The following is a 54,501-nucleotide window of genomic DNA, read 5'->3' on the forward strand; positions in this document are numbered from 1 at the left end:
CGCCAGCGCGGCGGGCGCGGCAGCGGGCGCGGCTGGCGCGCCGCGATTCTCCAGCACCTTTTCCAGCGCGGCGAGCGCGGCGGCGTCGGCCGGGCTGGGCGCGGTGCCGCGCGCCGCCTCCACATGGTCGCTCAACACATCGAACGCGGTCAGCATCACGCCCACCACGCCCTGCGTCGGCGCGATCCGGCCCGCGCGCACCTCGTCCAGCACATTCTCGAACGTGTGCGCGAAGGCGGTCAGCGCGCCATGCCCGAACGCCCCCGCGCCGCCCTTGATCGAATGGACCGCGCGGAACACGCCGGCGATAACCTCCGCCGAAACGTCTCCGTCCCGCATCGCCGACAGCCCCGCCTCGGCGGTCGCCAGCCCTTCGGCGCATTCCTCGAAGAAGATCGCCTGGATATCGTCGAAATCGTCGCTCACGGGCAGACCCGGCGGATCGCCGCTCCCAGCTTGTCCGCGTCGAACGGCTTGGTGATCCAGCCGGTCGCGCCGGCATCGCGCGCGCGCACCTTCTTCTCGTCCGAAAATTCGGTGGAGAGCACCAGGATCGGCGTACCGCGAAATTCGGATAGGGCGCGCACCGCCTCGATCAGCTCGAAACCGTCCATGCGCGGCATGTTGATATCGGTGATGAGCAGATCGGGCTTCAGCTCATGCATCCGCTCCAGGCCGTGCACGCCGTCGTTCGCGCCTTCGATGCGAAAGCCCTGCGCGGAAAGCGAGGCGCGCAGCAACATCCGCATACTCGCCGAATCATCGACGGTCAGAATCAACTTGGTCACAGGGAATCTCCCGTTTCGAGGCCCACCGCGGCGGCCAGCCGGCAGCGCGTGACCCGCTCCACGAACGCGGGGCTTGGGTCGATGATGGCGAAGGCGCGCCCCGCGCCGCGCGCCTCGGCGCAGGCGGCGACGAGAATCTGGAGCACGGCCTGGCCGATATTCTCCACCGCCGACGCATCGACCGCGATCGCGCCATCCCCCGCCATCGCGGCGAGCAGGCTATCGCGCAGCGCAGGCGCGCTCACGGTGGTGGCGTTGGGCGAAAGGCGCGGCGGGCAGTCCATCGGCTCAGCCACGGGCCACCGCCAGTCCGTCCCGCGCCTCATCAAGAACGGATTCGAGTTGCTGGAAGCTCGGCGCCAGTGCCGATGGCGTCATGCGGCGCGCGATTTCCACGGCGACCGTGACGGGCTGATGCTGGGCATAAGCGACGATCGCCGCCTTCGCCACGGCATAGGGCTGGCGATCGGCGTCGATCGTCTCCTGCAACTTGCCGGCGATCGGGCCGACCACGCAATAGCTTAACAGCACGCCAAGGAAGGTGCCGACCAATGCGCCGCCGATCATCGCGCCAAGGATTTCGGTCGGCTGGTCGATCGAGCCCATCGTCTTGATGACGCCAAGCACGGCGGCGACGATGCCGATCGCGGGCAGGCCATCGGCCATCACCTGCAAGGCGTGCTGCGGGCCGGATTCCTCGTGATGGTGGCGTTCGATATCGGCCTCCATCACCGCTTCGAGCTGATGCGGATCCTCGAAATTCAGCGTCATCATCCGCAGATAGTCGCAGACGAATTCCATCAGCCCGCGATCGGCCAGCAGCCGGGGATAGGCCCCGAACAGCGGGCTCGCCTCCGGCGCGTCGAGATGCGCCTCGATCCCGGTCGCGCCATCCTTCTTGAAGGTGGAAAGCAGCCCGAACATCAGCGTGAGAAGATCGGCATAATCCTGTTCCTTCCAGCGCGGCCCGCGGAATGCGCGTTTTATGCCGGCCATCGCTTTCTTGAGCGTCGCGGTCGAATTGCCGACGATGAACGCGCCAAGCGCCGCGCCCGCGATCGCCATCATCTCATGCGGCAGCGCATGAAGGATGATCTCCAGCTTGCCGCCGGAAATGATGAAGCTCCCGAACACACAGCCGAGAATGATGAGGAAACCTGCGCCGTTCAGCATGGCGGGAGCGAAGTCCTTGTTCTGGTGATGTGGGAATTATAGGATGATCGCCGGCCTGCCGGGCGTCCGCCGCCAAATTGGTGTCCGCGCCCGAATGTCGCGCCGCCATCGGCTCAAATGGCGCAATCCATCCTACAATTATTTCGTCAGCAAAGGAGCCAGCATGACATTGAATGCCTATCACGCGGCCCGTGCGCGGGCCGAGACGCCCCGCGCCGCAGAATTGCGGCTGCTCGGCCAGATCACCGGCGAAATGATGGAGGCGGAGGAAAATGGCCTGAGCGGGCCGGGGCTGATGCCCGCGCTGCACCGCAACCGCGAAATGTGGTCGGCCTTCTCGGCTGATTGCGGCACGACGGGCAACGGCCTGCCCCCGGCGCTGCGCGCGCAGCTCATCTCGCTCGCCCTATGGGTCGATCGCTTCACCAGCGAGGTGGTGGCGGGGCGCGCGCGGATCGGCGAGCTGATCGACCTCAACCGCACGATCATGGAGGGCCTGCGCGGCCCGGCGCTCGCCGCCGCCTGAGCGCGTTGAACGCCCGGCGGGAGGGGGAACAGCGGATCGCCGCTCCCCCTCCCGCCGGGCGTTCGCATTTTCAGAAGGTCGCCCAGTCGTCGACCATCACGCGCGACGCGGGCGCCGCCATATTGTCATTCGAGATCGGCGCGATCGGCAGCGGCGCCACCGGCGAGACATAGGGCTTGTCCGCCGCCACCGCAGGCTTGCGAATCTCGACGCGCGCCGCCTGGCCGGTGTTGAACTTCCCGGCCTGCCCCGCGAGCAGCGCCACCTCGCTCGTCAGGTTCCGCGCCGCCGCCGAGGTTTCCTCCACCATCGCCGCATTCTGCTGCGTCGCCTGATCCATCGCGCCGATCGCGCTGCTGATCTGGGTGACGGCGGTGGATTGCGCCTGATTATCCTCCGCCATCTTGCCGAGCAGCGAATGGACCTCGCTCACGTCGTCGCGGATATCGGCCAGCGCGGCATCCACCTTCTGCACCATTTCCACCGCGGCCACGATATCCGTCTGGGTGGTGGTGAGCTGCGCGCGCGCGCGCCCGGCTTCTTCCTCCGCGCGCATCGCCAGCGCCGATACGAGATCGGCCACCACCGCGAACCCGCGCCCGGCTTCGCCCGCGCGCCCGGCCTCGACGGCGGCGTTCATCGCCAGCACGCGCGTCTGGAATGCGATCTTGTCCAGCCCCTCGATCACGCCGTCGATGCCTTGCGCGCTTTCGCTAACGCGGGTCATCGCGCGCACCGCATTGTCGGCGATATCGCGCCCACCGGCGACGGTCGCGATCGCGCCATCGGCGCGCGCGACGGTGCTGGCCGCGGCGGTGACCCCGGCCTTCAGGCGTTGATCCATCTCGGCCAGCGCGGCGGAGGTCTGCTCAAGGCTCGCGGCATTGGCCTCGGTACGGCGCGCCAGATCCTCGGATGCCTGCGCGATCTCGCCCGAGCCGACGCGGATCACCTCGGTCGAGCCGAGCGCCGATCCGATCAGCTCGCGCAGGCTCGCCAGCGCGTCGTTGAAATTGTCGCGCAGTTCGGCGAAGCCGGCGGGATATTCGGTCGTGATCCGCGCGGTGAGATCGCCCCCGCGCAACGCGGCGAGCGCCTCGGCAAGCGAACTGGTGACGCCTTGCCGCTCTGCGGCGGCCTGGGCATCGGCTTGCGCGCGGTGCGCGGCGGCAAGGCGGAATTGCTCGACCGCGTTGGCGATCTGCCCGATCTCGTCGCCGCGCGCGCGATGCGGCACGGTGCGCGCCTCGCCTTCCGCCAGCGCGGTGGTCACCACGGCGAGATCGGCCATCGGCCGCGCCACCGTGCGGCTGATCGCCAGCCAGATCCAGCCGAGCGTGAACAGCGAAAGGAGCGATGCGCCGATCGTGAACAGGAACGCGAGATACGCGTCCGCGACATTGCGCTCATTCGCCTTGTGCGAACGATCGGCCATCTGGTCGATCAGGTTGCGCGTCTCCGTCAATGCTTTGGTCGAGCGCGCGCCCCACTCGCCCTTGGCCAAGGCGATCATGCCGGCGCGATCGCCCGCCGCGCCAAGCGCGAAAATGCGTTCATCGACGCCAAGCATTTCCGCCACCGTCGACTGGAGCTGCGCGGCTTCGCCCTGCAACTCCGGCCCGGCGATCTTCTGATAGTCGGCGAGGCCGGCGGACAGCCGCTCGCGCCCCTTGGCCGCACGGGTGCGTAATTCGCCCTGCCGCGCCGCGTCAGTCGCGTCGGCGAAGCCGGAAACCGCATATTGCAGATCGGCGATTTCGCCGAGCATCTCCCCCAGCGCACGCGTCCCCGCCACGCCACGCTCGACGTGCATTGTGCCGGCGGCGGTCAGCCAGCGGTTCGAAAGACAGGCGTTGAGGGCGAGCGCGCCACTGAACAACGCGAGAAAAGCGAAGGCGGCGAGCATCTTCTTTGCAAGCCGCCAGTTATCGACGAAAGCGAACATGGTTTTCCAATCCGTCAGGCGCTGACGCAGGTTTGTCGGGGAGCACGGCGAAGCGCCGGGCCTGACTAATTATAGGAAGGTTTCACCCCCACTGCGGCAGGCGCGCCGCGCATCGCCCGCCCCTGAGCAGGCGCGCCGGTCAGCCACGAGCGACAATGGCGGGAACATTTCCGGCGAGCGACGGTTTTCCTCGCTCCGCGCCGCGCCACAGCGTGGCATCCGCACCACCTTTTTGATATTTTCCAAACCAGTTCGGTCGCCATTGTGGCGTCAAGGGATCACCCTCAAGAATTCATCCCTATATCACCGATAATTGAGTAATTTTTGTCCTTGCGAATAAGCATTCAGGATATATTCGCGGTTTGAGGATTAACCCGCCCCACGGTGGAATCGAGGAAAGAGGACGAATAGGCAGATGTCCGGCACGGACAGCGGCGCGGAACGGAACGGCGGCAACAAGCCGGTGATCGACCGCTATCGCGCATTCATATTCCCCAATCGGATGCGCGAATTCAGGCAGCGGGCCGGACACGCGCGCCTGTTGCATTTCGCCGCCGAACTTCGCGACATTCCCTATATTCGCCTGTCGAAGATCGAGCGCGGTGAGGTATTCGCCCGGCCGGAGGAATTGCGGCGCATCGCCGCGGCGTTGCGGATCGCGCCATCCGAACTGCTGATCGACATCGACCATCCGGCCTTCGATATCGAGCGCTGGGCGGAGCCGTTCGCCGGCAATCAGGACGATCTGGACGAAGTGCGCTTCGCCATGTTGCTCGCAGCGGCGCTACGGGTGCGGCGCGCGCGCGATCGCGATCTCACCATCGCCGCGATCGAGCGCGACTTCGGCATCGCGCCGGTCAATCTCTCGCGGCTCGAAAACGCGCTGAAGCCGTTCGGCCGGTGGAACGGCGCGACGCGCGCGGCGGTGCTGGGAATAATGGGCGTGGCGAATGAAGCCCAACTCCGCCAGGAAGTGACGCGTCAGCATCAAGCAGGAGAACTGGATCAGTTCATCGGGGCGATCGCCACCCCGGAAAGCCGGCATGTGCGCAGCCGCCAGCGCATCGCCGAAATCGCGGACCTGCTCGCCGCCAGCCCCGGCGCGCCAGTCGCACCGCCATCGGCGGATGCGACAGCGACCGCGACAGCCACCACCGCGCCCGCCCCGGCCACCCGCGTCAGCGCGGTCGCCGTCGCGACGCGGCTGGTGCCCGTCCATGGCGCGCCGCAGCCGGACGGCCTTGTTTCCTGTGCGCCGACCGGCACGATGATCGAGGCCCCGCGCATCGCCGGGCGCCGCGCCTTCGGGCTGCGCATGTGTCGCGCCACGCTTGGCGGCGGGCTGCCCGCGCAGGCCACGCTGATCGTCGACCCGGATCGCTATCCCGCGCCGGGCGGGCTTGCCGCCTTGCGCGAGCAGGACGGGTGGCGCGTTCTTTCGGTCGGCGCCGATCGGGATGGGCGCATGATCGGCTACAGCACGAACCCGCCGCTGGAAATCGTGCTGGACGCGTGCGCGCCGGATACGCTCGCGGCGATCGTCAGCGCGATTTTCGTTTAGCTTCCCGCCCGCGCCAGGCGCGCGGGCCGCCCATCATTTCCCCGCCGATCCGCCCCGAGCGCATCGGCGCATCGGCGCATCGCCCACAAAATAGCGCCGCCCCGGCCCCTACGTCGCTCGTTGCGTCTATAACTAATCGACGCACATCGACAGAGGAACGCCGCATATGACCGCGAAGAATTTCGCGAGGCGCGCATGACGATGGCCATCGAACTTTCCGGGCCGGTGACCATCCGCAACATCGCGACATTGCACCAACAACTGACGCAGGCTTGCGACGGCGCGATTGACGTGACGGTCGATCTCGCGGCGATCGGCGAGGTCGATCTGAGCTTCGTGCAAACGATCCACGCCGCCCGCCGCGCGGTGGCCGACGCCGGGCGCGTGCTGCGCCTCGTCGTCCCTGCCCCCGCGCATGTCGCCGATCTGCTCGATCGCGCGGGTTTTCTCGCCGCCCCCACGCGCGACGATCTCGATTTCTGGTTCCACGGAGAATTGCCGCAATGACCGCCTCGATCCTCACGGTCGACGATTCACCTAGCCTGCGCATGGCGATCCGCATCGCGCTGACCGGCGCGGGCTATACCGTTTCCGAAGCCGGCGACGGGCTGGAGGGGCTGAACGCCGCGAAGGCCACGTCGTTCGACATGATTATCGCCGATCTCAACATGCCGAACATGGATGGGCTGACGATGATCCGCGAACTGCGGAAGGATCCCGGCAATTGCGGCACGCCGATCATCTTTCTCACCACCGAAAGCGATGAGTCGATGAAGCAGCAGGCCAAAGCCGCCGGGGCGACCGGCTGGCTGGTGAAGCCGTTCGTCCCCGAACAACTGATCCGCGTCGCCAAGAAGGTGCTTGGCCGGTGAGCGCGCCCGATCCGATCGCCGCATTCCGGCTGGAGGCGAGCGACCTGCTCGACCAGATCGAACAGGCGCTGCTCGACCTCGGCCACCGGCTCGACGATCGCGATCTCGTCGATGCGGTGTTTCGCGGGCTGCACACGCTCAAGGGATCGGGCGCGATGTTCGGTTTCGATGCGCTCGCCAGCTTCACCCATCATTGCGAGACGGCGTTCGACCGCGTCCGCAAGGGGCTGGCCCCCGCCACCGCCGAACTGGTCGCGGTGATCCTTTCGGCACGAGACCATATGCGCGCGCTGGTGGAAGGCGACGGCGCCGGGCTGGAGGCCGCGGGCGACGCCATCCTCACCGATCTGCAAGCCGCGATCGACGGGGCGCCGCCGCTCGACGCCACGACTGGTGGCGCACCGTCGCCGCAACGCGGCTGGCGGCTGTTTTTCCGCCTCCCCGCCGATGCGATGGCGAACGGCACCAACCCGCTGACGCTGCTCGACGAACTGCGCGCGCTCGGCGAGTGCCGCATCGTCGCGCATCCCGACGCGATCCCGCCCCTCCCCGCGCTGATCCCAAGCGAATGCCATATCGCGTGGGAAGCGGAATTGCGCGGAGACATCACGCGCGAGGATATCGAGGACGTGTTCATCTTCGTGATGGACGATATGGAATTGCGCATCGAGCCGCTCGCGGCGCCCGATGCCCCGAGCGAGCCGGCGGCGACGCCGACCACGTCCGCGCCCGCCGCCGCCAACGACAGCGCCGCCCCGGCGACGCGCGCCACCGCCAAACCGCAGGGCGAGAATGTCCGCGTTCCGGCTGAGCGGCTCGACGAGCTGATGAACCGGGTGGGCGAACTGGTGATCGTGCAGAGCCGGTTGTCGCAGCTCGCCAACGCCGTCGGCAGCAGTCTCGCGCTGCGTTCGATATCGGAGGAGATCGAGCGGCTCGCCGGTGAATTGCGCGACACGATGATGGTGCTGCGGATGGTGCCGGTGGCCACGCTGTTCAGCCGCTTCCGCCGCCTTGTCCACGATCTGGCGCGCGATACCGGCAAGGCGATCGACCTCCACACCGAAGGCGAAAGCACCGAGGTCGACAAGACGGTGATCGAGCGTCTCGCCGATCCGCTCATCCACCTGATCCGCAACGCCTGCGATCATGGGCTGGAGACGCCTGCGGAGCGCATCGCCGCCGGCAAGCCCGAGGCCGGGCGCATCGCGCTCACCGCGCATCAGGCGGGCGGCGAGGTGGTCATCACCATCCGCGACGACGGGCGCGGCATTGATCGGGCACGGGTGCGCGCGAAGGCCGAAGCGCACGGGCTGATCCAGCCGGGGCAGCAGCTTGCCGATCATGATCTGCTTCAGCTCATCTTCCACCCCGGCTTTTCCACCGCCGCCGAAATCACCAGCCTTTCCGGGCGCGGCGTCGGCATGGATGTCGTCAAGCGCACGATCGAAAGCCTGCGCGGCGCGATCGACGTGACCAGTACGCCCGGCGAAGGATCGGTGATCGAGCTGCGGATTCCGCTGACGCTCGCGATCATCGACGGGCTGCTCGTGCGCGTCGGCGAGGGGCGCTACGTCATCCCACTCGCCGCGGTCGAGGAATGTATCGAGCTGAGCCTCGAAGACGATCTGCGCGCGCGCGGACGCAGCCTGATCTCGCTCCGGGACCGGCTGGTGCCGTTCCTCCGGCTGCGCGAATTGTTCGACACCGGCACCCGGCCCGATCCGCACCAGAAGATCGTCGTGATCGCGACGGGCGCGGAGCGCGTCGGGCTGGTGGTCGATCAGATCATCGGCAGCCATCAGACCGTCATCAAATCCATGTCGCCGCTGCATCGCGAGGTGACGACCTTCGCGGGCGCCACGATCCTCGGCGACGGCGATGTCGCGCTGATCCTCGACGTGACGCAGCTCGTCGCCCTTGGCCAGCATCAGGAGGAGCGGCTGCGCGCCGCTGGATGAGCTATGACCGAACCAACACCCACCAACTGGGATGAATCCGGCACGCTGGAGGTGCTGACCTTCGATATCGGCGGCGAGACACTCGCGCTCGAAGCCGTGCTCGTCCGTGAGATCCTCGATCTGCTGCCCGAAACCGTCGTGCCCGGCGCGCCGCCGCTCGTGGCGAGCGTCATCAATTTCCGTGGCCGGATCATTCCGCTCGCTGATCTGAGGGTCGCGTTCGGGATGCCGAGCGGCGATCGCACCGTGGACAGCCGGATCGTGGTGATCGAAATCGCCACCGAAGACGAGCCGATCCACATCGGCCTGCGCGCCGACAAGGTTCACGAGGTCGCCACGCTACGCCGCGACAGCAGCGAACCGCCGCCCGCGATCGGGATGCGCTGGCGGCGCGATTACGTCCGCGATCTCGTCCGCCATGCCGATGGCGTGGTCATCCTGCCGGACCTGCCGGCCATTTTCCATTCTTCACTCGCCGGAGAAGGTGGCGATTCCGCGCAGCGGCCCGCCTCCACCGTCCACCAATAACCCCAGGGGGAAACCCATGCGCGCTACAATCAAGCTGAAACTCGGAATTACCTTCGGCATTGTCATCGCGGTGCTGATCGCGGTGAGCACCACCGCCGTGCTGCGGATGGCATCGCTCAATCAGGCCATTGGCGATCTGATCGCCGGCCCGTCGGCGCGGCTGGATGTCGCGCAACTGATCCGCGCGAACTTCAGCGACATCGCCCGCAACGAACGCAATATCGCACTCACCACCGACACGGAACTCGGGAAGGAATTCGACGCGAAGATCACCAAGTCGCGCGGCATTTTCGAAGAACTGCTCGACAAGGGCGAACATCTCGCCACCCCGGCGAGCAAGGATACCTGGCGCAATATCCGGGCGACCTACGAAACCTTCAAGCCGATCGACGACAGGATCCGTATGCTGGGCCTGTCGAACAAGAACGCCGAATCCGGGGTGCTTTCGCTTGGTGACGGGCGCCGCGCCAACGATCAGATCTTCAAATATTCGCAGGATCTGGTCGATCAGGCGCGCGATGAGATGGAGCAGGCCAGCAAGAACGCCGAACAGGTCTATCTCGATGCGCGCACGATCCTGTTTACCGCATCGGTCATCGCCTTTCTCGTCGCGCTGGCGGGCGCCGTCTGGCTTTCGATGATCGTTTCGCGCGGCCTGAAGCGCATTGCCCATGCCGTGGACGCGGTGGCGATCGGCGATCTCGAACAGGAGGTCAAAGTCACGTCGAACGACGAAATCCGCGATCTCGTCGATACCGTCAACGGCATGACCGCCAACCTGCGCGTCAGCGCCGGCCTCGCGGACAAGATCGCCAATGGCGATCTGACGATGCAGCATACCCCGCTTTCGCAGAAGGACATGCTCGGCCACGCGCTGGTCCGCATGATCGAGCGCCTGCGCGGCGTGGTGGGCAATGCCAACGCCGCCGCGAATAATGTGTCGACCGGCAGCCAGCAGCTTTCGGCAAGCTCGGAGCAGGTATCGCAGGGGGCGACCGAGCAGGCCGCCGCGGCGGAACAGGCTTCCGCTTCGATGGAGGAGATGGCCGCCAACATCAAACAGAATGCCGACAACGCCGCGCAGACCGAGAAGATCGCGCGCCAGTCCTCCAAGGATGCCGAAACCAGCGGCGTCGCGGTGGAAAAGGCCGTGATCGCGATGCGCACCATCGCGGACAAGATCGGCATCGTGCAGGAAATCGCGCGCCAGACCGATCTGCTCGCGCTCAACGCGGCGGTGGAGGCCGCGCGCGCCGGTGAGCATGGCCGCGGCTTCGCGGTGGTCGCCTCCGAAGTGCGCAAGCTCGCCGAGCGCAGCCAGACGGCGGCGGCTGAAATCGGCGCGGTCTCGTCCGATACGGTTCACGCCGCCACCGAGGCGGGCGAGATGCTGACGCGGCTGGTGCCCGATATCCGCCGCACCGCAGAGTTGATCGCCGAGATCAGCGCCGCCTGCCGCGAACAGGATATCGGGGCGGCCCAGATCAACGAAGCGATCCGCCAGCTCGATCAGGTCACGCAGCAGAATGCCGGCGCATCGGAGCAGATTTCGAGCACGTCCGAGGAACTGGCCGCGCAGGCGGAGGAATTGCAGACCAGCATCTCCTATTTCCGCGTTTCCGCCGCCGATGGCGCGCAGCGCGCGGGCGGAGCCAAGCCCCGCCAGGCCGCACCGCGCGCGACGCATCGCCCGATGACGGCCCCTGCGAAGGCCGCCGCGCGGCCCAACCCGGTCCACGATCAGCAGGCGCGCGCGAAAGGCTTCGCGCTCGACCTGACGAACGGCGGCCCGGATGCGGAGGATGCCGAGTTCGGACAGGCGGCATGACCGGCGCGGCCGATATCCAGGCGGTAACCTTCGGCCTGGGCGACGAGACGTTCGCGGTGCCGGTGGAATATGTGCGGGAGATCCTCGATTATCGGGAAACCTTCCGCATCCCGAACGGCCCCGCCTGGCTGCTCGGCCTCACCGACATGCGCGGTCAGGGGGTGGCGACGATCGACTTCCGGGTGCGGCTCGGCCTGCCCGCGACGGTCGCGTCCCCTGCCACCCGCATCCTCGTGGTGGATGTGCCGCTGGAGGATCGGGCGCTGACGCTCGGGCTGGTGGTCGATCGCGTGCTGGAGGTGAGCAGCCTTCAGCGCGGCGCGATCGAGCCGGCGCCGGATATCGGGGTGGCATGGCCGTCGGACTTCATCGCCGGCATGATCCGGCGCACCGAGGGCTTTGTCGTATTGCTCGATATCGCGCGGATTTTCTCCGCCGCGGATGCCGGGGCGCTCGCCGCCCCGGCGCTGGCCGCCGCCTGATCCACGCGGCCTGATCCACGCCGTCTGCCGCGCGACGCGACAGACGGCGCCAGCTCCTTCTTCCCGAACGCTGCCGGAGTTCCCCCTTGCCCGCGACCGCTCGCCTCGCCCATGCCGCCGCCTCGCCACTCGGCGAGCGCAATTTCCGGCGGCTGGCCGCCTTCATCCACGATCAGGCGGGCATCAAGATGCCGGCGAACAAGAAGGCGATGCTGGAGAGCCGGCTTCGCCGCCGGCTCGACGCGACCGGCGCGCGGACGCTCGACGAATATTGCGATTTCCTATTCGCGGGCACCAATGCGGATCGTGAAAGGCCGCATCTCATCAACGCGGTGACCACCAACAAAACCGATTTCTTCCGCGAACCGGTGCATTTCACCTATCTGCGCGAAACATTGCTTCCCGCGCTCGCCGCGCGCGGCAGCCAGCCGGTCCGCGCCTGGAGCGCGGCCTGCTCGACCGGGCCGGAAGCCTATACGATCGCCATGGTGCTCGACGATTTCGCCGCAGGCGGCGCCGGCCCCGCGTTCGGCATCCTTGCCACCGATATCGACACCGAGGTGCTGGCGATCGCCCGAGCCGGCATCTATCCGGCGCAATTGCTCGATCCCGTGCCGCCGTTGCTGCGGCACAAATATGTCATGTCGCCGAGGAACCCCGCGCGGCGCGAGGTGCGCATCGCCCCGGCTTTGCGCAGCGCGATCGGCTTCGCGCGGCTCAACCTGATGGACGATCATTATCCGATCGGCGCGCCGATGGACCTGATATTCTGCCGCAACGTGCTGATCTATTTCGATAAACCCACGCAGTTCCGCGTGGTGTCCCGCCTTACCGATTGCCTCGCCCCCGGCGGCCATCTGTTCCTCGGCCATTCGGAATCCATCACCGGGCTTGATCTGCCGCTGGAGCAGGTCGCCAACACCGTCTTCCGCCGGAGCTGAGCCGATGATCCGCGTGCTCGTGATCGACGATTCCGCCAGCGTCCGCCAGACGATGACCCGCGTTCTGGAGGAAGACCCCGAGATCAGGGTGATCGCCGCCGCCGCCGATCCGTTCAGCGCGGCGCGGCACATCCAGGAGGAGGTGCCCGACGTCATCACGCTGGATGTGGAAATGCCGCGGATGGACGGCATCACCTTCCTGCGCAAGCTGATGCAGCAATGCCCGGTGCCGGTGGTGATGTGCTCATCGCTGACCGAAGACGGCTCGGAAACCCTGCTTCAGGCGATGGAGGCGGGCGCGGTGGATGTGATCCTGAAGCCAAGCATCGGCGTCGCGGATCATCTGATCGAACATAATATGCGGATTCGGGAGGTGGTGAAGGGCGCCGCGCGCGCGCGGGTCGGCAACCGGCCGAAGCCGCGCCCGATCGCCGCCGCCCCGCAGCAGCGGCTGACCGCCGACGCGGTGTTGCCCGCGCCCAATGGCAAGCCGATGAGCCGCACGACGGAAATGGTGGTGTGCATCGGCGCGTCGACCGGCGGGACCGAGGCGTTGCGCGCTGTGCTGGAGGTGCTGCCCGCCAATGCGCCCGGCATCCTTGTCGTCCAGCATATGCCCGAACGCTTCACCCGCGCCTTCGCCTCCCGGCTGGACGGGCTGTGCGAAGTGAGCGTGAAGGAAGCCGCCGATGGCGATCCGGTGCTGCGCGGGCATGTGCTGATCGCGCCGGGCGGTCGCCACCTGATGCTCCAGCGGCAGGGTGCGCGTTATCATGCGGTGGTGCGCGACGGGCCTCTGGTATCGCGCCATCGCCCGTCGGTCGACGTGCTGTTCCGTTCCGCCGCCCGATCGGCGGGATCGAACGCGATCGGCATCATCATGACCGGCATGGGCGACGATGGCGCGCGCGGCCTCCTCGAAATGAAGCAGGCGGGCGCGCGGACGTTCGCGCAGGATGAGGAAAGCTCGGTCGTGTTCGGTATGCCCAAGGAAGCGATAGCGCGCGGCGCCGCCGACCGGATCGTGCCGCTTGGCGATATCGCGCGGGAATTGCTCGCGGCGACCATGCGCTAGCCCATTTCAGTCCGCCGCCTGTGCCCCGGCGCGGATTTTCTTCCTATCATGTGATGGTTCAGCCGGGAGGCAATTGTGTATTTCGCCAACAACATAACGGGCTCCGCCGAACCATGTTCGGCGCTGGAGAGCCTTGAAGCGGAATTGCGCGATCTGACAAGCAATCTCGACAGCCGGTTCGTGCGCGCCGGGCAGACGCTTGGCGAGGCATATGACATCGTGGAGCGGCTGATCGGCGGCCTCGACGGCGTGATTCACGCGCTGGACGAGGATGCCGCCAACGCCGCGATCGCGCGAATGCAGGCGACCGCCAGTCATCTGATGCGGATTCCCGAGCGGCAGGCGGCGCGCGCGGACGCGTTCGACACGATCCGCGCCATGAACGGCGCGATCGGGCAGCAGATGTGGAAGATCAACCGCCTGCTCAGCTTCCTCAGGATTTGCGGCCTGAACATCAAGATCGCCGCCGCGGGCGCACAGGATTTCGCGGATTTCGCCGAGATCATCTTCGCCCGGATTGATCTGGGCGAGCGCGAGATCAGTGAGATCGGTCGCACCTCGGAGCGATTGCACGCGGGCATCGCCGGGGTGGAGGATGTGGAACATCGCCTCGCCGCCGAAAGCCGGCGCGTCGTGCCGGCGGTTCCGCAGAAGCTGAACGCCGATGCCGACGCGCTCGCCCTTCACCAGCAGAATTCGAGCGCGCGCGCCACGCGCAGCGCGGAGGTGGCGCGTGCGCTGCGTGCGCCTGTCGCCGCCGCGATCGGCGCGATCCAGATCGGCGACATCACGCGGCAACGGCTTGAGCATGTGACGGACGGCATTCGCGCGGCGCGCGCGTTCCTGGCCGAACACCCCGATATCGACACCGGCGCCGCAACCGCGATCCACGATCATGTGCTGGCGATGCTGGCGGCGCAGGCCGAAGATACCATTCGCGATATGGCGCGGGATTCGCGCGTGCTCACCGAAAGTATGCAGGCGATCAGCCCCGGCGTCGCGGCGCTGCTCGAACTCGCCGGCACCGCGGACGCTTCGCCCGAGGGCGTCGCCTTGTTCGAAACGGTGGAACGCAACATCCGCCAGGTCACCACGCTGACCAGCCAGTTGCATGAGGCCGATGCGCGATCGAGCCGGTTGGGCAACGACGCATCGGCGACGGCGAACGATCTCGCGCGCCGCGCGCGGCATATCCATCGCATCACCAACGATGTGCAGCAGATGGCGTGGAACACCGATCTGCGCTGCCACCGCATGGGGGACGAGGGCCGCGCGCTTGCCAGCGTCGCGGGCGAAATCCGTGGTCTGGCAAACCAGCTCGAAACAATATCATCCGATATTTCCAGCCTGTTCGACCGGCTGGCGGACGCCGCCGCGGCGATCCGCGCGCCATGGGAGGACGTGCCCGATGCAGCCGGCGCGCTGACCGGATCGCTCGACTTTATCCGCACCGGCAGTGATCGGTTGCAGGCCAGCCTCGCCGCATTGCGGCGCGATATCGAAACCGTGGCGCTTGTTCTCGACGGGATCGAGCGCGCGGTCGATTGCGAACAGCTTGTCGCCGATCTGTCGCGGATCGCCACCGGAATCGGCGCATTCGGCGCGGCGACCGATCCCGCGCGCGAAGATATCGCGCCGTTGCTGGACGAGTTGCTTCGCGGAATCGCCGCCACCTACACCATGACCCGCGAGCGCGAGGTTCATCGCCTGTTCGCCGCCGCCGAGGACGCCACCGACCCGGCCGGAACGGTAGAAGCGATGGCCGAGGATGATTTCGACGACGGTCTGTTCTGACCGGACGATTCCAAACATCGCCCGGTTCGGGCGAACAGGCCGCGGCCTCTCCTATAATGGAAATATACTTCAACGCGCCGAAAGAAAACTTGTATGCGTTTCGTCATTCCATCGGGGCTGGCCCCGTTTCTTTTGCTTTCTGCCCCCGCCGCGATGGCCGAGGATGCGGCGCCCGCGTTCAAGGTTTCGGGCACCGCGACGCTCATCAGCGATTATCGCTTCCGCGGCATTTCGCAGACCGACAAGGCGCCAGCCGTCCAGGGGACGATCGGGCTTTCGCACGATAGCGGCTTCTATATCGGCACCTGGGCGTCCTCGATCGACCTCGATCAGCACCACGGCCCCACCGAAGTCGATCTCTACGGCGGCTGGGCGCGGATGGTGTCGCCGCGCGACAGCGTCGATATCGCGATCGCTTACTACGCCTATCCCGGCCACAGCGGCGCGGTGCGCACCAACTTCATGGAAAGCAGCGCCAAGCTCACCCACGATTTCGGCCCGCTGAAAGCCACGATGGGCACCAGCTACGCCTGGGATCAGGCGGTGCTCGGCGGCGACAGCCTCTATCTCTACGGCGAGGCGGCGGCGCCGGTTCCCCACACGCCCCTCACCCTGAAGGCACATGCCGGGCGCAGCAAGGGCGCGCTCAGCCCCCGCGCGGGCGGTTATTACGACTGGTCGCTCGGCGCGGACGCCGCGTTCGGGCCGGTCACGCTGAGCGTCGCCTATGTCGACACCGACCTGAAGCGAAATAACCAGGCCGCCGGCGGCGCCCTGTTCTCGATCAGCGCGGGCTTCTGATCCCCCCATTCCTTCCACAGGAACAAGAGCATGAAAAACATCTTCGATCGGATGCACATAGCGGGAAAGCTGATGACGGTCGCCGGGCTGGCGATCACCCTGCTGCTGCTGCTCGGTTTCTCATCGGTGGTGATCGAAACCCGGTCCACCGTGGGCAAGCTCTCCGATGAGGCAGCCATCGCGCAGGCGGACGCCGAGGGCAATCAGGTGAAAACCGATATCGCCGCGTTCGAGGCTACCGCGCGGGCGATGTCCTCCGCGCTCGGCAAGATGCACGCGAACGGCACCCACGATCGCGGCGTCGCGCTGGCGGTGCTCAAGACCGATCTGCTCCAGTCGAAGACCGCGCTGGGTAGCTGGACGATGATCCTGCCCGATCAGTGGGACGGCCCCGATGCCGGGAAAAGCGGGGCTCCGGGTTCCACGTCCAACGGCAATTTCACGCCTTATTGGGTGAAGGTGAACGGAGTCGTCACCCAGTCGCCGCTCAATGAGCCGGGGGCATATGAAAAGCCGTATTTCCGCCGCGCCTATGACAGCGGCAAGGGCGCGATCGTCGAACCCTATGCCTATGACGTAAACGGCAAGAGCCTGATGATGACCTCGATCGCCCATCCGGTGCGTTCGGGCGAGCGCGTGATCGGCGTGGCCGGGATGGACATGGAACTGGGCAGCATTTCCGAGCGGCTCGGCGCGCTGCACCCGTTCGGCGATGGCCGCGTCATGCTGCTTTCGTCGGGGGCAAGTTGGGTAGCCAATCCCGATCCGGCGCAGCTCGGCAAGCTCTACGCCGGCCCCGGCCTCGACGAGGTCAGGGCCGCGTTGGCCAGCGGCAAGACGAAGGTGCTCACCGATCTCGACGTGAATGGCGTGCCGACCCGCCGCGTCATCAAGCCGCTGACGCTGGACAACCTCAACGCCACCTGGGCGCTCGTCCTCGACATTCCCGAGGCGACCGTCGGCGCGCCGGCGCGCGCGATCGTGTGGCAACTCGTGCTCGGCGGCATCGTGATCGTCGGCGCGGTGCTGGCCAGCCTGTTCTTCGCGGCACGCAATATCATCGGCCGCCCGATATCGGGGCTGAGCGAAGCCGTCGATCGTCTTGCCGGCGGCGAGGATTGCGCGATCCCGCAACTCGCCCGCCGCGACGAGATCGGCACGATGGCGCGCGCCGCCGACGTGTTCCGCCAGGCCGCCGTCTCCCGCGCCGAGGCGGATCAGCGCGCGGCGGAGGAGCAGCGCGTCGTCACCACCTCCATCGGTGCGGGGCTGGACGCGCTGACGCGCGGCGATCTCACCGCCGAAATCACCACGCCGTTCCCGGCTGCCTATGCCGCGCTCAAGAACAACTTCAACGCGGCGATCGGAGAATTGCGGCGCATGATCGGCGCGGTGGCGACGAGCGCGGGCGGCATCCGCTCCGGCTCGCTCGAGATCGCCCAGGCATCGGAGGATCTCGCACGGCGCACCGAAGCCAATGCCGCGAGCCTTGAGGAGGCGTCAGCCGCCCTCACCCAGATCGACCAGCGCCTGAAGACCTCGGCAACCGCGGCCACGCAGACCGTCTCCCGCGCCGACGAAGCGCTGCGAACCGTATCGAGCGGCCGCGCGACCGCGGGCGAGGCGGTGGCCGCGATGGACCGGGTAAGCGAAAGCGCCAAGGGCATCGACGAAGTGATCGAGGGCGTGGACAAGATCGCGTTCCAGACGCGCGTGCTGGCGATGAACGCCGCCGTCGAAGCGGGCCGGGCGGGCGATGCCGGGCGTGGATTCGCGGTGGTCGCCGATCTCGTCACCGCGCTTGCGATGCGCGCGGAGGAAGAAGCCAAGCGCGCGCGAGACCAGCTCACCGTCACCCAGTCGGACATCGTTACCGCCGTTGACGCGGTGCGCCGCGTGGACTCCACCTTCGAGACGATTTCCGGCGGCGTCGGCGAAGTGCATATGCTGCTGGGCGAAATGGCCAAGGACAATCAGGCCCAGTCCACCGCGATCAGCCAGATCAGCGTCGCGGTGGCGACCATGGATCAGTCGACGCAGCAGAATGCGGCGATGGTGGAAGAAACCTCCGCCGCAGCCCGCAACCTGACGACCGAGGCGATCTCGCTCAACGATCAGGCCGCGCGCTTCGAAACGCGCGGGCGGTAACGAAAATGGATGCCGTCAGGCAGCGCAACGCCGTCCCCACGGGTGTATCAGGCGCGACTGACGGCATCCACGACCTATCCGGCGTTGCCGATCACCTCGGCCAGCGCGCGCAGTTCGGCGGCCAGCGCCTCCAGCCGTTCCGCCCCGAAGCGCGCGCGATAGATTTCGAGCGTCGCGATCGTATGATCCACGGTAGTGTGGATCAGCGTCGCGCCCTTGTCTGACAGGGTCACGATCGAGCGGCGGCGATCATGCGAATCGTGCTCGCGCACGACCAGTTCGCGATCGACAAGTTCCTTCAGGATACGCGTTACGCTGGGCGCATGAAGCTGCGCTGCCTGAGACAAACCGCTCGGATCGAGCGGGCCGAGATCATTCAGCACACGCAGCACGCGCCATTGCTGCTCGGTGACATCCATCGCGCGCAACATCGGGCGGATCGGCGCCATCACCGCTTCGCGCGCGGCAAGCAGCGCCCCGGAAAGCGACTGGCGATAGGGCGGAAGCGTGGCGACGGATCGGCTCATCCGCGCACTATGGCAGCGATCGCGCCAGCCGCAAATCATCCCGCAAAACGCCGGATCGCGCCACTGCCCGGATCGCGCGCTTTTCGCTCAGCCACGCCCGCAAACTGTATTCGCCGCGCGCCACACGCACGCCGAACATCGCCGATATTGCGCCCTTCATCCGATAATCACGGCATTTTTTCCGCGAGATGAGATACGGCTGGCCCCACGCCAAGGGCACATCTATTCAAACGAATAAGAGCAAATGGGGGTACGGATGAAGACGAGCTATCTGATCGGCGTGGCGCTGATCGCGACGGCGCTGCCACAGGCGAACGTGGCGCTGGCGGAACCGATCACGGCGAAGGCGGGGGCGCTCCCCTCGCCCGCCGAAGCGTTTCCGATCGAGCCGGGCAGCGATTATTATCTCGCCAATTACGATGCTTACGAAAAATATCTGAAGGCGCTCGCCGCGCAATCGGATCGGATGAAGCTGATCGACATCGGCAAATCCGCCGAGGGGCGCACGATGTGGGTCGCGATCGTCTCCTCCCCCGCCAATCTGGCGAAGCTCGATCATTATCGCGAGATCGCGCGCAAGCTCGCCAAGGCGGAAGGCGTGGATGAGGCTCAGGCGAAGGCGCTCGCGGCGGAGGGCCGGGCGATCGTGTGGATCGACGCCGGGCTCCACGCCACCGAAACGGTGACGACGCAGAGCCAGATCCACGTGCTCTACCGGATGCTGACCGGGCAGGACGCCGAGACGAAGCGCCTGCTGGACGATACGATCATCCTGTTCGGCCACGATAATCCCGATGGGCTGCAACTCGTCGCCGACTGGTACATGCGCAATGCCGATCCGGCGAAACGCGAGTTCAAGTCGATCCCGCGCCTGTACCAGAAATATGTCGGCCACGATAACAACCGTGACAGCTTCATGGGGCAGATGCCGGAGACGGTGGCGGTCAACCGCGCATTGTTCCGGGAGTGGTTCCCGCAGATCATCTTCAACCAGCATCAGACCGGGCCGGCGGGAATGGTGGTGTTCGTCCCCCCGTTCCGCGATCCGTTCAACTACAATTACTCGCCGATCGTGATGACCGAACTTCAGGAAGTGGGCGCGGCGATGCACAGCCGGCTCGTTTCCGAGCAGAAGGCCGGATCGGGGATGCGCAGCGCAGCACCTTATTCCACCTGGCACAATGGGATGGAACGATCGGTCGCCTATTTCCACAATTCGATCGGCTTGCTCACCGAGATCATCGGCGGCCCGACGCCGGAGAAGATCCCGCTCGTCCCCGATACGCAGCTCGCGCGCAATGACGAGCCGATGCCGATCGGCCCGCGCGACTGGCATCTGAAGGACAGCCTCGAATATCAATGGTCGCTCGATCGCGCGGTGCTCGATTACGCCTCGCGCAATCGCGAGCGGCTGCTGATGAATTTCTGGCGGATGGGCACGTCCGCGATCGCGCGCGGCAACCGCGATAGCTGGACGATCACGCCGAAAGACGTCGACGCGGTGAAGACCGCCGCTGGCGACAAGACACAAGACGACGAATTTGTCCGTGGCGCCAAGGCGGTCGATTCCGGCCTGTACAAGACGATCCTCAACGATCCGGCGAAGCGCGATCCGCGCGGCTATATCCTGACACCCGATCAGCGCGACATGCCGACAACGATCGCCTTCCTCAACGCGCTGCTCAAGAACGGCGTCGATATCGAGCGCGCCACCGCGCCGTTCACCGCGGGGGGCAAGCGTTATCCGGCGGGTTCCTATGTGGTGAAGACGGCGCAGGCCTATCGCCCGCATGTGCTCGACATGTTCGAGCCGCAGGATCATCCGCACGATGCCGAATATCCCGGCGGCCCACCCAAGGCGCCCTATGACATCACCGGATATACGCTGGCATTCCAGATGGGCGTGCAGTTCGATCGCGTGCTCGACGGGTTCGATGGCCCGTTCCAGCGCGTCACCGCCGATCTGCTCACCCCGCCGCCGGGGCGCGAGATCGGCAGCGGCAAGGCGGGCTGGATCGTCGGGCATGAAGCGAACAACAGCTTCATCCTCACCAACCGGCTGCTCAAGGCGGGGGTGAAAGTGCAGTGGCTGACCGCCGCGACGAAAGTAGACGGCAAGGCGCTCGCCCCCGGCGCGATCTGGATTCCCGCCTCGCCCGAATCCGCGAAGATCGTCGCGGATTCCGCGCCGCTCGGCATCGACGCATACCGTATGGCGACGGCCCCCGCCGGAACGAAGATCGCGCTCAGGCCGGTGCGCGTCGGGCTGGTCGATCATTATGGCGGGGTGATCCCGGCGGGCTGGACCCGCTGGCTGCTCGAACAATATGAGTTCCCGTTCACGGTCGTCTATCCCAAGGAACTGGACGCCGGGAACCTCAACGCGAAATATGATGTGCTGCTGTTCGCCGACGGCACCTTCGCCGGCCCGCGCGGCGGCGCGTACAAAGCGGGCTATGTCACCACGCAGCCGAAGCCGGAGGAGATCCCGGCGCAATATCGCGACTGGCTCGGCAAGGTGACGGCGGAGAAGACCGCGCCGCAGGTCGATGCCTTCGCGAAGGCGGGCGGCACGGTCATCACCATCGGCGGCGCGAATTACCTCGCCTCGCTGATCGCGCCCGCGATCCAGCCCGCGCTGGTGACGAAGAAGGCCGATGGCACGGTGAGCGCGCTCGCCGCCAGGGATTTCTACATTCCCGGTTCGCTGGCCGAAGCGAGCGTCGATCCCGCCAGGCCGCTGGCCTTCGGGATGACGCCCAAGGTCGATATGTTCTTCGACAAGAACCAGCCCTTCGCGCTCGGCGCTGGCGCGACCTCGATCGCGTGGTTCGATTCGCCGACGCCGCTGCGCAGCGGCTGGGCAGTCGGGCAGGAGAAGTTGAAGGGCACCGTTGCGATCGCGGACGCCGATATCGGGCGCGGCAAATTGTTCGCGCTTGGCACCGAGGTGACGCAGCGCGCGCAGCCCTATGCGACGTTCAAGCTGCTGTTCAACGGCATCCTCTACGGCCCCGCGGTGGCGGCGGCGCGCTGACACGGGCCGGCGGGGCGGGAAACGCCCGCTCCGCCAGCCCCATTTTCCCAACGTCAACTTCCCGCTACGGCTTCGCTCATGCAGTTCTTTTCCGATAACGTGGCGCCGGTGCATCCGGCGGTGTTCGCAGCGATGCAGGCCGCCGATACGGTCGATTCCGGTTACGACGGAGATCGGCTTAGCCAGGCGCTCGACGCGCGCTTCTCGGCATTGTTCGGTCGCGAGGTGGCGGCCTTGTGGGTGCCGACCGGCACGGTCGCCAACAGCATCGCTCTCGCCACGATCTGCCAGCCTTATGGCGGCGTGATCTGCCACGGCGAAGCGCATATCCAGAACGACGAATGCGGCGCGCCGGAATTCTACACCCATGGCGCGAAGCTGCTGCTCGCCGGCGGCGCGGATGCGCGGATGACGCCCGAAACGGTGGCGGCGGTGGCGGACGCGATCGCCAACGACGTTCACCGCGTCCAGCCGCACGCGCTGTCGCTCACCAACGCGACCGAGCTTGGCACTGTCTATTCCCCCGCGCAGGTCTTGGCGTTGTCTTCGCTCGCGAAAGCGCGCGGCTGGCGGGTGCATATGGATGGCGCGCGGCTCGCCAATGCGATCGTGCATCTCGGCTGCTCGCCCGCCGCGCTGACTGAGGGTGTGGACGTGCTGAGCTTCGGCTTCGTCAAGAACGGCGGAATGTCGGCGGAGGCGCTGGTGTTCTTCGATCCCGCGCTGGCCGATGACGCGCGGCGGCGGCGCAAGCGCGGCGGGCATTTGCTGTCCAAGGGGCGCTATCTCGCGGCGCAGCTCCACGCGATGCTGGAGGACGATCTGTGGCTCGCCAATGCGCGCGCGGCGAATGCGGCGGCGGCGGAGTTGGCGACGGCGGCGAACGGGCGGCTGATCCACCCGGTCGAGGCGAACGAACTGTTCCTGCGCATGACGCCGGCGGAGGCGAGCGTGCTGCGCGCGCAGGGCTATGGCTTTTACGACTGGAGCGAGGGTGTGGTCCGCTTCGTCACCCATTGGGCCAGCCCGATCGCGGAGGTCCACGCGCTGGCGCGGGCGATCGCGACATTGTCCTGATTGAGTTTGGGCCCTAGGGCGAACGCATGACGATCAACTCCACCGGCGCCGAGCGCCTGCAACGGCGCATGGCGCGCGGCGCCGCCTTTCTCGGATCAGAGGTCGCGATTCTCGGCGGCGGCATGTCCTGGGTGTCCGAGCGCAATCTGGTCGCGGCGATTTCCAACGCCGGTGGCTTCGGCGTGATCGCGTGCGGCGCGATGTCGACCGATCTGCTCGACGCGGAGATCGCGGGGACGAAGGCGCTGACCGACAAGCCGTTCGGCGTGAACCTTATCACCATGCACCCCGATCTGATGGCGCTGATCGACGTGTGCGCGAAGCACAAGGTGAGCCATGTCGTGCTCGCCGGCGGCCTGCCGCCCAAGGGCAGCCTTGAGGCGATCAAGGCATCCGGCGCGAAATGCGTCTGCTTCGCGCCGACGCTGGCGCTGGCGAAAAAGCTGATCCGATCCGGCGTCGATGCGCTGGTGATCGAGGGGATGGAGGCCGGCGGCCACATCGGCCCGGTTTCCACCAGCGTGCTCGCGCAGGAGATTCTGCCGGAGATCGCGCATGATGTTCCCGTGTTCATCGCCGGTGGCATCGGGCGCGGGCAGGCGATCGCGGGGTATCTCGATATGGGCGCGGCGGGTGTGCAGCTCGGCACGCGCTTCGTCTGCGCGACGGAGAGCATCGCGCATCCCAATTTCAAGAAAGCCTTTATCCGCGCCTCCGCGCGCGATGCGGTCGCCTCGGTGCAGATTGATCCGCGCCTGCCGGTCATTCCGGTGCGCGCGCTGAAGAACGCGGGCGGCGAATTGTTCACCCAGAAGCAGCGCGAAGTGGCTCAGGCGCTCGACGAGGGGCAGTTGGCGATGGCCGAGGCTCAGCTTCAGATCGAGCATTACTGGGCCGGCGCGCTGCGCCGCGCGGTGATCGACGGCGATATCGAGCATGGCAGCGTGATGGCCGGCCAGTCGGTTGGCATGGTGACCAAGGAGGAGCCGGTCACCGATATCATCGCAACGCTGATGGAGGAGGCGGCGCAGGCGCTGGAGAAGCGCACCGCCTGAGCGACCGGCGCGGGCGGCGGCTGACGAGCGCCACGCGCGTCAACGCTTCGCCGCGCCGGTAACCTTTTGTTAACCATTTGGGCGCCGAATCCCTTGCACATAGGGAGAAAGCGCCATGAAAAGGGCAGCCATATCCATCGCGATCGCCACGCTTGCGGCATCGCTCACGGCTTGCGCCTCGCATCCGAAGAAGATCGCGGTCGCCCCGCCGCCACCTGCATATAAATCCGCGCCCGCCGCGCCGATGCCGCCGGGCGGCCATGCCGGGATGAAAATCCCCACGCGCCTGTCAGACGGCAGCTATCTCACGCCCAACCGCAATCTCAGCACCGCCGCCACCGTGTGGCATCTGCGCGCCGCGCTCAACGTCGCCGCGCTCGCCTGCCGGGGGGCGGCGCAGGCGGCGATCGTCGCGCGCTACAATGATCTGCTCAGCCGGCAGAAAGCCGCCTTCGCGCAGGCGCAGGCCAGGCTGGCGGCGGAGTATCGGGCGACCGGCGGCGACTGGCAATCGCGTGAGGATGACGCGATGACGCGGCTCTACAATTATTTCTCGCAGGATTTCGCGCGCGCTGCCTTCTGCGCAAGCGCGGCCCATGTGCTTGAGCGTGCCGATGCAGTGGCACCAGCATCGTTCGAGGCGTTCGCGAACGAGCAATTGCCCGCGCTCGATCAACCATTCATCGAATTTTTCCGCGCTTATGATGCGTGGCGCACGGGGCAGGCGATGCGCCCGATGATCGCTTACGCCAGCCCGGCGGCAGTGCCGGTGGCGCTGAACCACGCCGCGACGAAAGCCGTTCCCGTGAAACCGGGCAAGCCCCCTCACCTTCACGTCGACATAAGCGCGTTGCAGGATCAGTCGCTCGCCGGGCGCTGATCCGGACCGCGCGGGGGTTACACAAGCCGCGCGCTTGGGTTAACAGCCTTGCGCATGACGCCTGGACGGACCGACCAGCCCGTCGAGGGGCGCTTCGACGGGACGACACATCGCTTCCCGCTACGCGTCTATTTCGAGGACACCGATCTGTCGGGCGTCGTCTATCACGCCAATTACCTGCGTTACATGGAGCGCGCCCGATCGGACATGCTGCGGCTCGCCGGTATCGACCAGCGCGCCACGCATGAGGCGGGCGGCGGCGCCTATGCCATCGCCAGCCTCGCGATCCGCTACGCCGCGCCCGCGCGGCTCGACGATGCGCTGATCGTCGAGACAAAATTGACCGAAGTGCGCACCGCATCGGTTTCCATTCATCAAAGAGTCATGCGCGGGGATATCTTGCTTGCCGAGGCCGATGTCGTCGCGGCACTGGTGGCCCCCACGGGTCGCCCGCGACGCCAACCAGCCGCGTGGATCGAACGTTTCAACTCTCTACTGGCCAAGAAGGACCAGACGCCTTGAACCTGTTCTTCAATTCCAATGCCGCCACGCTTTCGCCGGTCGCGCTGTTCATCCAGGCCGATTGGGTGGTGAAACTGGTGATGCTCGGGCTGCTTGCCGCGAGCATCTGGACCTGGGCGATCGTCTTCATGTTCTGGCGCCGTATCGGCGCCACGCGGCGCGAGACCGAGCGGTTCGAGCGCGATTTCTGGAAGGCGGACGATATCGACGCCTTCTACAAGACGCATGTGGATAACGAGCAGCCCGCCGCTCGCGTGTTCGTCGCCGGCGTCGCGGAATGGCGCCGCTCAACGCAGGGTGTCGCGATCGACCGTTCGGGCACGCGCGAACGGCTGGCGACGACGATGGGCGCGGCGGTCGCAAGCGAGATCGACCGCCTGTCCGATCGGCTCAACATCCTCGCGACGGTCGGCTCGGTCGCGCCGTTCGTTGGTCTGTTCGGCACGGTGTGGGGCATCATGCGCAGCTTCACCTCGATCGCCAGCCAGCAGAACACCAGCCTTGCCGTCGTGGCGCCGGGGATCGCGGAGGCGCTGTTCGCCACCGCGATCGGCCTGTTCGCGGCGATCCCGGCGGTGATCGCGTACAATCGCTTCAGCCACGGCATCAACCGGATCGAGGCACGGCTGAACCGCTTCGCAGACGGCTTCCACGCCACGCTGAGCCGCCAGCTCGATCGCGAACGCTGAGCCGATGGCAATGCAACTCCCCTCGCAGCGGAGCGGCCATCGGCGCGCGCCGATGGCGGATATCAACGTCACGCCGCTGGTGGACGTGATGCTCGTGTTGCTCATCATCTTCATGGTTACCGCACCATTGCTGACGGCGGGCGTGCCGGTGAACCTGCCGGACAGCCGCGCCAAGCCGCTCGATCAGGATCAGCACCCGACCGAGATTTCGATCGACACGATGGGCCGCATCTTCATCGCCAAGGAGGAAGTGCCCGAGCAGCAACTGCCGCAGCATCTGGAGGCGATCGCCGCGCGCGCGCCGGCGGGCGGGCAGCCGCCGCAGGTGTTCCTGCGCGCCGACAAGTCGCTCGATTACGGCCACGTCATGCGCGTGATGGGCGAACTGAACCGCGCCGGGCTCAATCGCGTCGCGCTGGTGACGGTCGGCGAGGATTGACCTGGTGGATCGCGCCGAGAAGATCGGGCTTGGAATCGCCATTGCCGGGCACGTCGTGCTGTTCGGCCTGCTGTCGGTCGGCTTTCTCGCGACCCCCAACCCGCTCAAGCTGAAGCAGCAGCCGGTCGAGGTAAGCCTGGTAAAGGATGTCGGGCTGGAAGCGACCGCACCGCAGGCGGAGACCCCGCCCGCGCAATCGGTCGCCCCCGATCAGGGCGAGCCGGAGGAAGCCGCCGCGCCCGCCCCCGTGCCAGCCGCGCCCGAGCCGAAGCCCCAACCGGTTCCCCAGCCCGCGCCAAAGCCAGAGCCGAAGCCCGCCCCGGTAAAGCCGGCGCCGAAACCCGCGCCCGCGCCAAAGCCCGCGCCGAAACCGGAACCCAAGCCGAAGCGGGAGCCGCCGGCGGCTGAAAAGACCGCCACCAAGCCCGCCCCGCCCAAGCATCACGCGGCGGCGGCAGCCGAAAAGACCCCGCCGGCCAAGGCGCCCGGCACCGGCAAATCGGCCGAGGCCACGGCAACGCGCCCGCGCGGCAGCCGGCTTGGCGCCGATTTCCTCAAAGGGCTGACCAGCGACGAGAGCAAATCGACCAGCCAGGTGCCGCGCGCCGCGAAGATCGACGCCGCCGCGCTCGCCTCGATCGTTCAGGCGATCGCGCGGCAGATCCAGCCTTGCGCCGATCGGCAGGTCGATCCCGGCCCCGGCGCGAACGAGATCGTCACCACGCTCAACCTGAAGCTCAACGAGGACGGCACGCTCGCCGCGACCCCCACCGTGGTGCGCCAGACCGGCATCAACGAGGAAAACCAGCGTTACGCGCGCCGCGTGATTGATCTGGGCGTGGCCGCGTTCAAGGGCTGCGCCCCGCTGAAGCTGCCGCCGCAATTCTATTCCACCCCCAACGGCGGGTGGAACAACATCAACTATCAGTGGAAGCTCCGGTGATCCCGCCATTGCCCCACGATCGCGCCGCGCCGGGAGAGCGGGGCCGCGAGAACGAAAGGAAAGGCCCCTGTCATGCGTAGCCTCGCCCTCCTCTCCGCCCTGTTGCTGGCCTCCGCCGCGACCGCGCAGGACATGCCCGCCACCCCGCTGAAGCCGCCGCAGCAACCCGCCGCGCAGGCGCCGGGCGCGGCCCCGCCGCCGCTGGAAGTGTCAGTAACCGGCGGCATTTCCGCGCCGATGCCGATCGCCATCCCGGCGATGCCGACGACGCAGGTGATGCAGACGCCCGCCGGGATGACCGACGCGCTGGGCCGCCAGCTCGCCGATATCGTCACCAACGATCTCAGGAATTCCGGGCTGTTCACCCCGCTGCCGCCCGCGCAACTGCGCACGGTGATGTTCCCGGAAGTGACCGCGCCCGCTTTCTCTTACTGGGGCGGATCGGGCGCGCAGGCGCTGGTGCAGGGCTTCATCCGCGCCAATGGCGACGGCACGCTGACGGTGGGCTGCTATCTTTACGACGTGTCGGCGCAAACCGAATTGATGCGACAGGGCTTTGTCGTGCCGCCGTCCGAATGGCGCCGCGCCGGGCATAAATGCGCCGACATGGTCTATACCCGGCTGACCGGCGAAGGGCCGTATTTCGACAGCCGCGTCGTCTATGTTTCCGAAACCGGGCCAAAGGCGCACCGCATCAAGCGGCTGGCGATCATGGATCAGGACGGTGCCAACCACCGCTTCCTCACCAACGGCCAGTCGATCGTGCTGACGCCGCGCTTCGCGCCGAACCAGCAATCGATCGTTTATATGAGCTTCGTCAACGACAAGCCCGCGATCTATGTCTATAATCTCGGCTCCGGCACGCAGCATCTGGTGACTTCGGCGGAGCGGCTGACCTTCGCGCCGCGCTTCTCGCCGGATGGGCGGTGGATCATCTTCTCCATGTCCACCGGCGCGAACACCAATATCTATCGCGTGCCGGCAAGCGGCGGGACGCCAGAGCGGCTGACCAACTCACCCGGCATCAGCACCGGCGGCAGCTATTCGCCGGATGGCTCCAAAATCGTGTTCGAAAGCGATCGTTCGGGCAGCCAGCAGCTTTATGTGATGAACGCCGATGGATCGAACCAGCAACGGATCAGCTTCGGCGGCGGGCGTTACGCCACCCCGGCATGGAGCCCGCGCGGCGATCTGATCGCCTTCACCAAGATCGGCGGCTCGTTCCGCATCGGCATCATGAGCCCGAACGGATCGGGCGAGAAGCTGCTCACCAATTCATGGCAGGATGAAGGGCCAAGCTGGTCGCCCAACGGGCGCGTGCTGATGTTCTTCCGTCAGGGTCGGGGCAATGCCGGTAAGGCCGATCTGTGGTCGGTCGATCTGACCGGCGTGAACGAGCGCCGCGTGCCGACCCCGCTCGACGGCTCCGATCCGGGATGGGGGCCGCTTCGCCCTTGAACTTTCGCCAAGGGCGCGGAACAAGGTTTTTTTTCTGGAGATGTTATCATGGCTAGACTGACGACCACATTGCTGATGGCAACGGCATTGGTGGCAACCGCCGCCTGCTCGAAGAAGCATCCAGAAACGCTGCCGCCCCCGCCGGGACCGGCGCCGGAACAGACCCAGCCGACCGGCCCGCAAGGCCCCGTCGGCGATACGGTGATCCCCGGCTCGTCGGCGGATTTCAAGCGTTCGGTGACCAGCGACACGGTTCATTTCGGGCTCGACATGTCCGATATCGACGATCAGGCCCGCGCGATCCTCGATACGCAGGTGCAGTGGCTCACCCGTTATCCCAACGTGCGCGTCACGGTGGAGGGCCATTGCGACGAGCGCGGCACCCGCGAATATAACCTCGCGCTCGGCGAGCGCCGCGCCAATGCGGCGAAGAACTATCTCGCCAGCCGTGGCGTCGATGCCTCGCGCATCACCACGATCAGCTATGGTAAGGAGCGCCCGATCGCGCTCGGCTCCGACGAGGCGGCCTGGGCGCAGAACCGTCGCGCCGTGACGGTGGTGCTCGGCCAGTAAGGCAGGCCGGGGCCGGCGGCGGGGAAATCGCCGCCGGCCCCGATTGCACCGCGCCACATGACCGGCGCGATTGCATCGCGCGCGCCGATGCGGAATGCTCGCTCCCGACAAGATCGGGGAGGCGGCATGAAGGCGATTTTCATCACTGGCGGCGCATCGGGCATCGGCCGCGCGGTGGCGATCCTGTTCGCCGCGCGCGGCTGGCGGGTCGGGCTGGCGGATATCGACGCGACCGGGCTTTCCGCCACCGCCGCGATGCTGCCGGCGGACCGCACCTCCACCCATATCCTCGACGTGCGTGACATGACGGCGTGGGAGGAAGCGCTCGCCGCCTTCACCGCGACGACCGGCGGGAAACTCGACGTGTTGTTCAACAACGCGGGCATCGGCCAGGGCGGCCCGTTCGGAAACATCGACCGCGCCGCGCTCGATCGCGTGATCGACATCAATTTCCGTGGCGTCTCTTATGGCGCGCGCGCCGCTTATCCCTATCTCAAGGCGACGGCGGGATCGTGCCTGCTCAACACCGCCTCGGCCTCGGCGATCTACGGCTCACCCGGCCTGTCGCTCTATTCCGCGACCAAATTCGCGGTGCGCGGGCTGACCGAGGCGCTGGACGGCGAATGGGCGGCAGACGGCATCCGGGTGCGCGATCTGATGCCTGCGTTCATCGACACCGCGATCCTCGATGCCGGGATCGCGGGCACCAACCATACCGCGCGCGACGCGGTGATCGCGGGCGGCTATGAGTTCACGCCGGTGGAAACGGTGGCGCAGGCTGCATGGGATGCGGTGCACGGCGATCGCCTTCACACCGTGATCGGCAAGACGGGGCACCGGCTCGCCTTCGCGGCGCGCTGGATGCCGGGGCGGCTGCGCCGGATGATGCGCGCGGGGGCGCTGGGCCGTGGCTGAGTTCCCGCGTCCGCGCGGCAACGCGCGTGAGCGTATATCGCGGCACCGGCCCGCTCCCCCACCCTGCCTCCCACAGCATATCCTTGATGGGTGGCCGGGCGGGGGAGCGGGCCGGTGCCGGATTCGCGAACGGGCTCTCAGCCGTCGAGGATCGAATCGATCGCCTCGGCCAGTTCCACGTCGCGCGTCGAAAGCCCGCCGGCGTCATGCGTGGTGAGCAATATCTCCACCCGGTTCCACACATTGGTCCATTCCGGATGGTGATCCATCTTCTCCGCGATCAGCGCCACCTGCGTCATGAAGCCGAACGCCTCGGCGAAATCGGTGAAGACGATCGAGCGGGTGATCGCGTCGCGCGCCTCGTCGTAATCCCAGTCCGACAGGCCATCGAGCGCGTCCGCCCGCTCCGCCTCGCTCAGCGCCTCGATCATCATGCCCTCCTTGCCGCTCATGGCACGGCACGGGTATGGCGATCGCGATGAAGGGGCAAGAGGTGATGGGCGCGGCGCCATCGGCGGACGCGATCGAGGCACAGGCGCGAGCGGTGATCGCGCGCCTGCCCGCGCAGTTCCGCGTGCATCTCGGCGATATCGTGCTCGCCGTGGAGGAATATGCCGACGAGGAGACGCTGGCGGCGATGGGGATCGAGCACCCGCTCGATCTCACCGGCCTCTATCATGGCCGCCCGCTGGGCGAGAAATCGTCACTCGATTCGGGCGCGTTGCCCGATCGCATCTTCCTCTATCGGCAGGCGATCCTCGCCGAATGGTGCGAAACCGGGGTGCGGCTCGACGATCTGGTCGCGCATGTGACGATCCACGAGATCGGGCATCATTTCGGCCTATCCGACGATGATATGCACGCGCTGGAAGACGCGGTGACGGATTGAGCGCGCGGCTCGCGTTCGATGGCGTCGCCTGCGCGCGGCGCGGACGGACATTGTTCGAAAATCTGTCGTTCGCGCTCGAAGCGGGTGAGGCGCTGATCGTGACCGGGGCGAACGGCGTCGGCAAATCGAGCCTGATCCGCGTCGCCGCGGGGCTGCTCGCGCCCGCCGCGGGCGCCGTTGCCCATGATGGCGCGCGCGCGCTGCTCGCCGAGGCGGCGGCGCTGGATGCGGAGCGCGATGTTGCCGCCGCGCTGACCTTCTGGGCGCGGCTCGACGAGCGGCCAGCACCCGAAACGCGCGTTGCCGCCGCGCTCGACACGCTCGATCTGGCGGCGCTGGCCGATGTGCCGGTGCGCCTGCTCTCCACCGGGCAGCGCCGCCGGGTCGGCTTCGCGCGGGTGCTGGCGAGCGAGGCCCCGATCTGGCTGCTCGACGAACCCGCCAACGGCCTGGACCATGCCGCCGTCAACCGGCTGGAAAGCGCGATCGCCGCGCACCGCGCGCGCGGCGGCATCGCGCTGGTCGCGACCCACCAGCCGCTCGCACTGGCGGACACGCGGGAGCTGAGGCTGTGATCGCGCTCATCCTGCGCGATCTGCGCCGCGCTTATGCCTCGGGCGGCGCGACACTGATCGTCGCCTTCTTCCTGCTGGTGGCGATCCTGTTCCCGTTCGCGGTGGGGCCGGATCAGAAACTGCTCGCGCGGATCGGCGGCGGGGTGATCTGGGCGGCGGCATTGCTAGCGGCGCTGCTGCCGGTGGAGCGGCTGATCGGGCCGGACCTTGATTCGGGGGCGATCGACCAGTTCGCGATGCGCGGGCTATCCCCCGCCACGATCGCCGCCGCCAAGATCGCCGCGCACTGGCTCGCCTTCGCGCCGCCGCTGATGATGGCGACAATTGCCGCCGCCGGGCTGCTCGACCTGTCGGGTGACAATCTGCTGCGCGTCGAGATCGGGCTGGCGCTCGGCACGCCCGGCCTCGCCGCGCTGGCGGTGGCAACCGCCGCGCTGGTCGCCGGGCTGCGCGGCGCGGGGGCGATCGCGGGGCTTGTCATGCTGCCGCTCGCCATTCCGCTGCTGATCTTCGGCGCGGGCGCGATCGAGGGTGGCACCGGCGGGCTGAAGCTGCTCGCGGCGACCAGCCTGCTGCTCGTTGCGGGCGCACCGTTCATCGCGGGTGCCGCGATTCGCGCCGGGATGGAATGAGCGCGGGCGTCGATCTGGCGCCGATCGCATTCGCCACGGGCGCGGGCTTCGTCGGCGGGGCGATGAACGCGCTGGCCGGCGGCGGCACCTTCGCCACCCTGCCCGCGCTCCTCGCGCTCGGGCTGCCCGCCAATATCGCCAACGCCACGTCGAACGTCGCGCTGATGCCCGGCGCGGCGACCAGCGCCTGGGCGATGCGTGATGAACTAAGGCCGCTCGGCGATGTCAGCATCCGCACATTGGCCGCGATCATGGCCGTCGCCGGATTTGCCGGCAGCGTGCTGCTGGTGCTGACGCCGAGCCGGGCGTTCGATCTCATCATCCCCTGGCTGCTGCTCTATGCCTTCGCCGTGCTGGCTTGGGGCGGCAACGCCGCCGCGTGGCTGCACGCACGCGCGTCGATCGGCCCGCGCACGCTGATGGCGGTGCAGGCGCTGCTCGGCATCTATGGCGGCTATTTCGGCGGCGGCGTGGGGCTGATGATGATGGCAACCTATGGCCTGCTGGCCGGCCATTCGCCGCGTGAGATGTTCGCACCGCGCACGCTGATGCTCGCCACCGCAAACGCGGCGGCGGCGATCGTGTTCATCGGCACCGGCATGGTCGCCTGGGCGGCGTGCGTGCCGATGCTGGCCGGCTCGATCATCGGCGGCTGGATCGGCGCACATGTCGGCAGACGGCTGCCCCATGGCGCGATCCGCGCATGGACGCTGCTGGTGACGGGCGCCACGACGATCGTGTTTTTCTGGCGCGCCTATCACTGACGGCGTATCGTGACGCGCGATGGCCGATCCTGCCCCGCCCGGCACGCGCCTCTATCGCCACCGCCTCGCGACGCGGCTGTGGCACTGGATCAACGCGATCGCTGTCTTCATCCTGATCGGCAGCGGGCTGGGCATTTCGAACGCGCATCCCCGGCTTTACTGGGGTCGATATGGCGCGAATTTCGATCACGCCTGGGCGACGCTGCCGCACTTTCCCGCCTGGCTGACGATCCCGGCGAATTACAACCTCGCCATGTCGCGGCGCTGGCATCTGTTCTTCGCGCTGGTGCTCGCCTTCGGCCTCTTGGCCTATATGATCGCAAGCCTGCTCAATCGCCATTTCCAGCGTGACCTGCGGGTGCGCGCGGGCGATGTCGCGATGCGCCATCTGCGTGCGGACGTGGCCGCGCATCTTGCCTTGCGCTTCCACGATCCCGCGCGACCGGGCGCGTATAACGTGCTGCAAAAGCTTAGTTATGTCGCGGTGATCTTCATCCTGCTGCCGCTTATCGTCCTCACCGGGCTGACGCTCTCTCCCGGCATGGATACGGCATGGCCGTGGCTGCTCGATCTGTTCGGCGGGCGGCAATCGGCCCGCTCGCTGCACTTCATCACGATGGCGGCGATCTCGGGCTTCATCGTGATACACCTCACGCTCGTCATCCTCGCCGGCGCATGGAACGAGGTGCGCTCGATGCTCAGTGGCTGGTGGCGGGTGCCCGAATGACGCTGATAACCCGCCGCGGCCTGATCCTTGGCGCGCCCGCGCTGCTCGCGGGATGCGATCGGGTGGCGCAAATCCCCGCGGCGCGCGCGATCCTGTTCAAGGGCGAGGACATGCATCGCGGGCTGCAACGCGCGCTGACCGATCGCGCCGCGCTCGCGCCCGAATTTCGCCCCGATCAACGCTCGCCCTTCTTCCGCCCCAACGGCACGCGCGATCCGGGGACGCCGGAATATGCAGCACTCGCCGCCGGGCGCTTCGCCGACTGGCGGTTGCAGGTCGGCGGGCTGGTCTCGCGCCCGCTGGCGCTGTCTCTCGCCGATCTCACGCAATTCCCCAATCGCGCGCAGATCACCCGCCACGATTGCGTGGAAGGGTGGAGCGCGATCGCCAAATGGCAGGGGCCGATGCTGGGCAGCGTGCTGAAGGCCGCCGGCCTGCGCGATGCGGCGCGCTATATCGTCTTCACCTGCGCGGATCTTTTCGGCGGCGAGCATTATTACGAGTCGATCGACCTGATCGACGCCTTCCACCCGCAGACGATCCTCGCCTGGGCGCTGAATGACCGGATGCTGCCGGTGATGAACGGCGCGCCGTGCCGGCTGCGTGTCGAGCGCCAGCTTGGCTATAAGCACGCGAAATATCTGATGCGGATCAACGCGGTGGCCGATCTGGCCGGAACCGGGCGCGGGCGCGGCGGTTATTGGGAAGATAATGTCGATTACGACTGGTACGCCGGCATCTGATTGTTAGTCTGCCCTTATGTCCTTCATAGATATGTTCCTGTCGCGCTCGGTGAAGCGCGGTCGCCTCACCCTCCTCCGCCCCGGCACGAAGCCCGCATCGTTCGGCACCCCTGAGCCGGGCTTCCCCGATGTGACGATCCGCTTCGCCGACAAGCGCGTCGCGCTGGCGATCGCGCGCAACCCGGCGCTTGGCGCGGGCGAATGCTACATGGACGGGCGGCTGATCGTCGAACAGGGCGACATCCGCGATCTCGTCGAACTGCTGACGATCAACGACAAATGGGAAGCGGGGCAGGATTTTCTCGATCCGAGCCGGTTCGCGCGCGCGATCGGCGCGGTGAAGCATCGGCTCGACCGGATCAACATGGAGCGGCGATCGAAGAAGAACGTCGCGCATCATTACGATCTGTCGGGGCGGCTGTACGATCTGTTTCTCGATCGCGACAAGCAATATAGCTGCGCCTATTTCACCGATCCGGCCAATTCGCTGGAGCAGGCGCAGAGCGACAAGCTCGCGCACATCGCCGCCAAGCTGGCGCTCGGGCCGGGGATGCGCGTGCTCGATATCGGCTGCGGCTGGGGCGGGATGGCGCTGTATCTCAACCGTCATTTCGGGGTGGAGGTGCTGGGCGTCACCTTGTCCGAGGAACAGCTCAAGGTGGCGCGCGAGCGGGCCGAGGCGGCGGGCGTCGCGGACAAGGTGCGCTTCGAACTGCTCGATTACCGCCACGTGACCGGCAGCTTCGACCGGATCGTCTCGGTCGGCATGTTCGAGCATGTCGGCCCGCCGCAATACCGCACCTTCTTCAAGAAATGCCGCGATCTGCTGACCGACGACGGGGTGATGCTGATGCATTGCATCGGCCGCATGGGGGAGCCGGGCGTCACCGATGATTGGACGGCGAAATACATCTTCCCGGGCGGCTATAACCCGGCGCTGTCGGAGATCGTCCGCGCTTACGAGGGATTGCGCCTGTTCCCGACCGATATCGAGGTGCTGCGGGTGCATTATTCGTGGACGCTCAACAATTGGTATGATCGCACCGTCGCCGCGAAGGATGAGATCGTCGCGCTCTACGACGAGAGATTCTATCGCATGTGGACCTTCTACCTCGCGGGCGCGGGCGCGGCGTTCCGGCATGGCGGGCTTTGCAATTATCAGGTGCAGCTCACCAAGAGCCGGCTGGCCGTCCCGGTGCTGCGCGATTACATGATCGAGGGCGAACGGACCTTGCGCGAATCCGCTTAGTCGGCATAGGGCGCGCCCTATGAACGAGAAGATCACCCCCCCGGCCGGCGACGCCGGGATCAACCGTGTCGTGCTGGCCTATTCGGGCGGGCTTGACACCAGCGTCATCCTGAAATGGCTTCAGCAGACCTATAATTGCGAAGTCGTCACCTTCACCGCCGATCTCGGCCAGGGCGAGGAACTGGAGCCGGCGCGCCGCAAGGCGCTGGACGCCGGGGTGAAGCCGGAACATATCTTCATCGACGATCTCCGCGAGGAATTCGTCAAGGATTATGTCTTCCCGATGATGCGCGCCAACGCGCTCTACGAGGGGCTGTACCTGCTCGGCACCTCGATCGCGCGGCCGCTGATCGCCAAGCGCCAGATCGAGATCGCGCGCGCGGTCGGCGCCGATGCGGTGAGCCATGGCGCCACCGGCAAGGGCAACGATCAGGTCCGCTTCGAGCTGGGCTATTACGCGCTCGCGCCCGATATCAAAGTGATCGCGCCGTGGCGCGAATGGGATCTCACCAGCCGCACGAAGCTGATCGAATTCGCCGAAGCGCACCAGATCGCGGTCGCCAAGGACAAGCGCGGCGAAGCGCCCTTTTCCACCGACGCGAACCTGCTGCACACCTCGTCCGAAGGCAAGGTGCTCGAAGACCCGTGGCAGGAGGTGCCGGATTACGTCTATTCGCGCACCGTCAACCCGGAGGACGCGCCGGACCAGCCGGAATATATCACGATTGATTTCGAGCGTGGCGACGGCGTGGCGCTGAACGGCGAGGCATGTTCGCCCGCGACGCTGCTGACCAAGCTCAACGAGCTTGGCCGCAAGCACGGCATCGGGCGGCTCGATCTGGTCGAGAACCGCTTCGTCGGGATGAAGTCGCGCGGCATGTATGAAACGCCGGGCGGCACGATCTATCACCTCGCGCATCGCGGAATCGAGCAACTGACGCTCGATCGCGGCGCGGCGCACCTGAAGGACGAGCTGGCGGTGCGCTACGCCGAGCTGGTCTATAACGGCTTCTGGTTCTCGCCCGAACGCGAGATGCTCCAGGCGGCGGTCGATTACAGCCAGGAAAAGGTGGCGGGCACCGTGCGGCTGAAGCTCTACAAGGGCTCGGTGATTGTCGTCGGTCGCAAGTCGCCCAACTCGCTCTACAGCGAGAAGGTGGTGACGTTCGAGGACGATCAGGGCGCCTATGACCAGCGCGACGCGGCTGGCTTCATCAAATTGAACGCGCTGCGGCTGCGCCTGCTGGGCCGCCGCGACGGCTGATCCGCCCTTCCCCGTGCCCCGGCCACCGCGCCGGCGCACGGGGGCTTGAGGCAAGGGGGCAGATCGCCCCCGCCATTCGACAGGAAGCCGGATAATCGCCCGCGCCCCCGAACCGGGCCCGCGAATGCAGCCTTGTCTCCGGCACTTCTGGCGCACGCCTGCCGCGCGTGGCGCCGCAAAACGCGTGTCGTTCGCCCTTGCCGAGCCGAAGTCACGGCCAGTAAAGACGGTGATATGGAAAATCCGGGGGCAAGATTGCGCTGGTGGCAGACGCGCTGGTTCGTGATCGCGGCGACGCTGCTGACGATCGTGCCGCTGCTATGGCCGACGATCCCGCCGCTGGTGGACCTGCCGGGGCATATGGGGCGCTATCGCGTCCAGCTCTCGCTCGAAATCGCGCCATGGCTCAGCCAATGGTATAATTTCAAATGGTCGCTGATCGGCAATCTCGGCATCGATCTGCTCATCATTCCCTTCGCCAAGCTGTTCGGGCTGGAGCTTGGCGTGAAGCTGATCGTGATGACGATTCCCGCGCTCACCGTCGCGGGGCTGTTGTGGATCGCGCGCGAGGTGCATGGCCGCATCCCGCCCACCGCGCTGTTCGCGCTGCCGCTGGCTTATTGTTACCCTTTCCAGTTCGGCTTCGTGAATTTCGCGCTGTCGATGGCGCTTGCCCTGTGCCTGTTCGCGCTGTGGCTGCGGCTGGCGAGGCTGGGGCGCTTCCGGTTGCGCGTGGCGATCTTCGTGCCGGCATCGTGCCTGTTGTGGCTGTGCCACACCTTCGGCTGGGGCGTGCTGGGCGTGCTCGCCTTCTCCGCCGAGATGGTTCGCGAGCACGATCGGCGCAAGGATGCCGGATCGGGCCATTGGGTGGCGAGCTGGTTCCGCGCCGGCATCGCCTGCGTGCCGCTCGCCCTGCCCATGCTGCTGATGATCTTCTGGCGGACGGGCGATCACGTCACCGGCCAGACGACCGACTGGTTCGACTGGCAGGCGAAATCGGCCTGGCTGCTGATGGTGCTGCGCGATCGCTGGGAATGGTGGGATATCACCGGCGTCGCGATACTCTATATCATCCTGCTCAAGGGATTGCGCGATCCGGCGATCGAATATTCGCGCAACCTGGGGCTTTCGGCATTGTTCCTCGCGGCGGTCTATCTGCTGCTGCCGCGGATCGTGTTCGGCTCGGCCTATGCCGACATGCGGCTCGCGCCGTTCGTGATCGCGATCGCGGTGATCGCGATCCGCCCGCGCGCGAACATCACGATGCGCCATGCCGGCACGCTGGCCGCGCTGGGGCTTGTCTTCTTCCTTGCGCGGACCACGGGCACCACGATCAGCTATGCGATGTTCGCGCGCGATTATCGCACCGAACTCGCCGCGCTCGACAAATTGCCGATCGGCGCGCGGGTGGTGAGCTTCGTCGGCTATAGCTGCGACAACAAATGGACCATGTCGCGGCTGGAACACCTGCCCGCGCTCGCGCTGGAGCGGCGGCTTGCCTATACCAACGATCAATGGTCGATGGCAGGGGCGCAATTGCTCACCGCGCGCTATTTCGCCGCCGGCGGCTTCGCGCACGATCCGTCGCAGATCGTCACCGCGCGCTGGTGTATGCGCGAATGGTGGCGCCCGGTCGGCTTTTCGATGGCGCGCTTCCCGCGCGGGGCATTCGATTACGTCTGGCTGATCCGCACGCCGAAGTTCGATCCACGCTACGCGAGCGACCTGGTACCGGTCTGGCGATCCCCGGACGGGACGAGCGCGCTGCTCAAGGTCGATCACACCAAGCCGCCGCCGCAGATCGAGGATAGCGAATTGATCCCCGCGCCGCTGCTCGAACTGCGCGAACGGTTGCGCCGCAAGCGCGCGGCGGAAGCGGCGGCTGCGGCGGCAGAGGCCGCGAACGCGACCGCTAACCCCTCCTGAACGGGGTAAGCTGCTCAAGGAACGCGCGATCCTCCTCGATCGCGGCACGCTCCCGCGTCAGGAAATCGGCCACCGCGCGGCGGAAGCCCGCATCGGGCAGATAATGGGCGGACCATGTCGGCACCGGCACATAACCGCGCGCGAGCTTGTGCTCTCCCTGCGCTCCCGCTTCCACCGAAGACAGGCCACGCGCGATCGCGGCGTCGATCGCCTGATAATAACATAGCTCGAAATGGAGGAACGGCACCGCCTCCACACAGCCCCAATAGCGGCCATAGAGCGCATCACCGCCGATAAGGTTGAGCGCGCCCGCGATCGGGCGGCCATCGCGCTCGGCGAGGATCAGCAGCACCTTGTCGCCCATCCGCTCGCCAAGCAGTGGGAAGAAGGAATGCGTGAGATACGGTCGCCCCCATTTGCGGCTGCCGGTATCCTGATAGAATTGCCAGAACGCATCCCATTCGCGCGGGCCGATCTCGGCGCCCGCGAGATGACGGATTGTCAGCCCCTCCACGGCGCCCGCGCGTTCCTTGCGGATCGCCTTGCGCTTGCGGCTGGAAAGCTGCGCGAGGAAATCGTCGAACGTGCGATAGCCGTTGTTGCGCCAGTGATATTGCGTGCCCTGCCGGATCAGCCAGCCCGCCGCCTCGAACAACGGCACCTGATCGGGCGCGATGAACGTGGCGTGCGCGGAGGAAAGCTGGTGCCTGTCTGTCACCGTCTCCAGCGCCGCGATCAGCGCGGGCGCGACCACCGAATCGCGCAGCAACAGGCGCGGCCCCGGCACCGGCGTGACCGGCACGGCGATCTGGAGCTTGGGATAATAAGCGCCCCCCGCCCGCTCCCACGCATCGGCCCAGGCATGATCGAAGACATATTCGCCCTGGCTGTGGCTCTTGGCATAGCTCGGCGCGATTCCCGCCGGGCGGCCATCGGCGCCGTCGACGATCACCGGCAGCGGCTGCCACCCGCTGCGCCCGCCGACGCTGCCCGAATCCTCCAGCGCGGAAAGAAACGCGTGGCTGACGAAGGGATTATCCGTGCCGGCGCAGGCATCCCAATCGGCGGCGGGGATCGCGCAAACCCCCTCCACCATCCGCGCCGAAATGCCGCTCATCCGATGCACCGCGCTCGGGCGACATGCCGGAACGCGCCTCGCGCGCCCGGCACACAACGAAATGTCGCGGGAAGTGCCATCGACACTAACGTAAGGCGCGCGCGCCGCCGCTCAAGCCGCGATCACAGCGGCTCGCCGACCTCCACGATCGCATCGACCTCCACCGCCGCGCCGAGCGGCAGCACCGGCACGCCAACCGCCGAGCGGGCATGTTTGCCGGCATCGCCGAACAGCGTGACCATCAGTTCGCTCGCGCCATTGGCGACCTTGGGCTGATCGGTGAAATCGCCGTGCGAATTGACGAACACGCCAAGCTTCACGATCCGCTTCACGCGGGCGAGATCGCCGAGCGCGGCCTTCACCTGCGCGATCAACATCAGCGCACAGCGCCGCGCGGCATCCTGCCCTTCCTCGACACTGACATTCTCGCCCAGCCGCCCGGTCATCAGCTTGCCGTCCCTGAACGGAAGCTGCCCGGAAACGTGGAGGAGATTGCCCGCGAGCACAGTGGGGACATAGGCCGCGACAGGCGCAGCGGCCTCGGGCAGCGACAGGCCAAGCTCGGCCAGCTTGCGATCGATAAGTTCGGTCATGCGCCAAGCTTCAACACCCGCGCGCCGCCCCGGTCAATCCTCCGCATAACGGCCAGCGGCGAAACGCGCCGCGATCCAGCCCTGCGCCTCACGCCAATCGTCGATTCGCGCGTGAGCCTGTGCCGCGGTGGGGACACCGGGGGCAAGCGCCGGTTCGGATACCATGTGCAACCGGTGGACGCGCGGCGCGTGTTCGGCGACCGAGGCGTGATGATGCGGCAGATCGTCGACGAACACGGTGACGGGATCACCATGCTCCGCCACCAGCCGCGCGACCGGGCCGCCCTTCCCGCCCTGATTGCATTCGACGCGATGCGCGATGCCGAACGCGGCGAGCTGCTCGATCCGCGGGCCACGGCAATCGTCGGCGAGATTGGTGAGGATCACGATATCCGCCTGTTCGGCCAGCGCCGCCAGCGCCTCACGCGCGTGGGGCACGAGCGTCTGGCGGTGCATCTGCGACGGGAAGAAGCCGCCGAGGAAGCCCATCATCTCCTCGCGGCTCGGCGGCTCGCCGGTGGCGCGATGGCGCATGTTGCGGCCCAGTTCCCACGATCGCGGATCGAATTCGATATCGTGCGCCTCGCCCAGCCACACGCCGAAATGGCGCACCATATGCAGCAGCACCTCGTCGCAATCACAGATCAGCAGCGGGCGCGTCATGCCGCCTCCAGCGCGCGACGCACCGCCACCAGCCGTTCGGGCGTGACGCCGATCGCGGCGGCGCAGGCGATCAGATCCGGCTCATGCCCCTCAAGGAACGCGAGGCAGGCGCCCAACACCACGGGATCGCCGATTCGCGCGCGCAAATCCTCCGGTGAAAGGCCGGTCAGCGCGATCAGCCGCTCGGCGCGGCGCGGCTCCTCCAGCGTCCACACCAGCGCGTGGAGCGCAAGCGCCTGAATATCCGTGTTTGTGTCTGCCTCTCGCATTGCCTATCTTGCGGAATAATTGGGGGATGTCTGGCGTGACAAAAAGGGTGCTCGTTGTCGAGGACAACGAACTCAATCTGAAACTGTTCTGCGATCTGTTGCGTGCGCACGAATATGCGGCGGAGCCGGTGCGCGACGGGCGCGAGGCGCTGGAGCGCGCGCGGACGTTCGAGCCGGACCTGATCGTGATGGATATCCAGATGCCCTATGTCACCGGGCATGAGCTGATCGTGGAGCTGAAGGCCGACGCGGGGCTGCGCGAGATTCCGGTGATGGCCGTCACCGCTTATGCCGGGCGGGAGGACGAGGAACGGATTCGCGCCGCCGGGGCCGCGGCCTATGTGTCCAAGCCGATCAGCCTTGCGCGCTTCATGGATACGGTGGGCGCGCTGGTTTGATGATGCACGAAAAGAGCCGCGGGCGCGTGCCTGCGGCTCCCGATGCCGACCGAAGCCGAAAGGGACGCGGGCGGCGCGTTCACGCCGCCGGCAGCGTCACTTGATCTTGGCTTCCTTGAACTCGACATGCTTGCGCACGACGGGATCATATTTGTTGAACGACAGCTTCTCGGTCTTGGTGCGCGGATTCTTCTTCGTGACATAGAAGAAGCCGGTGTCTGCCGAGCTGACGAGCTTGATCTTTACGGTGGTCGGCTTGGCCATGACCAATTCCTGTGTTTGCGAAACTGAAAAAGAGCGACGTGCAGATGCGCGCCACTGACAGGGCTGGGCGAATGACCCATGCGGCGCGACATGTCAAGCGCCGCGGGCGGTTAACGCGGCCTTTACCCGCCGGGCGCATCCTTTTGCGCACAGGGGAGGAACGGCCATGCCGGAGGAAGATTGCGCGGAAATCCGCACCCAACTGACGCAACGCATCATCGCGATCGGGCAGCGGCGCGGCACGGCGGGAATCGCGCAGGAGATCGACGCGATCCGCCGCATCGCGCACCGCAACGGGATGTTGCCGACGGTGACGGTCGCGCATCTGCTCGAATCGGCGCTGGCGCGCGGCGAATGTGGCGCCTTGGTGCGTGACTGGCTCGCCTTGCTGGGCGAAGCGGTGCACAGCGAGCGGCAGGATGACGCCACCTGCCATGCCTTTGCCGCCGCCTGTCAGGTGCGGTTCGCCTGAGTTCATATGGACGCGCTGATGGCCGGGCTGGTGCTGGGCGCGCTATGCCAGCTTGGCGACCGCACGCCATGGCTCGCGGCGATCCTGGGCGATCGTTTTCGTGCGCCGGGAGCGGTGATCGCCGCCGCCGCGCTCGCGCTCGCGGGGAATTACGCGCTGGGCGCGCTGGGCGGCATCCTGATCGCCCCGCTGCTCGCGCCCGAAGCGCGCGACATGCTGATGGCACTCGCGCTGGTGCTGGCCGGCATCGGCACGTCGTGGCGGGACAAGGCACCCGATCGGCTCGTCAACTGGCGGCTGGGTGCGATCCTGACCAGCACGCTGGGCCTCGGGATCATGGTGTTCGGCGATCGTATGCAGTTCATCGTCGCGGCACTCGCGGCCCGTTCCACACTGCCATGGCTGGCGGCGGTGGGCGCAACGCTTGGCGCGCTTGCCATAACAATGCCCGCGATACTGATCGGCGAGGCGCGCTGGATCGCGTTGCCGCGCCGCGCGTGCAGCCTCGCGACAGGCGGGTGCATGATCCTCGCCGGCATCTTCATCGGGCTACGGGCGATTGCTCTGATCTGATTTCTCGATGGAGCGAAACGCGGATCAGTCCGTTGTCGCAACAAACCAACCATGGAGGAATCCTCGTGCCGACCACCAATCCAAAGCTGAAAACGCCAAGCGATCTCGCGCGCAACGAAACGCGATCGGTGGCCGACGCGCTGAATTCGGCGCTGGCGGATTGCTTTGCACTCTATCTCAAGACGAAGAACTTCCACTGGCACGTCTCCGGCCCGCATTTCCGCGACTATCACCTGCTGATGGACGATCAGGCGACGCAGATTCTCGGCGTGACCGATGCGATCGCCGAGCGCGTGCGCAAGACCGGCAACACCACGCTGCGCTCGATCGGCGATGTCGCGCGGCATCAGACGATCAGCGACAACGATCAGCCGTTCGTCGGCCCGGAAGACATGCTGATCGAATTGCGCGACGACAATCTGAAGCTGGTCGAAAGTTTCCGCACGGTGAAGGAAGCCGCCGAGGAGGCGAAGGACAATGCCACCAGCGGCATCGTCGACGAATGGACCGATCAGGCCGAGGAGCGCGCCTGGTTCCTGTTCGAAGCCACCCGCAAGGGCTAGGGCCGACGCGACATTCAACCCATGCCGGCCTGCAAATGGCGGTTTCCCGCGCTTTTCGGTGCTCACGTACCTTTAGTACGCTGCGCTTGCGGGTCACGAGAAACCACCATTTTCGGCTCGACCTGACCTGAATGTCGATTGGCCCTAAGCGAAGCGCGGGCCGGGGGATCGCATCGCCCCGGCCCGCGCATCACCGCTCCCCCCCGCCGATCAGAAGGCGAAGCGAACCCCGCCGAATATCGAGCGCCCCTCCCCTGGAAAGAACACCGCGCGATTCACGCCGGGCTGGCGCGCATCGGTGATAGCGGCGAATTCGGCGGTATAGCGCTTGTCGAGCAGGTTGCGCGCGTCGACGAAGATCGTCGCCGCGCCGATCGCGAAGCCGCCACTCGCGTTGAGCAGCGCATAGGCCGGCGCCTTCATCGTGTTGGCATAATCGACCCACACCGATTTCATCCGCCAATCGACGAATGGCTCAAGAAACAGTCCATGCGCGCCATCGTAACGCAGCGCGACGCGATATTGATGCGCGGGCGCCACCGGCAGGCGATTGTTGCGATAGGCCGGATCACCGACGAAGCGGAAATCGGACCATGCGTAGGTCTGGCGCAGGCGGAAACCGGGCGCGAACCGCCAGTCGAGGCTCGCCTCCACCCCCTGATGCCGCGTTCGCCCCGCGTTGAACACCGTCGCAGGCAGGTTCGCGGCGGGGAGGAAGCTCAGCAACTCGCCATCCACCTCCGCGCGATAATAATCCACGTCCCAGGTGAAGGCCCCGGCGCGACCGCGCGTGCCGATCTCCGCCGTCCGGGCGCGTTGGGTGTCGAGCGGCACGAACAATGATCCGCTGGTGTTGGTCTGCGTCAGCGCGCCGAAATGCGGCGGTTCGACCGAGCGGGTGTAATTGGCATAAACCTGCGTCGCGCCATGTTCGAACAACAGCCCGATGCGCGGCGCGAACCAGTCATAGCTCCGCTCGTCGCGCCTGCCCGAAAGCCGATCGCGATAATCGCGTGTCGCCCGGCCCCATGATCCGCCCGCGACGACCGCGAGTTCGGGCAGCACGAACAATCGCGCTTCCGCGAACACGTCCAGCCCGCTGGCGAGTTGCCGCGCGGCCCCGATGCGCGGGCCATCCTGCCCGGCGAAATTGAGATGGATTTCCTGCCCCGTCCCGCCCTGCCGGTAATATACGCCGACGAACAGATCGGCCTTGTGCCCCGCGAACTCGCCAGTCACGTCGAAGCGACCGAACAGCCCCTGCGTGTCGGTCGCCTGATCTATCACGATCGCGATCGGGTGATGCAGGTCGGTCCGCGTCGCATAGGCGCCGCCCTCGAACACGACGTTATCGGATAGGCGCAACCGCGCCTGGAGCGTGATGCGCCCGACCGTCTGATCGCGCGCCTGCTTGCGCGCGATGACGCCATCGCCGGCGTAGCGCGGATTGTTCAGCGCGCCGGAAAGCGTCAGCGCGCCGGGCACTTGCTGCCGGATATCGGCGGCATAGCCGATCAGCCGGACTTCACTGTCTTCGCCGAAACTGTAGCCGAGGTTCAACGTGCCGCGCGTCGTGCCGGATCGTTCCTGCTGGCGATAGCCATCGGAACGATAGCTGTGGACCGCCGCATAATAATCGAACGCGCCAACCCGCCCGGCGCCCGCCGCCTGCGCGCGCCATGTTTCGAACGAACCACCCTCCGCCCGGAAGGTGAACGGGGTTTGCGCCGTCTTGCCGTTGGGGGTGATGAGGTTCACCGCGCCGCCAAGCTGCGCACCGCCGAAGCGCAGCGCGTTGCCGCCCTTGTACACTTCGATGAAGCGCGCGCCGAGCGGGTCGATCTTCTGGAAATCGGAAAAGCCATCCGCATCGGCGAACGGCACGCCATCCTGCGCCAGCAACACGCCGCGCTGGTGATAGCTCTGATCGAGCCCGGAGCCACGGATCGACAGCCGCGATTCATCGCCATAGCGTTTGTTCGCCAATACGCCCGGCACATCGCGCAACAGATCATAAAGCCCGGTGACGCTGCGCTCCTCATAGGTTTCGGCGGCGACCACCGCCACCGAACCCGGCGTCCGTGCGAGCCGGGCACGCGCTTGCGCGACGACCAGCGGATCGCCCTGCTGCGGCTGGGCGGTGACGATAACGTCGGGCTGGCCGCCCTCCACGTCGGCGGCGAATGCGGGCGTGGCAATAACGGTCGAGGCGAGCAACGCCGCCTGAATAGTACGGAACATGATAATCCCCTTTGCGGCACGCATCGCTGGCGCGCCGGATGTTCGCTGATGATCGAACGGGCGAGCACGGCACCGGGCACGCGTACCCCGTCAGGTCAGGCGATCAGGGGTGGTCCGCGTAAAGGAGGGCGCAGCCGGGCCGCCGCGCGCGGCGGCGCCGTCTCGGCAAGCAGCAGCGCGATCGCGAGGATGAACAGCAGCGCCTGCGCGAGCTGGATCGGATCCGCTCCACCGATCATCGGCAGCGCGAGATCGGCGAACGCACATGGGCTTTTCGCCTGATCTCCATCCTGGGCATCGTGATGATCGAGGCCGGGAATGGTGATCGCCATCATCGCCGGGCCGTACCCACTACAGACCGCGATCACGATGCGGCCATTATCGAGCGTCGGCATATAACCGGCGGGCACCAGCACGCGCACCAGCAATGCCGCCGCGACGATCAGCGCGGCGAGCGCGGGGCAGGTTCGCAAAAGGCGACGCAACGCGGCCATGGGAGGACGCGTTAACGAGGCGGGCGGCGGCTGTCACCCGCAATGTTCTTCCCCTTTGAACGAGGGCTTGCGGGGAGCAATCAAAGGCGATGGCCTCGATGAGACATCGCCCCACCCCTTTCCCCTCCCCTTGAAGGGGAGGGGGGGCTCGTTGTGGGCTATCTACCGCCCGAGCAGCACGCGCGCCTGCCCGGCGATCTGCGCGAGCATCGCCGCATTTGGCGCCGCCGCATGGCGCGCGCGATCGACCAGCGCCTTGAACTGGACGACGCGCGCACCGTTCGCGGTGAGCCATTCGTCGACCAGCTTGCCCGGATCGCTCTTGCCCGCGCGCCCGAGGAAATCGAGCCGCAGTTGCTGGAAATCGCGCGCCAGCCCTGCGATCAGCAGCCGTTCCCACGGATCGCTCGACGTGATGCGCGCAGCGTTGGTCTGCGCCCAATCCAGCCCAAGCGCCTGGCCGAGATTGGTGAAGGCGCGCGTGACCCTGGTTTCATCCAGCCCCAGCCGCTCGCTCAGATCGGCAAGGCCGACCGCGCCGTCCAGCTCGAACAGCCGCACGACCTTGGCGATCAGCGCCTCGGGCGCGCCCGCCGCGCGCAACGCCCCCGCAATCCGCGCGCTGTGCGCGCGCGCCTCGTCAAGCAACAGCTCGCCGGTATGCGCATCGAGATTGGCGACGCCCTTGCCGATCCGCTTCAGCACCGCTTCGGGCGCGGTGCCCGGCGCGGAAACGCGCAACAGGTCGGCGATCTGCGACCGGGTTGCTGCGGCCACTTCGTCGAACAAGGCGATGCGCGCGGCCTCCGGCATCGCGCCCGTCTCGATCTCCCGCCACAGCGCCGGCAGATCGAGCAGCCGCTCCGCCACAACGAACATCGCGGCGATATCGGAAAGCGCGGCGCCCTCCTCCTCCGCCAGCTCGAACGGGTGGAGCACGCCGATGCGGTTAATCATCCGGTTGGCGAGCTTGGTCGCGACGATCTCGCCGCGCAGCCGGTGTTCGTCAATCGCCTTGCCGAACTTCTCGCGCATCGCCTTCGGGAAAGCGGCGTGGAGATCGGGTTTGAGCGCCGCGTCGGTGGCGAGCGGCGCGTGTTCGATGGCGTCCTGCAACGCGAGCTTCGCGGTGGCGAGCAGCACGGCCAGTTCGGGCCGGGTCAGCCCGCGCCCCTCTACGCCACGCCGCAGCAGATCATCGTTGCTCGCCAGCCCCTCCACCTTGCGATCGAGCCGCCCGGCATCCTCGAACATCTCGATCACGCGGACGTAGCTCGGCAACCCGCTCGGGCCGTCGACCTCGGCGATCGAGAGCGCGAGCGTCTGAAGGCGATTATCCTCCAGCACGAGATGCGCGACATCGTCCGTCATCGCGACGAGCAGTTCGTTGCGATCCTCGAAGGCGAGGCGCTTCTCGATCATCTCGCGGTTCAGCGCGATCTTGATGTTCACCTCATTATCCGAGCAATCGACCCCGGCCGAATTGTCGATGAAATCGGTGTTAATGCGCCCGCCGCGCGAGGCGAAGGCGATGCGCGCCGCCTGCGTGACGCCGAGATTGGCGCCCTCGCCCACCGCGACCGCGCGGAGATCCTCCGCATCGACGCGCAGGCGATCATTGGCCGGATCGCCGACGGTGGCGTTATTCTCCCCCGCCGCCTTCAGATAGGTGCCGATCCCGCCGAACCAGATCAGATCGACCGGGCTTTTCAGGATCGCGGAGATGAGCGCCGCCGGCTCCATCTCGTCCGCCGCGATATCGAGCGCGGCCTTCACCTCGGGCGTCAGCCTGATCGACTTGGCGCTGCGCGGGTGCACGCCGCCGCCCGTGGAGATCAGCGCCTTGTCATAATCGTCCCAGCTCGAACGCGGCAGCGCGAACAGCCGCGCGCGCTCGTTCCAGCTCGTCGCGGGATCGGGATCGGGATCGAGGAAGATATGGCGATGATCGAACGCCGCGATGACCTTCAGCGCCTTGCTGAGCAGCATCCCGTTGCCGAACACATCGCCAGACATGTCACCGCAGCCGACGACGCGGATCGGCTGGGTCTGCACGTCAACGCCGCGTTCCGCGAAATGCCGCTGAACCGAAACCCACGCGCCACGCGCGGTGATGCCCATCGCCTTATGGTCATAACCCTGCGAACCGCCGCTGGCGAAGGCGTCGCCCAGCCAGAAATCGTGCTCAAGCGCGATCGCATTGGCAACGTCGCTGAATGTCGCGGTGCCCTTGTCGGCGGCAACGACGAAATAGGGATCATCGGCATCGTGAATCACCACGCCCTTGGGATGCACCACCTTGCCGGCGACGATATTGTCGGTGATCGACAGGAGGGTGCGGATGAAGATGCGATAGCTCTCCGTCCCTTCCGCCAGCCATGCGTCGCGATCGACCGCCGGGCTTGGAAGCTGCTTCGGGTAGAAGCCGCCCTTCGCGCCGCTCGGCACGATCACCGCGTTCTTCACGCGCTGCGCCTTCATCAGCCCGAGAATCTCGGTGCGGAAATCGTCGCGCCGATCAGACCAGCGCAGCCCGCCGCGCGCGACCGGGCTGGCGCGCAGGTGGATGCCCTCGACACGCGGCGAATAGACCCACACTTCACGCCACGGCAGCGGCGCCGGCAGGCCGGGGATGCGCGAACTGTCCAGCTTGAACGCCAGCGCCTCGCGGCCCGCGTCGGCGAAGGCGTTGGTGCGCAAGGTGGCGCCGATCACCGCGCGATAAGCACGCAGGATGCGATCATCGTCGATCGCCACCACTGCCTCCAGCCCGGCGTCGATCGCGGCCTCGATCGCCGCCGCGTCACCCGTCGCGCCCGGCTTGTGGCTGAGCGTGAACCGATCAATCAGCGCGCGCGTCACCCGCGGCGCGCGCGCCAGCGCATCGACCACGGTGGTGAGGCCATAGCTCACACCGGCCTGGCGCATGTAGCGGAACCACGCGCGCAGCAGCACCACGGCATCGGGCGCGAGGCCGACATCGAGGATCAGGCGGTTGAACTCGTCATTCTCCGCCTCGCCCTTCAGCACCGCCGCGACCGCGCCTTCCAGCACCTCCTTCGCCACGGCGTCGTCGGCGTCCTTGGCCTCCAGCGTGAAATCATGGACGTAGCTGTCGGCTTCCTCGCGCAGCCGCGTCGGCCATTCGCCGATCACGCGGAAACCGAAATTCTCCAGCACCGGCACCGCATCGGACAATGCCAGCGCGCCATTGGTCTTGTAGATCTTGAGCCGGCGTTCGCCCGCGTCTGTCGCCGGATAGAGGTTGACCTGGCGATCGCCAGCACCTTCCAGCTCGGCCAGCCGGGCGATGTCCTCGGCGGCATCCTCCGGCGTGCTCACCGTGCGATAGCTCATCGGGAAAGCCGCCGCCCAGCGCAGCGCGAGCCGCGCGGCGCGCTGCGAGGCCACGCGCTCGGCGAGCGCCACCTCCACATCGCGCACCCAGCCACGCACCATCTTTTCAAGCTGCGCGTCAAGCGCCTCCTCGTCGGGCAGGCCGCTCGCGCCGCGCAGATCGACCGTGTAGCGGATCAGCGCGGTGTTGCCGTCCTCCATCGCCACCGTCCAGTTGAGGATCGTGCCGCCGGCGGAATCCGCGATCATCTCCCCGATCGCGACGCGGCGCGCGGTGGTCAGCTCGTCGCGCGGCAGCCAGACGAAGCCGAACATCTGCCGCCCCAGCGGCGAGCGCACCAGCACCAGCTTCGGGCGCGGACGATCGGCGATGCTCATCGCGATCAGCGCCAGCCGCTCCAGCGATTCCGGATCGAACGCGATCACCAGATCGTGCGGCAGCGCGCCCATCGCGTGCGCCAGCGCCTTGCCGGTGTGCCCGGTGGGATCGAAACCGAATTTCGCCTCCATCTCCGCGAGCCGCTGGCGCAGCACCGGCACGGCGCGCGGCGGCGCGGCGAGCGCGGCGCTGGTCCACAAGCCCGCATGGATCGACAGGCCCGCATATTTGCCGCCCTCGATGATCGGCACGATGATGAGGTCGATCGGCACACGGCGATGGACCGGGGAGATCAGCGTGGATTTGAGCATCAGCGGCGCGTCGCCGCCTTTGGCGAGCCATTCGAGCGCCAGTTCAAGCGAGCGATCCGCGAGCAGCGGCACCTTGTGCCGGTTGCGCGCGATGCCCAGCGCATCGCCGGATACGCGCCCGTCGGCATACCAGCGCATATGCCCGATCAGCGTGAAATGCCGATCGAGGAACCAGCGCATCAGCGTCGCGCCCTCGCTCGATCCGCCGGTATCCTCGATCGCGCCGGCGTCGGCGGCGAGCGTCGCCTGCATCGCCCGCCAATCCGAAACCGCCGCGCGCACATCCGCCAGCGCGCCTTCGATATCGGACACCAGATCGCGACGCTCGCGCGCATCGGCGCGCTGCATCTCGATATAGATCATGGATTCGCGCGTGCCCTCGGCATCCGACACGCCCTGGATCACGCCATCCGCGCCACGCGCCACCGCGATCACCGGGTGGATGATGCGATCAATCGCGATATCGTGCGCACCGATCGCGCCCGCGATCGAATCGACCAGAAACGGCATGTCATCATTGACGATCGCCAGCCGCTGCCGCCGCGCGCCGGCATCGCCCGGAAGCTGCTCCAGCGCGATCGCGATCGTTCCGGGGGGCCGCCGCTCGGCGGTCGCGGCAAGGAAGGCGGCCGCCTCCGCTTGTTCGGCCGGGCCGAAGCCGTGAAGCTCCCCCGGAAGTGCGCGGTTGATAAGACGGGCGGCAAGCGCTTCCGAAAGCGCCTTGAGCGATGACCTGGTCATGGCATGAAGCTATGCGCCCACCCGCCGCGCCGCTCAAGACTTGTGACAATTGCGACAATTTGCGATGCTGGGGGAGCCGGGCTCCATATGGTTCGGGGCGATAAGCCCGTGTGAAAATGCCTTTTTTGGGCTCGATGCGTGGTTGCGGCAATTTTCGGATGACAATGCGATCACGCGGGCAGCGATCGTGCGCGGCGGCGGTCGTTCAGGCAACTCCGCAACCCGCGCCCGTGCCACCGCAACCACGGCATCGGGCGACAGGCACTCGTGCCGAATGTGGCACGATTGCATCGCTATCCGAAAAAGCGCCCGATCAGCCGCCCGCTGGCGACTCCCGATCGCTCAGCCGAGCGCCGCGAGCGCCCGCGTCGCGAGCCGCGTGTCGTTCGAAACCGCGCCCAGCACATCCAGTTCGCCGGTTCCGGTCGCCCGCGCGACCAGCACGACGATCTCGCCTTCCGACGCCCCCGTCTCGATCGAGACATGCGCGATCGCCACGCGATCGGTTTCGAGCGCCGAACGCACTGGCCGGGCCGGGCGGCGCAATGCGCGCTCGGCGGCGACAATGCCCTTCACGCCCGCCGGATAGCCGTCGATAAACGAAACCAGCCCGCCCATCGGCACGCCTTCACGGGCCGCGAAATTCAGCACGGCGGCGAATTCGGTGATGCGCGTCTTGTCGTAATCCGCGCCGAACACGAGCTTGACGAGCGGCGTCATCGGCGCGCGCGCCTGCTGTGTCAGCCCGGCGTCGGCAAGCAATTCGGCCAGTTCTTCAGCATCGTCAGCGGCGGCGAGCGCGAAATCATGCGCCCGGCCCAGTGCCCGATACAATGCCGAGCGGCTGCGCACATCGGACGCGCGCGCGGCGGCGGCGCTCTCCCGCGCGAGCGCGAGCCGATCGCCGAGCGAATGCGCCAGCGTCGCCTCGATCGCTTCGGCGGCCTCGACCAGCCGGCTCGGCCCGTCCGCCCACACCTCGGGAGCGGCGGATTGCTGGTCCGCCGTCGGCGTGGACGGCGCGGCCCGCATCGCCGCGGCAAGCTGCACATCGAGTTGCGCCTGCTCCTCGGCCCCGAGCACCTCCTTCCAGTTGATGACACCATAGATGTAATCAATCTGGTCGTCGCTGGACGAGAACGGCATCAGGATGCCGCGATAGAGCGTCTGATAACCCCGCGTGCCGACGAACTCCGCCTCGAATCCGATCGGCGCACGATTGGCGATGATCTGCAGGTAATGATCGGTGAGCCGAGACAGCAACGATCGCGCCGGCACGTCCGCGATGCGCGTGATGGCGTGATCGAGCGCGCATTCCTCACGCAGTGCGCGGCCAAGAAACTGTATCTCCGGATCCTCGATCCCGCGCGTGAAATCGAGCAACACGCTGTGCGCGCCGAAATCCGCGATTCCGGCAGGATCGAGATCCTCGATCGAGGGATAGGCCCGCCCTTTGAGCAACGACACCCAGTGATTGTAGGCGCGCACATGCATCCGGCGTTCGTCGTTGCCGATCGCGATCGTCGGCTCTCCCACCCCGCCATCGACCGGGTCGCCGTCATACGGTCGGCCATCATCAAAGCCGCGGGCGGTGTCCATAAAATCCCCTCGACGCTCAAGTCGGTATCGCCCGCGATTGTGCGCCCTCATGGTAAAGGACGCGTAAACATCACGCCGCTTGCAACCGCCGCCGCGTCCTGCTAGGCGCCGCGCCTCGACACGCCCAACCGGCGTGCCACGGGCCGCTTTAGCTCAGCTGGTAGAGCATCGCATTCGTAATGCGGGGGTCACAGGTTCGAGTCCTGTAAGCGGCACCACTCCCGGTCAAAGATGGGCACCGCCCCGACCGGCATAGCTTCATCCTTGACGAAGGCATGCTCCAAGGCAGCCTTCGAACCCGAAATCCGGATTTCGCTGCCGCTTAACGTCACTCTATCTATAATCAGCGAAACGTATGCGCGCCGGAAATCGGGGCTGCCGCCTCGCAGCTTTTCGCGCAGCGCAACACCGAAAGCGTCGATCATTTCAAGTGTGATCGTCCGCCTTGATATGTTGAGCTGACGCTCGAGGGAATCCACCTCGGTCGCTGCGGCTCGTTCGCGAGCGCGATTGGCTGCCAAGCGCTCGACGATCGCGGGATCCTTCGGCGAGAGAGCGCCTTGTTCGACGAGCAGAAGTAAGTTGCTGACCGCCTTTTGCGCCTCGGTCCGTGCTTGACGGGCGAGTGCGAGAGCTTTGCGCCGTCGCTCATCTGCCGCATCAGTGCGCTCGATCAATCCAGATAGAAGCTGCCGCAGGTGCACTGGATCAAGCAATCGGCGTTCGATCGCGCGCATGACGATATCATCCAACGCCTCGCTACGGATTGGCTGCAGATCACAGGCTTGAGCTGAACGATTTACGCGGTGCTGGCAGTTATAATATCGGTAGCGTCCGCCCTTGCCTGTGCGGACCGTCAGGCCTCCACCGCAACCCGGCTGCCCGCATTGAGCGATCTTCGCCGGCAGAAGAGTGACGCCGGTGACTACGCGTGGAGCAGTGTTACGAGGATTACGACTAGCACGCCGGCACTCGACCGCGGCAAACTGCTCCTCGGAAACAATCGCTGGGCATTCCACACGAATCCATTCGCTCTCAAGAAGTGGCTGACCGAGGTCGCAGGATTTACCGTCAAGATAGAAGCCGCGGTAGTGATCGCGCTTTAGAGCGGTTTTCGATCAGTCTGCATCGTAGCCGGCGTTAGCGAAATAGTTGGC

At 66.8% G+C, this 54,501-nt stretch carries 54 protein-coding genes and 1 tRNA gene (1 of these 55 only partly in view); 38 read left to right on the forward strand and 17 right to left on the reverse strand.

From position 1 onward, the window contains the following. The 4 genes in view from Q0316_RS19410 to motA are tightly spaced (each overlapping or abutting the next) and all read right to left on the reverse strand, a layout consistent with a single transcriptional unit that may run on beyond the window. Positions 1–426: the beginning of a chemotaxis protein CheA gene (locus Q0316_RS19410; protein WP_298675653.1), read on the reverse strand. 1,713 nt of this gene lie to the left of the window's left edge; 426 of the gene's 2,139 nt are visible here — the first part of the coding sequence; its start codon is at positions 424–426; the stop codon falls past the left edge of the window. Next, positions 423–788: a response regulator gene (locus Q0316_RS19415; RefSeq protein ID WP_298675656.1), complete on the reverse strand. Its 366-nt coding sequence runs from the start codon at positions 786–788 to the stop codon at positions 423–425. The genes Q0316_RS19410 and Q0316_RS19415 overlap by 4 nt, the downstream gene beginning before the upstream one ends. Further along, a complete protein-coding gene (locus Q0316_RS19420; protein ID WP_298675659.1) occupies positions 785–1,084 on the reverse strand; it encodes an STAS domain-containing protein in 300 nt (99 codons plus the stop codon). The genes Q0316_RS19415 and Q0316_RS19420 overlap by 4 nt, the downstream gene beginning before the upstream one ends. Next, entirely contained in the window at positions 1,077–1,961 is an 885-nt protein-coding gene (gene motA, locus Q0316_RS19425; RefSeq protein ID WP_298675661.1) for a flagellar motor stator protein MotA, read from the reverse strand. Before motA ends, Q0316_RS19420 begins: the two co-directional genes overlap by 8 nt. 163 nt (positions 1,962–2,124) lie before the next feature. Here motA and flaF point away from each other — a divergent pair, with 163 nt between their 5' ends. Beyond that, complete coding sequence (flaF, locus tag Q0316_RS19430) at positions 2,125–2,487, forward strand: flagellar biosynthesis regulator FlaF (protein ID WP_298675663.1); 363 nt, start codon at positions 2,125–2,127, stop codon at positions 2,485–2,487. Between the two features lie 70 nt (positions 2,488–2,557). On the opposite strand, the gene Q0316_RS19435 is transcribed toward flaF, so the two are convergent. After that, the gene (locus Q0316_RS19435) at positions 2,558–4,432 is read right to left on the reverse strand and encodes a methyl-accepting chemotaxis protein (protein WP_298675665.1); all 1,875 of its coding nucleotides are present in this window, start codon (positions 4,430–4,432) and stop codon (positions 2,558–2,560) included. 415 nt (positions 4,433–4,847) lie between these two features. On the opposite strand from Q0316_RS19435, the gene Q0316_RS19440 reads away from it, so the two are divergent. The 12 genes from Q0316_RS19440 to Q0316_RS19495 all read left to right on the forward strand — a co-directional run bounded on the left by Q0316_RS19440 (position 4,848) and on the right by Q0316_RS19495 (position 18,423). Continuing rightward, positions 4,848–5,993: a helix-turn-helix transcriptional regulator gene (locus Q0316_RS19440; protein ID WP_298675667.1), complete on the forward strand. Its 1,146-nt coding sequence runs from the start codon at positions 4,848–4,850 to the stop codon at positions 5,991–5,993. Positions 5,994–6,188: 195 nt separating this feature from the next. Beyond that, a complete protein-coding gene (locus Q0316_RS19445; protein ID WP_298675669.1) occupies positions 6,189–6,500 on the forward strand; it encodes an STAS domain-containing protein in 312 nt (103 codons plus the stop codon). Continuing rightward, a complete protein-coding gene (locus tag Q0316_RS19450; RefSeq protein WP_298675672.1) occupies positions 6,497–6,865 on the forward strand; it encodes a response regulator in 369 nt (122 codons plus the stop codon). Before Q0316_RS19445 ends, Q0316_RS19450 begins: the two co-directional genes overlap by 4 nt. Further along, positions 6,862–8,826 (forward strand): chemotaxis protein CheA, encoded by a 1,965-nt coding sequence (locus tag Q0316_RS19455; protein WP_298675675.1) that lies wholly within the window; start codon positions 6,862–6,864, stop codon positions 8,824–8,826. The genes Q0316_RS19450 and Q0316_RS19455 overlap by 4 nt, the downstream gene beginning before the upstream one ends. Before the next feature lie 3 nt (positions 8,827–8,829). Then, complete coding sequence (locus Q0316_RS19460) at positions 8,830–9,354, forward strand: chemotaxis protein CheW (protein WP_298675678.1); 525 nt, start codon at positions 8,830–8,832, stop codon at positions 9,352–9,354. Positions 9,355–9,370: 16 nt separating this feature from the next. Then, positions 9,371–11,182 (forward strand): methyl-accepting chemotaxis protein, encoded by a 1,812-nt coding sequence (locus Q0316_RS19465; protein WP_298675681.1) that lies wholly within the window; start codon positions 9,371–9,373, stop codon positions 11,180–11,182. Beyond that, on the forward strand, positions 11,179–11,664 hold the full coding sequence (locus tag Q0316_RS19470) for a chemotaxis protein CheW (protein WP_298675684.1): 486 nt from the start codon (positions 11,179–11,181) through the stop codon (positions 11,662–11,664). The genes Q0316_RS19465 and Q0316_RS19470 overlap by 4 nt, the downstream gene beginning before the upstream one ends. Before the next feature lie 86 nt (positions 11,665–11,750). After that, entirely contained in the window at positions 11,751–12,605 is an 855-nt protein-coding gene (locus Q0316_RS19475; protein ID WP_298675687.1) for a CheR family methyltransferase, read from the forward strand. 4 nt (positions 12,606–12,609) lie between these two features. Beyond that, a complete protein-coding gene (locus Q0316_RS19480; protein WP_298675690.1) occupies positions 12,610–13,680 on the forward strand; it encodes a chemotaxis response regulator protein-glutamate methylesterase in 1,071 nt (356 codons plus the stop codon). A 75-nt stretch (positions 13,681–13,755) separates the two neighbouring features. Next, positions 13,756–15,474 (forward strand): hypothetical protein, encoded by a 1,719-nt coding sequence (locus Q0316_RS19485; protein ID WP_298675692.1) that lies wholly within the window; start codon positions 13,756–13,758, stop codon positions 15,472–15,474. A gap of 93 nt (positions 15,475–15,567) precedes the next feature. Further along, positions 15,568–16,275, forward strand: coding sequence for a TorF family putative porin (locus Q0316_RS19490; RefSeq protein ID WP_298675695.1), 708 nt, complete (start codon positions 15,568–15,570; stop codon positions 16,273–16,275). A 30-nt stretch (positions 16,276–16,305) separates the two neighbouring features. After that, positions 16,306–18,423 carry a methyl-accepting chemotaxis protein gene (locus tag Q0316_RS19495; protein ID WP_298675698.1) on the forward strand — a complete coding sequence of 706 codons (2,118 nt, stop codon included), beginning with the start codon at positions 16,306–16,308 and terminating at the stop codon, positions 18,421–18,423. Positions 18,424–18,497: 74 nt separating this feature from the next. Here the strand turns inward: Q0316_RS19495 and Q0316_RS19500 are convergent, their stop codons facing one another. After that, entirely contained in the window at positions 18,498–18,950 is a 453-nt protein-coding gene (locus tag Q0316_RS19500; protein WP_298675701.1) for a MarR family transcriptional regulator, read from the reverse strand. Between the two features lie 256 nt (positions 18,951–19,206). Here Q0316_RS19500 and Q0316_RS19505 point away from each other — a divergent pair, with 256 nt between their 5' ends. The 11 genes from Q0316_RS19505 to Q0316_RS19555 all read left to right on the forward strand — a co-directional run bounded on the left by Q0316_RS19505 (position 19,207) and on the right by Q0316_RS19555 (position 30,538). Then, a complete protein-coding gene (locus Q0316_RS19505) occupies positions 19,207–21,987 on the forward strand; it encodes a M14 metallopeptidase family protein (protein WP_298675704.1) in 2,781 nt (926 codons plus the stop codon). Between the two features lie 78 nt (positions 21,988–22,065). After that, complete coding sequence (locus Q0316_RS19510) at positions 22,066–23,064, forward strand: low specificity L-threonine aldolase (protein ID WP_298675707.1); 999 nt, start codon at positions 22,066–22,068, stop codon at positions 23,062–23,064. 68 nt (positions 23,065–23,132) lie between these two features. Continuing rightward, positions 23,133–24,119 (forward strand): nitronate monooxygenase, encoded by a 987-nt coding sequence (locus tag Q0316_RS19515; RefSeq protein ID WP_298675802.1) that lies wholly within the window; start codon positions 23,133–23,135, stop codon positions 24,117–24,119. Positions 24,120–24,234: 115 nt separating this feature from the next. Then, positions 24,235–24,999 (forward strand): hypothetical protein, encoded by a 765-nt coding sequence (locus Q0316_RS19520; protein ID WP_298675709.1) that lies wholly within the window; start codon positions 24,235–24,237, stop codon positions 24,997–24,999. A 54-nt stretch (positions 25,000–25,053) separates the two neighbouring features. After that, complete coding sequence (ybgC, locus tag Q0316_RS19525; RefSeq protein WP_298675712.1) at positions 25,054–25,521, forward strand: tol-pal system-associated acyl-CoA thioesterase; 468 nt, start codon at positions 25,054–25,056, stop codon at positions 25,519–25,521. After that, positions 25,518–26,210, forward strand: a complete 693-nt coding sequence (gene tolQ / locus Q0316_RS19530) for a protein TolQ (protein ID WP_298675715.1) — start codon at positions 25,518–25,520, stop codon at positions 26,208–26,210. Before ybgC ends, tolQ begins: the two co-directional genes overlap by 4 nt. Before the next feature lie 4 nt (positions 26,211–26,214). Then, positions 26,215–26,649 (forward strand): protein TolR, encoded by a 435-nt coding sequence (gene tolR, locus Q0316_RS19535; protein ID WP_298675717.1) that lies wholly within the window; start codon positions 26,215–26,217, stop codon positions 26,647–26,649. Positions 26,650–26,653: 4 nt separating this feature from the next. Beyond that, a complete protein-coding gene (locus Q0316_RS19540) occupies positions 26,654–27,592 on the forward strand; it encodes a cell envelope biogenesis protein TolA (RefSeq protein ID WP_298675719.1) in 939 nt (312 codons plus the stop codon). A gap of 72 nt (positions 27,593–27,664) precedes the next feature. Next, positions 27,665–29,050 (forward strand): Tol-Pal system beta propeller repeat protein TolB, encoded by a 1,386-nt coding sequence (gene tolB / locus Q0316_RS19545; RefSeq protein WP_298675722.1) that lies wholly within the window; start codon positions 27,665–27,667, stop codon positions 29,048–29,050. 48 nt (positions 29,051–29,098) lie between these two features. Further along, a complete protein-coding gene (pal, locus tag Q0316_RS19550; RefSeq protein WP_298675724.1) occupies positions 29,099–29,623 on the forward strand; it encodes a peptidoglycan-associated lipoprotein Pal in 525 nt (174 codons plus the stop codon). Between the two features lie 126 nt (positions 29,624–29,749). Beyond that, a complete protein-coding gene (locus Q0316_RS19555) occupies positions 29,750–30,538 on the forward strand; it encodes an SDR family oxidoreductase (protein WP_298675727.1) in 789 nt (262 codons plus the stop codon). Positions 30,539–30,675: 137 nt separating this feature from the next. Here Q0316_RS19555 and Q0316_RS19560 read toward each other — a convergent pair whose 3' ends face one another. Continuing rightward, positions 30,676–30,972: a 4a-hydroxytetrahydrobiopterin dehydratase gene (locus Q0316_RS19560; RefSeq protein ID WP_298675804.1), complete on the reverse strand. Its 297-nt coding sequence runs from the start codon at positions 30,970–30,972 to the stop codon at positions 30,676–30,678. A 32-nt stretch (positions 30,973–31,004) separates the two neighbouring features. On the opposite strand from Q0316_RS19560, the gene Q0316_RS19565 reads away from it, so the two are divergent. From Q0316_RS19565 to Q0316_RS19605, 9 genes are all read left to right on the forward strand, one after another. Next, positions 31,005–31,427: a metallopeptidase family protein gene (locus Q0316_RS19565; RefSeq protein ID WP_298675731.1), complete on the forward strand. Its 423-nt coding sequence runs from the start codon at positions 31,005–31,007 to the stop codon at positions 31,425–31,427. Beyond that, positions 31,424–32,002 (forward strand): heme ABC exporter ATP-binding protein CcmA, encoded by a 579-nt coding sequence (gene ccmA / locus Q0316_RS19570; RefSeq protein WP_298675734.1) that lies wholly within the window; start codon positions 31,424–31,426, stop codon positions 32,000–32,002. Before Q0316_RS19565 ends, ccmA begins: the two co-directional genes overlap by 4 nt. Further along, positions 31,999–32,634 (forward strand): heme exporter protein CcmB, encoded by a 636-nt coding sequence (locus Q0316_RS19575; protein WP_298675737.1) that lies wholly within the window; start codon positions 31,999–32,001, stop codon positions 32,632–32,634. The genes ccmA and Q0316_RS19575 overlap by 4 nt, the downstream gene beginning before the upstream one ends. After that, positions 32,631–33,398 (forward strand): sulfite exporter TauE/SafE family protein, encoded by a 768-nt coding sequence (locus Q0316_RS19580; RefSeq protein WP_298675740.1) that lies wholly within the window; start codon positions 32,631–32,633, stop codon positions 33,396–33,398. Before Q0316_RS19575 ends, Q0316_RS19580 begins: the two co-directional genes overlap by 4 nt. Before the next feature lie 19 nt (positions 33,399–33,417). Then, positions 33,418–34,125 carry a cytochrome b/b6 domain-containing protein gene (locus Q0316_RS19585; RefSeq protein ID WP_298675743.1) on the forward strand — a complete coding sequence of 236 codons (708 nt, stop codon included), beginning with the start codon at positions 33,418–33,420 and terminating at the stop codon, positions 34,123–34,125. Beyond that, a complete protein-coding gene (locus tag Q0316_RS19590; protein WP_298675746.1) occupies positions 34,122–34,868 on the forward strand; it encodes a molybdopterin-dependent oxidoreductase in 747 nt (248 codons plus the stop codon). Before Q0316_RS19585 ends, Q0316_RS19590 begins: the two co-directional genes overlap by 4 nt. Positions 34,869–34,884: 16 nt before the next feature. Next, a complete protein-coding gene (locus Q0316_RS19595; RefSeq protein WP_298675749.1) occupies positions 34,885–36,117 on the forward strand; it encodes a cyclopropane-fatty-acyl-phospholipid synthase family protein in 1,233 nt (410 codons plus the stop codon). A gap of 19 nt (positions 36,118–36,136) precedes the next feature. Next, on the forward strand, positions 36,137–37,381 hold the full coding sequence (locus Q0316_RS19600) for an argininosuccinate synthase (protein WP_298675752.1): 1,245 nt from the start codon (positions 36,137–36,139) through the stop codon (positions 37,379–37,381). A 234-nt stretch (positions 37,382–37,615) separates the two neighbouring features. After that, positions 37,616–39,310 (forward strand): hypothetical protein, encoded by a 1,695-nt coding sequence (locus Q0316_RS19605; RefSeq protein WP_298675755.1) that lies wholly within the window; start codon positions 37,616–37,618, stop codon positions 39,308–39,310. Here Q0316_RS19605 and Q0316_RS19610 read toward each other — a convergent pair. From Q0316_RS19610 to Q0316_RS19625, 4 genes are all read right to left on the reverse strand, one after another. Then, positions 39,297–40,427, reverse strand: a complete 1,131-nt coding sequence (locus Q0316_RS19610; RefSeq protein ID WP_298675758.1) for a GNAT family N-acetyltransferase — start codon at positions 40,425–40,427, stop codon at positions 39,297–39,299. The two genes, Q0316_RS19605 and Q0316_RS19610, sit on opposite strands and share 14 nt — an antisense overlap. Before the next feature lie 122 nt (positions 40,428–40,549). Continuing rightward, positions 40,550–41,020, reverse strand: a complete 471-nt coding sequence (locus tag Q0316_RS19615; RefSeq protein WP_298675760.1) for a RidA family protein — start codon at positions 41,018–41,020, stop codon at positions 40,550–40,552. 33 nt (positions 41,021–41,053) lie between these two features. Beyond that, on the reverse strand, positions 41,054–41,683 hold the full coding sequence (locus Q0316_RS19620; protein ID WP_298675763.1) for an HAD family hydrolase: 630 nt from the start codon (positions 41,681–41,683) through the stop codon (positions 41,054–41,056). Further along, complete coding sequence (locus Q0316_RS19625) at positions 41,680–41,952, reverse strand: DUF3572 domain-containing protein (protein ID WP_298675766.1); 273 nt, start codon at positions 41,950–41,952, stop codon at positions 41,680–41,682. Before Q0316_RS19625 ends, Q0316_RS19620 begins: the two co-directional genes overlap by 4 nt. Before the next feature lie 35 nt (positions 41,953–41,987). Between Q0316_RS19625 and Q0316_RS19630 the strand changes: the two genes are divergently transcribed. Next, on the forward strand, positions 41,988–42,350 hold the full coding sequence (locus tag Q0316_RS19630; RefSeq protein ID WP_298675768.1) for a response regulator: 363 nt from the start codon (positions 41,988–41,990) through the stop codon (positions 42,348–42,350). Positions 42,351–42,446: 96 nt separating this feature from the next. On the opposite strand, the gene rpmG is transcribed toward Q0316_RS19630, so the two are convergent. Further along, entirely contained in the window at positions 42,447–42,614 is a 168-nt protein-coding gene (gene rpmG, locus Q0316_RS19635; RefSeq protein WP_007407030.1) for a 50S ribosomal protein L33, read from the reverse strand. A gap of 166 nt (positions 42,615–42,780) precedes the next feature. Between rpmG and Q0316_RS19640 the strand changes: the two genes are divergently transcribed. The 3 genes from Q0316_RS19640 to Q0316_RS19650 all read left to right on the forward strand — a co-directional run bounded on the left by Q0316_RS19640 (position 42,781) and on the right by Q0316_RS19650 (position 44,222). Then, positions 42,781–43,086, forward strand: a complete 306-nt coding sequence (locus Q0316_RS19640) for a hypothetical protein (RefSeq protein ID WP_298675773.1) — start codon at positions 42,781–42,783, stop codon at positions 43,084–43,086. Positions 43,087–43,092: 6 nt separating this feature from the next. After that, positions 43,093–43,659 (forward strand): TMEM165/GDT1 family protein, encoded by a 567-nt coding sequence (locus Q0316_RS19645; protein ID WP_298675775.1) that lies wholly within the window; start codon positions 43,093–43,095, stop codon positions 43,657–43,659. Between the two features lie 65 nt (positions 43,660–43,724). Further along, a complete protein-coding gene (locus tag Q0316_RS19650; protein ID WP_298675778.1) occupies positions 43,725–44,222 on the forward strand; it encodes a DNA starvation/stationary phase protection protein in 498 nt (165 codons plus the stop codon). A 210-nt stretch (positions 44,223–44,432) separates the two neighbouring features. Here the strand turns inward: Q0316_RS19650 and Q0316_RS19655 are convergent, their stop codons facing one another. From Q0316_RS19655 to Q0316_RS19670, 4 genes are all read right to left on the reverse strand, one after another. After that, complete coding sequence (locus tag Q0316_RS19655) at positions 44,433–46,463, reverse strand: TonB-dependent receptor (RefSeq protein ID WP_298675781.1); 2,031 nt, start codon at positions 46,461–46,463, stop codon at positions 44,433–44,435. A 95-nt stretch (positions 46,464–46,558) separates the two neighbouring features. After that, a complete protein-coding gene (locus Q0316_RS19660; RefSeq protein ID WP_298675784.1) occupies positions 46,559–46,957 on the reverse strand; it encodes a hypothetical protein in 399 nt (132 codons plus the stop codon). Positions 46,958–47,119: 162 nt separating this feature from the next. Further along, positions 47,120–51,745 carry an NAD-glutamate dehydrogenase domain-containing protein gene (locus Q0316_RS19665; protein ID WP_298675787.1) on the reverse strand — a complete coding sequence of 1,542 codons (4,626 nt, stop codon included), beginning with the start codon at positions 51,743–51,745 and terminating at the stop codon, positions 47,120–47,122. A gap of 342 nt (positions 51,746–52,087) precedes the next feature. Further along, the gene (locus Q0316_RS19670; protein ID WP_298675790.1) at positions 52,088–53,344 is read right to left on the reverse strand and encodes a hypothetical protein; all 1,257 of its coding nucleotides are present in this window, start codon (positions 53,342–53,344) and stop codon (positions 52,088–52,090) included. 142 nt (positions 53,345–53,486) lie between these two features. On the opposite strand from Q0316_RS19670, the gene Q0316_RS19675 reads away from it, so the two are divergent. Continuing rightward, positions 53,487–53,562, forward strand: a tRNA-Thr gene (locus Q0316_RS19675). On the opposite strand, the gene Q0316_RS19680 is transcribed toward Q0316_RS19675, so the two are convergent. Beyond that, positions 53,533–54,363, reverse strand: a complete 831-nt coding sequence (locus Q0316_RS19680; protein WP_298675792.1) for a recombinase zinc beta ribbon domain-containing protein — start codon at positions 54,361–54,363, stop codon at positions 53,533–53,535. The two genes, Q0316_RS19675 and Q0316_RS19680, sit on opposite strands and share 30 nt — an antisense overlap. Positions 54,364–54,501 lie beyond the last annotated feature (138 nt).

It is taken from the genome of uncultured Sphingomonas sp., assembly GCF_937871615.1.
Classification (GTDB): domain Bacteria; phylum Pseudomonadota; class Alphaproteobacteria; order Sphingomonadales; family Sphingomonadaceae; genus Sphingomonas.

Excerpts from the sequence above, each read along its gene's own strand:
- Q0316_RS19665 (WP_298675787.1), bottom strand. The coding sequence starts at position 51,745 with ATGACCAGGTCATCGCTCAAGGCGCTTTCGGAAGCGCTTGCCGCCCGT.
- Q0316_RS19490 (WP_298675695.1), top strand. The coding sequence starts at position 15,568 with ATGCGTTTCGTCATTCCATCGGGGCTGGCCCCGTTTCTTTTGCTTTCT.
- Q0316_RS19605 (WP_298675755.1), top strand. The coding sequence starts at position 37,616 with ATGGAAAATCCGGGGGCAAGATTGCGCTGGTGGCAGACGCGCTGGTTC.
- Q0316_RS19670 (WP_298675790.1), bottom strand. The coding sequence starts at position 53,344 with ATGGACACCGCCCGCGGCTTTGATGATGGCCGACCGTATGACGGCGAC.
- Q0316_RS19640 (WP_298675773.1), top strand. The coding sequence starts at position 42,781 with ATGCCGGAGGAAGATTGCGCGGAAATCCGCACCCAACTGACGCAACGC.
- Q0316_RS19460 (WP_298675678.1), top strand. The coding sequence starts at position 8,830 with ATGACCGAACCAACACCCACCAACTGGGATGAATCCGGCACGCTGGAG.
- rpmG (WP_007407030.1), bottom strand. The coding sequence starts at position 42,614 with ATGGCCAAGCCGACCACCGTAAAGATCAAGCTCGTCAGCTCGGCAGAC.
- Q0316_RS19440 (WP_298675667.1), top strand. The coding sequence starts at position 4,848 with ATGTCCGGCACGGACAGCGGCGCGGAACGGAACGGCGGCAACAAGCCG.
- Q0316_RS19595 (WP_298675749.1), top strand. The coding sequence starts at position 34,885 with ATGTCCTTCATAGATATGTTCCTGTCGCGCTCGGTGAAGCGCGGTCGC.
- Q0316_RS19660 (WP_298675784.1), bottom strand. The coding sequence starts at position 46,957 with ATGGCCGCGTTGCGTCGCCTTTTGCGAACCTGCCCCGCGCTCGCCGCG.
- Q0316_RS19500 (WP_298675701.1), bottom strand. The coding sequence starts at position 18,950 with ATGAGCCGATCCGTCGCCACGCTTCCGCCCTATCGCCAGTCGCTTTCC.
- Q0316_RS19555 (WP_298675727.1), top strand. The coding sequence starts at position 29,750 with ATGAAGGCGATTTTCATCACTGGCGGCGCATCGGGCATCGGCCGCGCG.
- Q0316_RS19465 (WP_298675681.1), top strand. The coding sequence starts at position 9,371 with ATGCGCGCTACAATCAAGCTGAAACTCGGAATTACCTTCGGCATTGTC.
- Q0316_RS19580 (WP_298675740.1), top strand. The coding sequence starts at position 32,631 with ATGAGCGCGGGCGTCGATCTGGCGCCGATCGCATTCGCCACGGGCGCG.
- ybgC (WP_298675712.1), top strand. The coding sequence starts at position 25,054 with ATGACGCCTGGACGGACCGACCAGCCCGTCGAGGGGCGCTTCGACGGG.
- Q0316_RS19515 (WP_298675802.1), top strand. The coding sequence starts at position 23,133 with ATGGCGCGCGGCGCCGCCTTTCTCGGATCAGAGGTCGCGATTCTCGGC.
- Q0316_RS19445 (WP_298675669.1), top strand. The coding sequence starts at position 6,189 with ATGACGATGGCCATCGAACTTTCCGGGCCGGTGACCATCCGCAACATC.
- Q0316_RS19470 (WP_298675684.1), top strand. The coding sequence starts at position 11,179 with ATGACCGGCGCGGCCGATATCCAGGCGGTAACCTTCGGCCTGGGCGAC.
- tolB (WP_298675722.1), top strand. The coding sequence starts at position 27,665 with ATGCGTAGCCTCGCCCTCCTCTCCGCCCTGTTGCTGGCCTCCGCCGCG.
- motA (WP_298675661.1), bottom strand. The coding sequence starts at position 1,961 with ATGCTGAACGGCGCAGGTTTCCTCATCATTCTCGGCTGTGTGTTCGGG.
- flaF (WP_298675663.1), top strand. The coding sequence starts at position 2,125 with ATGACATTGAATGCCTATCACGCGGCCCGTGCGCGGGCCGAGACGCCC.
- Q0316_RS19585 (WP_298675743.1), top strand. The coding sequence starts at position 33,418 with ATGGCCGATCCTGCCCCGCCCGGCACGCGCCTCTATCGCCACCGCCTC.
- Q0316_RS19600 (WP_298675752.1), top strand. The coding sequence starts at position 36,137 with ATGAACGAGAAGATCACCCCCCCGGCCGGCGACGCCGGGATCAACCGT.
- Q0316_RS19610 (WP_298675758.1), bottom strand. The coding sequence starts at position 40,427 with ATGAGCGGCATTTCGGCGCGGATGGTGGAGGGGGTTTGCGCGATCCCC.
- Q0316_RS19495 (WP_298675698.1), top strand. The coding sequence starts at position 16,306 with ATGAAAAACATCTTCGATCGGATGCACATAGCGGGAAAGCTGATGACG.
- tolR (WP_298675717.1), top strand. The coding sequence starts at position 26,215 with ATGGCAATGCAACTCCCCTCGCAGCGGAGCGGCCATCGGCGCGCGCCG.
- Q0316_RS19560 (WP_298675804.1), bottom strand. The coding sequence starts at position 30,972 with ATGATGATCGAGGCGCTGAGCGAGGCGGAGCGGGCGGACGCGCTCGAT.
- Q0316_RS19450 (WP_298675672.1), top strand. The coding sequence starts at position 6,497 with ATGACCGCCTCGATCCTCACGGTCGACGATTCACCTAGCCTGCGCATG.
- Q0316_RS19615 (WP_298675760.1), bottom strand. The coding sequence starts at position 41,020 with ATGACCGAACTTATCGATCGCAAGCTGGCCGAGCTTGGCCTGTCGCTG.
- pal (WP_298675724.1), top strand. The coding sequence starts at position 29,099 with ATGGCTAGACTGACGACCACATTGCTGATGGCAACGGCATTGGTGGCA.
- Q0316_RS19645 (WP_298675775.1), top strand. The coding sequence starts at position 43,093 with ATGGACGCGCTGATGGCCGGGCTGGTGCTGGGCGCGCTATGCCAGCTT.
- Q0316_RS19655 (WP_298675781.1), bottom strand. The coding sequence starts at position 46,463 with ATGTTCCGTACTATTCAGGCGGCGTTGCTCGCCTCGACCGTTATTGCC.
- Q0316_RS19480 (WP_298675690.1), top strand. The coding sequence starts at position 12,610 with ATGATCCGCGTGCTCGTGATCGACGATTCCGCCAGCGTCCGCCAGACG.
- Q0316_RS19510 (WP_298675707.1), top strand. The coding sequence starts at position 22,066 with ATGCAGTTCTTTTCCGATAACGTGGCGCCGGTGCATCCGGCGGTGTTC.
- Q0316_RS19505 (WP_298675704.1), top strand. The coding sequence starts at position 19,207 with ATGAAGACGAGCTATCTGATCGGCGTGGCGCTGATCGCGACGGCGCTG.
- Q0316_RS19565 (WP_298675731.1), top strand. The coding sequence starts at position 31,005 with ATGGCGATCGCGATGAAGGGGCAAGAGGTGATGGGCGCGGCGCCATCG.
- Q0316_RS19620 (WP_298675763.1), bottom strand. The coding sequence starts at position 41,683 with ATGACGCGCCCGCTGCTGATCTGTGATTGCGACGAGGTGCTGCTGCAT.
- Q0316_RS19435 (WP_298675665.1), bottom strand. The coding sequence starts at position 4,432 with ATGTTCGCTTTCGTCGATAACTGGCGGCTTGCAAAGAAGATGCTCGCC.
- Q0316_RS19625 (WP_298675766.1), bottom strand. The coding sequence starts at position 41,952 with ATGCGAGAGGCAGACACAAACACGGATATTCAGGCGCTTGCGCTCCAC.
- Q0316_RS19520 (WP_298675709.1), top strand. The coding sequence starts at position 24,235 with ATGAAAAGGGCAGCCATATCCATCGCGATCGCCACGCTTGCGGCATCG.
- Q0316_RS19590 (WP_298675746.1), top strand. The coding sequence starts at position 34,122 with ATGACGCTGATAACCCGCCGCGGCCTGATCCTTGGCGCGCCCGCGCTG.